Consider the following 41,006-nt stretch of genomic DNA (forward strand, 5'->3'; position numbering starts at 1 on the left):
CCTATTCAGTATAGGAATCATCTTCTCAATGTAGCATAGTCTTTTTTTAAAATGTCCTTTACAAAGGGTACACTTTAAAACTGAGTAGTCTCTCTTTGCTAGTATCTATACCCACCACATATTAGAAGGTTTTTGTTCAATAATGATAGAGTTTAGGTTTTTCACCGCTCTTGCAAATCCTTCTTCAATTGACATAATAGGGTCTTCGTGTTCGATGCTAACAACGTAATCATATCCATAAGTACGGAGAGCGCTAATCATATCTGACCACTCTTGGATACTATGACCACACCCTACTGAGCGGAATGTCCAAGCTCTCGTTTGTACCTCCCCGTAAGGTTGCATGTCAATCAATCCATACATATTTACGTTGTCTTGATCGATATATGTATCTTTTGCATGGAAATGATGAATGGCATTTTCTTTTCCTAACAGCTTAATAGCAGCTACAGGATCAATACCTTGCCACCATAAATGACTAGGATCAAGGTTCGCACCAATTGCATCGCACGTCTCTTCCCTTAACTTTAATAGAGTATACGGAGTATGAACTAAAAAGCCACCATGAAGCTCTAGACCAATCTTCACATTATGATCCTTCGCAAACTGCCCCCACTCTTTCCAGTATGGGATTAATTTTTCTTCCCATTGCCACTTTAACACATCACCATATTCATTCGGCCAAGGGGTAACAGGCCAGTTTGGATATTTAGCACCTTCATGATCTCCAGCCGTCCCTGAAAAACAGTTTACGACAGGCACTCCCATAAGGCTAGCAAGTTTAATCGTCTTTACTAATGCTTCATGAGATTCTTTTGCAAATGAAGCCTCAGGAGAAATTGGATTGCCATGACAACTAAACGCACTAATTTCCAAACCACGAGATGTTACTTTCTCACTATATTCTTGACGCAATTCTTCACTCTCTAATAGATTATCAATATCACAATGAGCATTACCGGGATATCCACCAGTTCCAATTTCAACAGCTTTCACACCAGCTTCTTTAACATAGTCTAGCATCTCTTCAAAGTTTCTTTGAGAGAAAAGTACTGTAAATACTCCTAGTTTCATCACAAAATCTCCTTTTCATCTAATTTAACACTCTGACCTGTCTCACTGCTTTTATAAATCGCATCGATAATTTGAGAGACTTGCATAGCTTCATCCGGTTTAACAATAAGTTCCTCGTTTCCTAAGCAAGTATGAACAAAATTACTTGCTAGTGAAAGACCTGGGTCCTCTTCACCTGGAATCCAATCGGCTTTGCTATTAATGAGCATGCCATGCTTTGCCTGATTCAGTTCAAACGGAAATAAATTTAACCCACCAGTTTGCCCAGAAATGCTGACACCCTCAACATCCTCTTTAATATTCGCCGCCCAAGACGTTTCAAATAGCATCGATGCTCCGTTTTCAAACGTAATATAGGCTGTCACATGATCATCTACGTCAAAGGTCTCATGGTTAAAGCTCCCCCATTGATTCACCTGATTAGGCATTTTGCTTAACTGATTGTATGTCTTGCCCATTACTTCAACAGGTTTTGGATTCCCGAGTAACCACAAGGACAAATCCAGGAAATGGCAGCCCCAATCAATAAGACTTCCTCCACCTTGAAGATCTTTATTTGTAAAGACGCCCCATCCGGGAACTTTTCGTCTTCTTAATGCTTGTGCACGAGCTACAATAGGCTCACCGATTTCTTGCTCCAAGATTACTTTTTTTGCCGCCTGAGAATCTTTCATAAATCGATAATGAAAACCAATCGACAAAACCTTTCCTGATTGATCAGCCGCTGCAATCATCGCCTCACATTCATCTGTGTTCATAGCCATTGGTTTCTCGCACAGAACATGAACCCCTGCTTCTAGTGCTGCAATCGTAATTTCTGCATGGAATTTGTTCGGTGTACAAATCGTTACGGCATCTACTTCACTAAACAGATCCCAGTAATTCGTGAATACTTTTTCAATACCAAACTTCCGAGCAGCAGCCTCAGCTGTTTCTGAATTCACATCACAAATTGCTTCAATTGTTACGATGTCTGATAGTTGTTGATAAGCGGGGATATGGCGCCCTTGAGCAATCCCACCAGCACCAATAATCCCCATTCGTAATGTGTTCATCTACTACTCACCCTCACCCTACAAGCTAGTAATTCGTTTTGTTTCATTTGATTCAAGTGCAGACAAGACAACTTGAAGTGACTTCATTCCTTCTTCTCCTGAGACAGGTGGTTCCACATCTTGAAGAATAGCATTGACAAACTGATCAATTACTTGCGTATTATTCTGACCACCGGCTTCATTTGTCTGAATACCACCTAGTTCGTATTTGACCACTTCACCGTTTTTATATTGAACAACAAGAGAATTCACTGGATCATCCTCTAAACGAAGAATGGCATTTTCACCGTATATAATAGTAGAGTTATCTTCTTTTGAAACGTAAGACCAGCTTGCGGCAAGTGTTCCGATAATGCCGCTTTCTGATTTCAATACACATACTGCCGTATCATCAACATCTGCGTTTTGTTTAGCACTTGTCTCAACAAATGCACCAACTTCAACAAATTCTTCACCTAAAATGAATCGTAGTAGGTCTGTTTTATGAACACCAAGGTCTCCCATTGCCCCAATGAACGCTTCATCCTTTTTAAAGAACCAGCTCACTTCACCATCTGCACTCCATCTTTCTGGACCACCATGACCAAACGCGGTACGGAAGCTATAAATCTTGCCCACTTCTCCGTTTTCAATTAATTGTCTAGCTTTTTGATGAGACGGAACAAAACGTTGATTGTGAGCAATCATGAGCTTTTTGTTACTTTCCTTTGCAGTTGCAATCATTTTTTCTGCATCCGCGCGTGAAGTAGCCATAGGTTTCTCACATAAAACGTGCTTTCCTGCTTGTAGCGCTGCAATCGAAACGGGTGCATGTAAATAATTTGGTGTACAAACACTGACAGCATCAACATCTGGACTAGCAAGCAACTCTTCATAGCTCGTATACGCTTTTGCACTATATTCTTTTGCAAATTCATGTACGCGATCTTCTACAATGTCACAAACAGCAACAATTTCTACTTCTTTGTTGTTCGCATACTCAGGTAAATGACGATGTTTTGCAATACTTCCACAACCAATAACTCCTACTTTCATTTTACTCATAATTAATTCCCCCTAAAATTAGTATGTGTTAAAAAGGCTTTACTCCTTGCACACCTCTGTTGGAAACCACTCATACAAAGCTTAAACCATCGAAGTGGGTAGACTCATTGCTTCGATATTGTTCCAAAGGTCAAAATCCGCCCTTTAGTTTTTTGGTTTGATTTCTTCAAGCGGCTTTGCATTACCGTATACAGGCATAGCGCGATCTGTTGGTTTAGCCCACTGTACAGCGTTTGTGATTACACGTTGAATATCCTTGTTATGATACGTTGGATACGTTTCATGCCCTGGACGAAAATAAAAGATTTTCCCTTTCCCACGTTGATATGTACAACCACTTCTAAATACTTCCCCACCTTCAAACCAGCTCATCATTACCAGTTGATCAGGAGCAGGAATATCAAAATGCTCACCGTACATTTCTTCCTTTTCAAGCTCGATGTATTCACCAATGCCTTCAACAATTGGGTGGCTAGGATCCACAACCCAAAGTCGTTCTCTTTCATCAGCTTCACGCCATTTCAAGTCACACGTCGTTCCCATTAACGTTTTAAAGATCTTAGAAAAATGACCTGAGTGAAGAACGATCAATCCCATGCCTTCTAGTACTCGCTTTTTCACTTTTTCAACAATTTCATCAGAGACCTCATTATGCGCAAGGTGCCCCCACCAAAGAAGTACATCTGTCTGGTTCAATACATCTTCTGACAATCCATGTTCAGGCTCATCTAACGTAGCCGTTTTCACTTCTACTTGCTCACTCTTTAGAAAGCTAGCAATCGCTCCGTGAATTCCTTGTGGATAAACATCTCTTACCACCGGGTTCTTTTGTTCATGACGGTTTTCATTCCATACTGTTACATTTAACATGTTAACGCCTCCTAAGTTTTTTTGAAATTATCTGTTTATAACTTGTTTATCTTCACTTCTTAAATTCAATATCAGCCTTACTTTTCCCTATTTACAAAACAATACTAGTTTTTTTGACCATCACCCCCTCTATGAAATCGATCTCACATTTCACCCTATTTTGTAATGATTTCAGGACTAATCTTCGCTTTCTAAAATTATGAAATCGATCTCATATTTCAGAAAAAATAGTTTATGAAATCGATCTCACATTAGATTGATTCTCTAATCACTAACTCGATCGGCAACTCATATACTTGATTTTCAATGTTGGTACTTGGGTTTGCCAACATAGAAATCATTATTTCCATCGTTTTCTTACCGATACCTTTAACTGGTTGTCGGATTGTCGTAAGAGAAGGTTCCACTAATTCTGCAATCGGTAAATCATCAAAACCCATAACAGCGATATCCTCTGGAATGCGCAATTTAAAACTTTTAGCTTCTTTTACAATACCTGCTGCTACTTCATCACTTCCTGCAAAAATAGCTGTAGGTTTGTTCTCCATTGCTAAAATCTCTCTTAAAACTTTTTTTCCACTATCAATGCTTGGTGGATATCGAAACATTGATTTCGAATCTACTTCGAGGCGTGATTCTTTCATTGCATCCATAAAACCTTTTTGGCGATCCGCACCCAGCTCTCCTTCTGCACCGCCACAATAAGCAATGTTCCTGTGACCCTTCTCAATCAAAAAACGAGTTCCCATATAACTTCCTTTATATTGATCAAGACGTATAATTGGAATCTTCGCTTCCGATTGATATTCATTGCACAGAATGATCGGTCCACATTCTTGATAAGATGCAATAGTCTCCAAATCATTTTTAATAGCAGTAAAAATCAAGCCATCGACCTGCTTTGTTTTTAATAAATTTAAAAAAGTAAGTTCTTTATCTTTGTCCTGCTGAGTTTGACAAATCAACAACTGTAAATGGTTTTCTACTGCAATCATTTCCATTCCTTCAATTAGAAAAGGAAAAAATGGATTCGTTAAATTTGGGACAAGTACAGCAATCGTATCTGTCTTTTGCTTTCTCAATCTTTGAGCTGAGGAATTCGGATAATATTCTAATTCCTTCATTGCTTGATAAACGAGTTGCTTTTTTTTATCAGTAACATAAGGATGATTATTAATAACCCTAGAAACAGTTGCTCTAGACAACCCAGCCAATTTAGCTACATCTGCTATCGTTGCCATTCTTTCCTCCTTCCTTTATAAACAGATAAATGTTACAGGAGAAACATCCACTATTTAGATAGCGTTTTCAATAAAATTATTTATCTACATTTTAAAGGAAAAAATTTAAAATGGCAATACATGAATTAATAAAAAGGCAGTTTATTAGAAGTTTTGAACTGCCTCTTTTTGCTTGAGTTACATATAGATGAGATGGTACTTACTGTTGTTTTATCTTTTGATTACGGTACTCACTTGGGGTTTGACCTTCAAATTTTTTAAATACTTTAATAAAGTATTTATCATTCTGATAACCTACAGCTTCAGCAACTTCATATATTTTCAAATAAGGGTTTTCAAGCAACTCTTTTGCTTTGTCAATTCGGATTTTCGTCACGTAGTCCGTTATTGTCTCACGATATTCTTGCTTGAATTTCCGTGAGATATATTCTCTACTCAAGAAAAATCGATCAGCTATTTCTTGGAGCTTCACATCTTTTTGATAATTGTTTCTTACATATTCCTCGATCATTTGAACGCTGTTTTTTTCTTTTTGAAATTTACAATCATAAGCTAATTTCATTAATTCATGAAATTCTTTTTTCTTTTCCTCTTGAAAAGACTCAAAAGAAAAGCGACCATTAACATCCCAATAATTCAATCCTTTTGGAAATGAGCCTCTTTTTTGAATTTCATATTCTTTTAGCCAATGTTCTTTTAATAAATCAAATTGAACTTCCCATACTTCAAGTTGCTCAAGAGTAAAAACATTTCTTTCTTTAAAAATTCGAAAAATCCGCTCTAAGATGCTATTCATTTGATCTACGCTTCCACTTTGAAGCGCCCATTTTATTTCATCTGAATAGTCAAGAAGATCTACGACTTCATAAGGACTACAGTTGTATCGATTATCATCAGCTAAGAGATTGATTTGATTTAATAAGGAAGATGCTGATTCGTATGCCTTTTCTATTCGTTGCGAAGATTGACCTATTGCAACGTTACAAATAACATTTGTTTCTTGATTTATTTGAGAGATAACATTAGCAATTACATCCGATCCATCTGCACTCCCCCACAACAGAATGGCGATTTCTTCCTCTTTTAGCAGATTGCGAAAGGCAACTCCTTGATTTTTACTTGTGCGCAAAGCCTCTTTACAAACTAGTAATACGGATGAGAAAGCAAGTTCTAGGTCACCTTTGTATCTTTTATGAATGAGCATCTTCATAGGAATTAGTGCAACCGTATATGACATAAATGAAATATCTACTTGAAATTCTTTTTCAATTTGGCTAATAATTCGTGTTGATAGCTTGGCTTTGTCTAAACTACCAGATAGAAGGTGATCCCAAACCATCTTTTCATCTTCCAATGTAGATAGTCTAGTTTGATTTTCTTTGTTCCATTCTTTCACAGCCCTAGATAATGTCTTATTCAACTCCTCAGGATTGATAGGTTTTAACAAATAATCAAAACCGCCATAAGTAATACAATTTTTTGTATATTTGAAATCCTCATATCCACTAATGACAATCGTCTTTGAATTTATATTAGAGGCGTCAAGCCATTTTAATAACTCTATCCCATCAAATCTTGGCATACGCATATCCGTAAAAATGAGGGCTGGTTGATGCTCTGCAATTAATTTAATCGCTTCTTCCCCATCTGCCGCTTCCAAAATCGTCTCAATCCCAAACTTTTCCCACTCAGCTAATAATAGAAGACCTTCGCGAACATGCTTTTCATCATCAACAATGATCGCCTTCATAAACATCACCCTCCATCTCTAATGGTAGCTTCATAATGACAAGAAAGCCCCCTGAATTCTGATTTTGAAGTTTTAATAGTGCCTCTCCTGAGTAATAAAGTTGTAACCGAGCATACACATTTTTCAAACCAATATTGGATTGTACTTTATCAGTATTTGGTTCCGCATACAATTGTTGATACACTTCTTCAAGACGCTTCTCAGATACACCCATTCCATTATCGCGTATAACAATAAATAAATATGATTCTTTTTTCTTACATTTTATCTGTATCTCTCCTACTCCATCACGTATATCAAAACCGTGTTTAAAATAGTTCTCGATGATTGGTTGCAAGATCATTTTCGGGACTTTAATATCAAGAGCCTCTGTTTCTATGTCTAGAATATAGTCCAAATCATCCCCAAATCGTTGTTTTTGTAATAATAAGTAGGATTTTGTGTAATTGATCTCTTTTGCTAACGGTACAACATCTTCCTCCATATTCATACTGTATCTCATAATTTGTGACAAATCTGTTAGAGAAGTATAAATTTCTGGCACCTTACTCTTTAACGCCATAGTGCCGATTGATTGTAGCGTATTATATAAAAAGTGAGGATTGATTTGTGAATGCAAAACTTTTAATTGATTTGTTTTATTTTCTAATTCTAGTTTGTATTCTCTATTAATTAAATGATTGATCTTTTCGATCATCACCTTAAATCGCTGACCAAGTACACCAATCTCATCATCTCCAAGAGATTGAAATTGAACTTGCATATTTCCTTTTTCAACTTGTTTAATATTTTGCATTAGCACCCTAATTGGTGATGTTATTTTAAAGGAAACAAAAAAAGTTGCTAAAATAACTAGTGTTAATCCAAGAACACCAAAAATAATATTAATAATAGCTACGCCATACGCACTCTCATATAAAGTGGTATATGGAATTCTTTTTACTAAAATCCAACTGCCCATCGCGTCAGAAATCGCATCATAGACTATCACTCCATGAAAAGTAGAATCTTTCCACTCTATTTTACCACTCGCTGATTCAGATTGATGTAACTCGTTTATCCATTTGGAATGATCATGATCCGATGAGTTATCTACCGAATTATAAATGAAATGTCCTTCTGGTGTTAGGATATAAAATTCCTCTTCATCCTTATTATAAAGAAATTCACTAAGCTCCATAATCTTCTCTGGTTTAACCTCTAAAGTGATGTATGCAAGAACATCATTTGCAGGCACATTTCTAAATGCAAAATGGATGGCAAATGCATTTGATTTTAACGGTTCAATGTAGAGGTTATGAGGATTATTCTTAGCCATTTGATAAGAATCAAAATATGTATCCACTTGCTCTGAATACACAATTGTGGATCGCCTTGAAATCGAAACTAATTTTTGATCTCTGACAATCGACATATACACTTTATTTATACTGTCATCACTATATAAGAGTGTCCGTAGTGTATCGTCAACAATTCCAATTGACAAATAGTCGCTCGTAGAAACAGAAGACTTTCGTAAATAATTCATGATATCTGTATTACTATAAAAAGAAAGCGTGAAATTATTTAAATCTCTTAAATAATTTTCTGTGTTTACTTTCCCTTGATATAAAAGGTTAACATTTTCTTGTATTGATTGGTCCTTTAATGATTCTTTAGTATATAAATACGTCACGATAATCGAAGTACCAAAAGGGATAATCGTTATTACTAATAATAGGATTATTAGTTTATTTCTTATACTTTTTTTGAACAACGATATCCCCCTCCTTAACTTAACTTATCTTAACTTATCTTAACTTACTAGAGTATAAAGCAGAAAGCATATCTACGTATAGATATGCTTCATGCTTTTAATATGGAAGTATATAACTACTACTTTAAATTATCCCAAGTAGCTTGGAATTTTTCTAAAACTTCGTCGTACTCAATTTGCCCTGCTGAGTATTCTTGAATCGCTGCTCCAAAGTCCTTATTTGCACCATCCGGCCATTGGAACCAAGTCCAAGGAATCGTCTTGTCTTCCTTCGAATATTCCAAAATCGATTCACCTAAAGCACCTAATCCTGTTGGTTCCACATTATCTAAAGCTGGAATAAATGCAAACACTTCTGTCATATAACGTTTACCTGTTTCTGAAGTTGTCATCCAATCTAAGAAGAATTTTGCTTCTTCTAGATGCTTCGAATTTTTGTTAATAACATAGCTATTTGGAACCCCAACCGGTAAACGATCTGAATCCGGATCATCACTTAAAGGAATTGGAAGAAATGCCATGTTGATCTCAGGATTAATTTCATAAATCATGTTTTCAGTCCAGTTTCCTTGCTGCATCATTGCAGTTTCTCCTGTGGCAAACAATGTTACTTGCGTATTGTAATCTGTTGTGATTGGATTTTGATTGCCGTAGTTAACTTCTAAATCGATGACCTTTTTAAAGTTTTCAAATTGCTCATTTCCAGTAATTGTTTCTGATCCAGCATCTAAGCCTTCAATAAACGCATCAGGATCTTCTTGTTGAGCGAATGGGACATTTAATAAATGTTGTCCAATAACCCACCATTCACCATAACCAGATGCAAATGCTGTGATACCAGCATCTTCTAACTTTTGTGCTGCTTCTTCTAGTTCTGATATCGTCTTAGGAGTTTCCGTAATTCCAGCTTGTTCAAATAAATCCTTATTATAAATAAAGCCATATCCTTCTAAGTTTACAGGTCTACCATAAAGTTTTCCATCTTCATCAGTCATAGGAACTTTCGCAAACGGCAGTACGTGCTCTGCCCAAGGCTCATCAGAAAGATCAGCTAAATGCTCTTTCCAAAGATCTAATTGTTTAAAACCTCCATTTGTAAAAATATCCGGAGCTTCACCAGAAGAAAATTTTGCTTTTAATGCAGCATCACCATCTGCCCCACCACCAACTGATTCAAGCTTTACTTTAATATTTGGGTGTTCTTCTTCAAATTCCTTAATCATTTCAAGAGCCTGATCATGAATTTCTACTTTGCCATTAAAGAAATTAAGTGTAACAACATCATCACTACCACTTTTGCCTGCGTCTGTATCCCCGCCCGCATCTGTATTACTAGACGTATCTTCTGTGTTCCCACCACACGCAGCAAGAATCCCTACTGCTAACAAAATTGATAAACATAAAACAAAAATTCGTTTCATAATTAATTGACCTCCCTAAAACTTTTAATATATTTTACTTTTGCAGCTATAACTACAAAACTTTTAAACTAATGGTAGTGAGTACATTTAATAAATTACTTAATAGACCCTGATGCGATTCCTTTAATAATATGTTTTTGTAAAAACAAGAAGAAAATAATAACAGGAGTTATCCCTAAAACTAATGCTGCTAGCCCCATATCCCACTGTTTTGTATATTGAGCGAAAAATGAGCTCGTTGCTAGTGGAATTGTTCTTAATGATGCATCTTGCAACACTAGAACAGGTAATAAATAATCATTCCAAATCCATAATGTATTTAAAATGATAACAGTTACTGTAATTGGTTTTAAAAGAGGGAATACAATTCTCCAAAAGACGCCAAATTGCGAACACCCATCAATTCTTGCTGCTTCTTCGATTTCAGTTGGTACCGTTTTCACAAACCCATGATAAAGAAAGAGGGAAAGCGGTACACCAAAACCGAAATACATGATAATAATGCCAGGTAAACTATTCATAATTCCTAAAATACCACCAAGCTTCATAAGTGGAATCATTACTGTTTGGAATGGAATAACCATCGCTGATACAAACCAGATAAAAAGAATTTTGCTGAACTTCCCAGGAGTTCTCACCATCTTCCAAGCTGCCATTGAAGAAATAACAACAAGTCCGACTATGCTAAAAAAAGTAATAATTAATGAGTTAAGGAAGGCTGATGAAAAATCGAGAATCTCCCAAACCTTCGTAAAATTAGAAAACAAAATTTCATTCGGCAATGCCGCAGCATCAACCAAAATTTCCGAGAAACTTTTTACTGAGTTAACCAACACGAAGTAAAAAGGAATTAGAAAGATAAGCCCTAAAAGGATACCGATCACTTCAAGAATAAACGTCTTACTTGTATACCTTGAATTCATTATGCCTCAACCTCCCTTTTCTTCGTAAACATAACTTGTATGGTTGTGACAACTGCTACAACTAAGAAGAATAAAATCGATTTGGCTGTGCCAAGTCCGTAGTTATTATTTGTGAATGCTTCTTGATAGATATTAATCGCAACTGATTGTGTTGAGTTAAACGGTCCACCACCTGTTAATGACAAGTTTAAATCGAATATTTTAAATGCCATTGAAATCGTTAAGAATAAACAAATGGTAAATGCCGGTAAAATTAAAGGGATAATAATTTTCGTTATCGTCGTGTAAGCATTGGCTCCATCAATTTTTGCAGCTTCTAGTAAATTTGAATCAACACCTTGTAGAGCTGCGATGTAAACAACCATCATATACCCGCTAATTTGCCAAGCAAAGACGATTACGATTCCCCAAAAAGCCGTATCAGCATCACCAAGCCAAGGCTGTTGAAAAAATGGGATACCCGTTAAACTCCCAATTGCGGAAAACCCTCTAACAAAAATAAATTGCCAAATGAAACCTAGTAATAATCCACCGATAACATTCGGTATGAAAAATACCGTACGTAAAATATTTTTTGTTTTTAGCGCGGCATTTAGAAGTAATGCTAAGGAAAAACCTATTAAATTACTAATTATTACTGCTGCAAACATGAATTTCACGGTAAAAAGAAAGGAATCATAAAACTTCTGATCATTGGTAAATATTCTTTTGTAATTTTCTAATCCTACCCACTCAATTGCTGAACTAACTCCATTCCAAGATGTAAAGGAATAATAGACTCCCATGAAAAAAGGAATGATTTGAATGACAATAAAGAAAAGTAGTGCAGGCCCAACAAATGCTGCGTAAGATAATACTTTCTTCAACTTCGTGTTACTTTTCACTTCTTTTTTTACTTTTGTTTTCGCTTTCAACCTACCTGTTTCTACAGTTGTATTCAATTTGTTCTCACCGCCCTGTATTGTAATCGCTTTCTTATTTTCATTATAGAGATATTGTAAGGTGTCGAATAGTGACTGTATTGACTAAAAAGGTACACTATTTTGACTTAATGAAAGCGCATTATATATAGAAAAGCCAAAAAGGATCTTGACTTCACTTGAAGTCAAGATCCTTTTTGCATAAAAAAACACCCTTTTAAATTGCTTGTAATCCTTTTTCTAAATCGTTAATAATATCTTCAATCGCTTCGGTTCCAATTGATAACCTGACCATCCCAGGTGAAACCCCGGCAGCTATTTGGTCTTCTTGAGAAAGTTGTTGATGTGTTGTGCTTGCTGGATGAATAATCAAAGATTTAGAGTCACCTACATTCGCTAAATGAGAAAACAATTTTACAGATTGAATTAGTTTTTTTCCTGCTTCTAAACCGCCTTTTACTCCAAATGTAAGAATCGCTCCTTGCCCATTTGGTAAGTATTTTTTCGCTAATTCATAGGATGGATGGCTTTCTAATCCAGGATAATTTACCCATTCAACAGATTTATGCTTCATTAAATAGTTCGCTACAGCAAGTGCATTGGAACTATGGCGTCCCATCCGTAAATGAAGCGTTTCCAAACCTTGAAGTAATAAAAATGAGTTAAATGGAGAAATTGCAGCTCCTAAATCACGTAATAATTGAACTCTCGCTTTAATTATGTAAGCAATTGGTCCAACTGCTTCTGTGTAGACAATACCGTGATAACTAGGATCCGGTTCTGTTAACCCTGGATATTTGCTGCTTGAACTCCAATCAAACTTTCCACTATCTACAATCACACCCCCAATTGATGTACCGTGGCCGCCAATAAATTTTGTCGCTGAATGAACAACAATGTCAGCGCCATGTTTAATAGGCTGCAATAAATAAGGACTCGGAAACGTGTTATCGACAATTAATGGGAGCTGATGGTCATGAGCAATTTTTGCGATCGCCTCAATATCGAGTACATCACCTTTTGGGTTTCCTATTGTTTCGGCATAAATAGCTTTCGTTTTATCTGTTATAGCTTTTTTGAAGTTTTCTGGATCAGCAGCATCAACAAACGAAACATTGATCCCTAATTTGGGCAACGTAGTAGAAAACAGGTTGTATGTACCTCCATATAAGCTTGATGCCGAAATAATCTCGTCCCCTGCCTCAGCGATATTTAAAATAGAGTAGGTGATTGCGGCCTGACCCGAAGCTGTCGCTAAAGCTGCGGCTCCACCTTCTAAAGCAGCTACTCTTTGTTCAAATACATCAGTTGTTGGGTTCATTAATCTTGTGTAAATATTGCCACACTCTTTTAAGGAAAATAGATTTGCTGCGTGTTCCGTATCTTTAAATCCATATGATGTTGTTTGGTATAACGGAACTGCACGCGATAATGTCGTTGGATCTAGCTCCTGGCCTGCGTGAATTGCAAGTGTTTCTAACTGAAACAAGTTTTCTTCTGTCATTATTCCCAGCCCCTATCTAATAAATTCGTAATATTTTCTTACAATTATATACATTTATACTAATAATAGGTTTAGAAACTGTCAATAAATTATCGGAAAATTCTATCGATATTCCATTTAACAAGATTGTTGTTGCGAATAATTTATGCTAGCTATCAGGCGTTCTAGCCCTCTTTCAAATGACGCTCGTTTTTTTTCACTTTTCATATTTGAGGAGAGATCAACCAAATAGATCCCTTTTTCATCACAACCTAGTCTCTTTAAAATAGGAGTTAAAAAACAATCAATCACAGCTAGATGGGCGTGCGTTCCTCCTATTAAGAAGGTAAAGATCGATTTATTAACAAATAAGTTTTCCGGTAAGTTCGTTAATATACGTTTCAAATTTTGATAAGCAGCCTTTTCAACTTGGAATTGTAGAATGATCATGTCGCTTTCTCGAATATAACGAATGAGTTCTTCTGGCGGAAAAGATCGTTCATAGAGATTAATAGAACTTACTCTATGTTTTGAACTTTTAATCCATTTTTTTATATAACTCGTAACACCATCATTTTGTAATGGGTCGTTTCTAATTACTAGTATACGTTTCATCAGCTCTACTCCTTTCTTATAAACCGCCCTACCCCTTTAAGTAATTAAATGTACCACCTAATGAAGGCTCTCTAAAAAGTTGAACCTTTATTAGATAGCACATTTAACATAAATAAAATGTACTTAATTAATTCGCTCTGAAGTAACTTGCTCATAACGCAAAGAATGATAGTTTACCTCTATTAAAAATCCTTCTAACGCACGGTCAACTCTCTTCTTCGTTTCTTCATCAAATTGAACGACTCCTTCTTCATTCCTCTTGACACCTGTTTCTAACGCATAAACTCCATTGCTGATGTTTGTAGACCCTAATGCAGAAAGCACCGGTTTAAAGCTATATTCTATAGTGAGAAAGTGAGCCAAGGTCCCCGCTAACACGAGAGGCAGCACTACTTTATCCACTAAACTTTTTTGCGGGAGTAAATCTAAAAATGTTTTTAACACTCCAGTAAACGATGCCTTATATACTTGACTGGCCACAATGATCGCATCCGCTTCTTCTACTTTCTTTATCGCTTTTTGTACAGGTTCACTATCAAACCGTGCATAAATTAAATCCTCAGCAGGTAAGTCTATTACTTCGAGAGTTTCCACTTTCACCCCTTTATTTTGAAGATGGGATTGTGCATAATGGATTACTCCGTTTAACCTTGATGTTTTCGATGGACTCCCTGAAATAATGATAATGTTTGACATACATATCTCTCCTTAAAATGTTTTTAATTGACGTTTAATGATTAACTTTCCACTTTGATAAACGTTTTTCTAGGCGAAGCAGTAAAAAATTCACGAGCATCCCGAGGGCGGATATTGTTAAAATCCCAGCATACATATACGGAATTTGAAAACTATGTTGGGAATAAATAATTAAATAACCAAGTCCAGCTTTTGCTCCGATCATTTCTGCTGCAATTAAAACAAGAATAGAAGATGCTGCTGCTAACCTTATTCCAACAAACATTGTCGGAACAGCCGCTGGTAATATTACCTTAATAAAAAGCTTGATTGGACTAAGCGCCATCGACCTCGCCGACTTAATCAAGAGTGGATCGACATTTCGAACGGCGCTTATCGTACTGAGAAGAATAGGAAAAGTGCACGCATAGATAACAACAGCAATCTTTGATGCTTCCCCAATTCCAAGTAGTAGAATAAATACGGGCAGAATCGCAAGCGCAGCTGTATTTCGAAATGCTTCAAGTAATGGATTAGCAAGATCTGAAAACCTTCGAAACCACCCAATCGCAAGCCCTAATGGAATAGCTGTTACAACAGCAACTCCAAATCCTGTAACGGATCGTGTCAAACTAGCTGTAATATGTTGATACAATTGACCAGAAGTCACTAACTCCCACCAGCCCTCTAATACGGTTGAAAATGGTGGAAAGAAGGCCACCTCTACTAATCCAACCCTTGGAATAATCTCCCAAACGGCTAGTAGAAAGAGAATTGCAATTGATTTGTTGAAAAAGGTTGTCATGCTAACGGTAAATCGGCTTGTTCTAAACATTGAAATAGGCTGCTTTTTTGGAAAGTGAATCGTCTCATCTGTTCGTGCCAACGCAGTTCCTCCTTTCCACCTTACATAATTTGTTTTTCAAACTTTTGCGCTTTGTCAATTTCCTCATGCAACAATGACCAAATTTCATGCCGATACTTTCCGAATTCTGGCAAAGAGCGTATATCTTTATTAGACTCTAACGGATTAATTGGAATATCAAGGATCTTTTTGATTCGTCCAGGCCTTGACGTCATCACCGCTACTCTTTGTCCAAGAAACACAGCTTCATCAATTCCATGGGTAATAAAGATAATTGTCTTTTTTGTCTTCTTCCAAATGCGCAGTAACTCCTCTTGCAGCGTCTCACGTGTTTGTGCATCAAGTGCCGCAAAAGGTTCATCCATTAACAGAACATCGGGGTCATAAGCTAAGCTTCTTGCTATAGCAACTCGTTGCTTCATCCCTCCGGATAACTCATGTGGATAGCGATCTTCGAAACCATCTAATCCAACTAGAGAAAGATATTCTTTCGCAATTTCGGTTCGCTCTTTTTTTGCATAGCCTTTCACCTCTAACCCGAAGGTAACATTCCCCAAAGCCGTGAGCCAAGGAAAAAGAGCATACTGTTGAAATACAATTCCTCTATTTAAAGCTGGGCCTGAAATCGTCTCTCCATTAAGCTGAATCGTTCCACTGCTTTCGCTTGTCAGACCCCCGATTAAATCCAGCAACGTCGATTTTCCGCACCCGCTAGGACCGACAAGAACGATAAACTCTCCTGCATCAATATCTAAGTTGATATCCGATAAGGCTGTAAACTCTTGTTTTAATTTTTGATTACTACTCTTCACTAAGAATGACTTTGACACATCCCTTATGCTGATTTTCGTTGTCATTTTCCTACACCCCTTTTTCATAAGTTCCCTTTTAGTGGTTCCTTACTTCTTCGTTGCATAAGGATTAAATTGATTCGTATAAACATCAGTCGCGGTAATCTTCCCTTCGTCTAAAAAACCATCTTCCACTAACCAATCAATCCATATTTGGATTTCCTCATCAAAAATAATTCCACCCTCTCCTTCAATCCCTACACTTTTCCAATATTGAACAAGCTCAGTATCTTCATTTCTACCACGATTCTCAATAATGTTCTCCATCCGTTCTCTTACTTCTTCACCAGGGGTGTTACGTGCCCATTCAATTGCTTTGGCCGTCCCTTCCACAAAAGTAGCTACCGTAGTTGGATTGTTTTCAATAAAATCATCTCGAAAAACTAAGGTACCAGCACTAAAGGATCCAAATAAATCAGTGTCTTTAAATAGGGGATGAATTTCACCACGCTCCAATGCTTTCTCTTTTATCACGCCTCCGAGCGTCGTAGCATCTAATTGACCAGAGCGCAGTGATTGTTCTCCATTAGTTGGTGGGATGACTACGAGTGATACATCACTTATTTCTTCTTTTGACAATCCTTCTCTTCGTAAATATTCAACAATGGCAAATTCATGATGCGCTCCGAGAGTATTGACACCAATCTGCTTACCTATTAAATCTTTTGCTTCTTTTATCGGACTATCGTCAACTACAAAATAGCCATTCCACGTTTCATCATCCGATCCATAATAACTAATAACTGACGTGATAGGAGCTCCTGCTTCTACCAACTTTACGATCGCTCCGTTAAACGCTCCTCCAAAATCAATATCCCCGGTAACCGTTGCTTGAATATTTTCAGGCCCACTTGTCGTATTCCCTGTCCACTCAAGTGTAAGAGGCTCGAGATAACCTAAATCTTCTGCTAACTCAGGGAAAGTCACCTGACCAACCGTTCCTAAATATCGAAGCGTATCCGTTTCCAGTTGTTCATCACTTGTTTGTGAATCCTCACCTGTTTTCCCCTGTATATCCGTATTGCTTCCGCACCCAAACAAAAGCAAAGATAGAGCAACAATATATACTTTTATCGCGATACTACGATTTGTAATATTCAACTAACTCTCCTCCTTACATGTTCAATATGTCCCGACTAAACAAACTCGCTTAGTCGGAATTAAACCTTCAGTTAGCTAAGCTTTTTTAGTGTCTGTTCTACTTGTTTTGAATGAGGACGACGTAAACCAAGATGATCACGAAGTGTATTCCCCGTATATTCCGTTCGAAATAATCCTCTTTTTTGCAATTCAGGGATAACTAATTCAACAAAATCTTCAAGTCCTCCCGGTAAATATGGAGGCATTATATTAAAGCCATCTGCCGCATGATTTTCAAACCACTCCTGTAATTGATCAGCAATTTGAACGGGTGTTCCTTTAATTTCACGATGCCCCCTAGCGCCAGCAATACGTTGATAGAGCTCTCGGATTGTCAATTGCTCCCGATCAGCTAAATCTTTTACAAGCTGGAACCTGCTTTTTCCACCATTTATCTCATTTACATTCGGCAAATTAGGAAGTGGTCCATCTACTGGATACCCAGATAAATCATAGCTAATCAAAACTGAAAGCAACCCAACACCTGCTTTTTCAGGAATTAACTCTCGTAATAACTGTTCTTTTTCATCAGCTTCTTCTTCTGTTCTTCCAATGATCGGAAACACACCTGGCATAATTTTTAAATCCTCTGAAGAACGGCCATATTTAGCTAATCTTCCTTTTACCTCTTTGTAAAACCGTTGTGCTTCTTCTAATGTTTGCCAGGCTGTAAAAATAACTTCAGCCGTTTTAGCCGCCAACTCTTTCCCTGCCTCAGAAGAACCTGCCTGAATCACGACAGGATGACCTTGTATTGGTCGCGAAACATTAAGTGGACCCTTTACCGAGAACCAATTTCCTTTATGGTTTATTTCATGAACTTTGTCAGGGTCTGCAAACCGTCCTGCTTTTTTATCAATCAATAAGGCTTCATCTTCCCAACTATCCCACAAAGCCCTAACGACATTCACAAACTCTTCAGCTCGCTCATAACGAGATTCATGTTGTAAATGTTCATCTTGATTAAAGTTTCGTGCTTCTGCATTTTTTGATGATGTCACAACATTCCATGCAGCTCGCCCTCCACTTATATGATCAAGTGAAGCAAATTTACGAGCAACATGATACGGTTCATTATAGGTTGTAGAAACGGTTGCCGTTAACCCGATTTTTGTTGTAACTGCAGAAATGGCTGAAAGTAACGTTAGTGGATCAGGTCTTACGGTTACGGTATGCTCAATAGCTGAATCAATATCATCATTCACCGCATAACCATCTGCAAAAAAGATCATGTCAAATTTTCCGTTTTCAGCTATCTTTGCTAACCGCTTATATAAATCAAATTGAAGAATTTCTTCTGTAGCACTTTCTGGGTGTCTCCAAGAAGCAACGTGATGACCAGGAATCATAAAAAATGCCCCAAGTTTCATTTGACGTTTTTCAATACTCATTGTATCGTTCACTCCTATTCCTTATTTTCATTCATTCCACCTAGCTATGTGTCACCTCCTTAAAATAATATACAAAAAAAGACCTCCGACCTTTTTAAGGGGAAGTCTCCAGTTGACTGGCAAACTTTTTATACATTCCTGTTTATAAAACAAAGCTCTCTCAGATTAATTGAGAGAGCTTTCGGTAGTCCGATCAGCAGTAATATTTAGAATACATATTAATTCAATTAGTTTACTTGGAATTAAAATTATCATACAGCACATGAAGCTAATTGTCAATAATATTTTGATTTTTTTATTTGCGTATTTTTAATGCAAATAGGCCAATGATTACAGGGAAATCAGGAGGCGTTCATTTACATAGAATTAAATTAAAGAACTTACTAAAACAACGCTTAATATTAAGAAGACCCAAATAAGTATACTTATATACTTCAAGTAACTTCTCCTCCAACCTCATACATCCTCATAATTAGCAAAAAAAAGACTCTGACACAGACTTAACTGTACTCAGAGTCTCTAGTGAACTAGTCGACTATATTTCATTTTAATCATTTTTCAGTAACAGAGGAAACAACCTTGCCTTTTAAAAAATCCAGACAAAATAAACAATAATCACTGTCACAATCATATATAAAATATTAAGCGGAATTCCTATCTTGAGGTAATCGGAAAAACGATACCCACCCGGTCCATAAACAATTAAGTTTGCCTGATAACCAATCGGAGTCGCAAAACTAGCTGATGCAGCGATAGCTATTGTTACAAAAAAGGCCATTGGATCAACTGATAATTGATTAGCAATTGCAAGTGATATAGGAAACATCAATACAGCAGCTGCATTATTCGTTATAATTTCGGTAAATAATGTTGTTAAGAAATAAACTACAATAATCGCCCCGATCACTCCTGCACCTTTTGTAATTTGAACAAAGTGATTGGCTATTAATGCAGCGGCCCCTGTTTGTTCTAATGCTATTCCAATGCCAATTGCACATGCGATTAATAATAGTATATCAAACTGGATATATTTCCTAGCTCCCTCAAAAGAAATCGTCTTTGTTACCAAAAGAGTGATAACAGCCAAAAGTGCCGCTTTGAACATTGGTAAAATATTAAAAGAGGCTAGCAGAATCATCATTACTAAAGTTACAATTGCTATAATTGATTTTTTTGGGGAAACAATTTCAGGGTCTTCTATTTGGGAAAGCAAATAGAAGTCTCTTGTATTGGACCATCTATTAATAAAATCTTTATTCGCCAATAAGAGTAATGTATCCCCTGCTTTTAATTTAATCTCTCCGACTTTGCTATTTATTCTTTCGTCATTACGATGAACTGCAACAATTCCAGCATCGTATTTACTACGAAAACGACTTTCTTTAGCTGTTTGTTGAATTAACGTGGATTGATGAGAAACAACAGCTTCGACTAGAGCAGCACTTCCATTCTGAAGATTTTCCAACTTTAAATTCGTTCCAGTCTCTACTCGTAAACCTTTAATATTTTGCAATTCGACAATCGTTGATAACATGCCTGTGAAAATTAATTTATCGTTAGCTTTTAATTTCAAAAAAGAGGCTACTGGGGCAGTACGATCACCATTTCTTATTACTTCTATTAAATAAAGCCCCTGTAAGTTTCGTAACCCAGCTTCTTCAATCGTTCTTCCGATTAACGGAGAATCCACCTCAATTAAAGCTTCAGATAAATACTCACGAGAACTTTCATCGAATGCTTCTTCTGATGTTTTTCTTTCAGGTAATAACTTATAACCGATTGTAATCATATATAAAATTCCCAATAAACCTGCAGGGAGACTGACAATAGCTAATTGAAACATAGAGAATCCGGACATTCCATTTTCTAACATAAATCCATGAATCACCAAATTAGTGGAAGTACCTATCAATGTCAAAGTTCCACCAAATATAGTTGCATAAGACAGCGGAATTAAAAACTTTGATGGTGAAATATTTCTTTCTTTACACCACTTCCGAATAACCGGAGTAAACATCACAACAATTGGCGTGTTATTTAAAAAGGCGGACAGCGTTGAGACAGGAACCATCATTTGTACAAGAGACATTTTTGGACTTTTCCCAGTTCCCATTGACTTTGTCACAACATGATTTAACATTCCACTTTGCTTTACTGCCCCAGCTACAATAAAAAGAAGTGCCACCGTTAACATTCCTTCATTCGAAAATCCTCTTAATGCATCAGCTGGAGATAAAATTCCGGTTAAAAGGAGAACCGCTAACGCACAAAATACAATAAAATCAGGTCTTGCTATTTCTTTAATTAAACAAATGAGCATAGCAACTACAACAAAAAGGACAAAACCAATTTCAAAAGTCATTATAAACACTCCAAACTTCAATCCCGACTAAACTTATTTGTTTTATTATATTAGCTTAGTTATTGAAAAGTCCAGATAAATTTATAATTAAATGATAGTAAATTATTAATTTAATGATTTTATTAGTATAAATTAGTTTATATATAAATTTTAAAATTTTGGAGAAGTTACTTCTAGAATCACTGCTCTTCTAATACTTTAGCGATTGAACTCCACGAACGTCTAGAATAAACTACCGGAATTACCTTTTTATTCGCCAGTTTCTTTATCGAGTTTGTAACATTATGATTTATATAATCAGTTAAAACAAGAACAAGATCTGTTTCCTCTGGTATATTTACTTTAACCATATTGGTTTTCCGTCCATTAATGTGAGACAGCACTTCAAATCCTTGATTACTTAACTTATACGGTATTACACCTAAGCGATCTCCACCAAAGATAATCATTTTCTTCATAACTGCCCCTCTCTTCTATTATCAAAGTTTTGTATGAAGACATTCAGCTTTTTGGTTAAACCACCATGACCAAATTTCAGATCATCCTCATTTTTAGGAAGTTCTCTTTTCATCCTATCTAAAAAGGCAAGAATGTAAAATCGACGAATGATTATTTTCTTAATTCCTTGCTCAAAGAACCATAAATCAATTGTGTTATAGACTCCTTTATTAATTCCGTATCGTTCTTTGCATAGTTCAACATATTTTAAATCTGGTAAATTTAAGAAATGATCATGGTCTAATTTTGTTTTATTAGACACATCTATAGAGTTACATTGATCTAAAAACAATCCTATCCCCTCCTTTAAAAATGAGTAAAGAACTCACTAAAGGCCCACATTAACAAAGGGTATGCCCTTGAATGCGAGCCTCTAGTGATCTAGTTGGCATTAATTAGAAATTAAATTACACAAATAATATTCAAACAATTCCCATTTGTCAAGTCAACTTTCTTTATTAATACGAATAATAATGGATTGAAGATGAATAAGATGTACATTATTTAAAACAAAGTTTTTTTATAAAACATAGTTGACATATCGGATTAATATACATATTATATAAAAAACAATTATATTTGGTAATCAAAACTGACCTTTGTAGATGTCATTTTTGATTGCTGGTATACCGACCGGTCAACCGGAGGTCCTCTTTCTATAATTGAAAAGGGCTTTAAAATGAATACTCTCCCTTTTCTTGATCTTGCTTTCAAAATTTAATAAAACACTCGGGAGATGACTAATTATGAAAAAACTGAAATTTGGAACTATGAAGAAGAAGTGGATCAGCACACTGGCACTAGCAAGTATTTTTTTAACAGCTTGCGGCGATAGTACTTCCACTGAACAAACAGAAAGCCCTGACTCTATTCATAGAAACAATGCAGCTGATTCTATTGAACTGTTAAATGTTTCATATGATCCTACACGTGAATTTTATCAAGACTTTAATCAAGAATTTGCAGAGTATTGGCAAAAAGAAACTGGGCAAAGTGTTACAATTCAACAATCACACGGTGGTTCCGGGAAACAAGGTAGGTCTGTTATTGATGGATTAGAGGCTGACGTTGTAACGCTTGCGTTAGCGTATGATATTGATATGTTGTATGAAACAAGAGAATTACTCCCTGAAAATTGGCAAGAGCGATTAGAATATAACTCGTCACCCTACACATCAACAATTGTCTTTCTTGTGAGGAAAGGAAACCCTCATAATATTCAAGATTGGGATGATTTGATTCAAGAAGGTGTATCTGTTATCACACCAAATCCGAAAACATCAGGTGGTGCACGCTGGAATTATCTCGCTGCTTGGGGATACGCAATGGAGGAGTACGGTCAAGACGAGGAAAAAGCTCAAGAATTTATCACCAAAATTTTCCAAAACGTACCAGTATTGGATTCTGGCGCTCGTGGTTCGACAACTACATTTGTCGAACGCAAAATTGGAGATGTCTTTCTTTCATGGGAAAACGAAGCGTTCTTAGCATTGCATGAACTTGGAGAAGATGAATTTGAAATCATCGTTCCTTCTATTAGTATTCTAGCTGAACCCCCAGTAACTGTAGTAGATGAAGTCGTTGACCGCAAAGGAACACGCGAAGTTGCTGAAGCTTACCTTGATTTCTTATATACAGAAGAAGCTCAAGAACTAGCAGCTAAGCATTATTATCGTCCTAGAAGTGAAAAAGTACTCGCAGACTATGCCGAATTCTTTCCTGAAGTAAATCTATTTACAATCGATGAAGTATTCGGAGGATGGCAAGCAGCTCAAGAGAAACACTTTAATGATGGCGGTATTTTTGATCAAATTTATCAACCTTAATCGTTAGCCGGTGGTTCTTTTTTGAGCCACCGCTAATTTCCCACCATATCAGGAGGAAAGAAAATGGAGAAAAAACTAGCTTTAAAATGGAAACAACATAGCATCCTCCCAGGATTCGGACTTTCTTTAGGTTTTACGATGATGTATCTCGGTTTTATAATATTACTCCCATTATCAATGATTTTTATTAATACACTCGCGATGGACTGGAATTCTTTTTGGAATACAATTACGGAACCTCGTGTAATGGCATCTTACAGGTTGAGCTTTGGTGCTGCTTTTGCAGCTGCAGCGATTAACGCTGTGTTTGGATTACTCATTGCTTGGGTGCTCGTCCGCTATCAATTTCCAGGAAAACGGTTTATTGATGGCTTGGTTGATTTACCTTTCGCCTTACCTACAGCTGTAGCTGGTATTGCTTTGACGAGTCTTTATGCTACAACTGGATGGATAGGTCAATACCTTGAAATTCTTGGAATTAGAGTTGCCTTTACTCCTTTAGGTGTTGTTCTTGCTCTTACCTTTATTGGATTGCCCTTTGTTGTTCGTATGGTTCAACCTGTACTACAAAATCTTGAGAAGGAAGTCGAAGAAGCGGCAGCAAGCCTTGGCGCCAACAGGTTTCATACTTTTACGAAAGTCATCTTCCCTGAAGTCATCCCCGCTTTATTGACGGGGTTCGCCTTAGCGTTCGCTCGTGCACTCGGTGAATACGGTTCGGTCGTCTTTATTTCCGGAAACATGCCTATGAGTACCGAAATCACGCCACTGTTAATTATGACAAAACTAGAACAATATGATTACGCAGGAGCAACAGCAATTGCAGCTGTTATGCTCATCGTTTCCTTTTTACTTTTATTACTAATAAATCTATTACAATGGTGGGCAAATAAACGCCATATTAGAGATTAGGAGGTATTTGTTATGGCTGGAAATGTCCCGCTTCAGACTAGTAAAGGAGTTAATCTAACACCAAGACAAGCTACTTCAGAATCTAAATTCGTTCGTTGGACTTTAATTTCCATTGCTTTGTTATTCTTATTATTAGTTCTTGTTTTGCCGCTAGTGACAATTTTTGTAAAAGCATTTGAACAAGGTGTTGCTGTATACGTAGCTTCTATTACAGAACCAGATGCGCTATCAGCAATTAAATTAACGCTACTTGTTGCGGCAATCGTGGTTCCTCTTAATCTACTATTTGGAATTGCAGCTTCATGGGCAATAGCGAAATTTGAATTTAAAGGAAAGAGCTTTTTGATTACATTAATTGATTTGCCTTTTGCTGTTTCTCCAGTTATTGCAGGATTAATCTTTGTACTACTTTTCAGTGCACATGGACTATTAGGTCCGTGGTTGTTAAGTCACAACATACAGATTATTTTTGCAGTACCAGGAATCGTATTAGCTTCGATTTTTGTTACCCTCCCCTTTGTTGCTAGGGAGCTGATCCCTCTAATGCAAGCACAAGGAACAGCGGAGGAGGAAGCCGCATTGACACTTGGAGCAAGTGGTTGGAAAACGTTCTTTAGAATTACACTACCAAATATAAAATGGGGATTGTTTTACGGCCTTATTCTTTGTAATGCTCGTACCATTGGTGAATTTGGAGCCATCTCTGTTGTATCTGGACACATTCGTGGCTTAACAAATACGATGCCACTACATGTCGAAATATTATATAACGAATATCAATTCGCCGCTTCATTTGCGGTCGCTTCCTTAATGTCGATTCTCGCTCTGCTAACTTTAGTTGTAAAAAATTTTATTGAGTGGAAATCAGCAGATGAATTACATGGACCAAAACATAGTGGAGGAGCTTCCTAATGAGTATTAACATTCAAAACGTCACGAAAACATTCGGATCTTTTACGGCTTTAAACAACATTAATTTAGATATCCCTACTGGTGAGTTAGTCGCACTTCTTGGACCTTCTGGCTCTGGAAAAACATCACTTTTACGTATCATTGCAGGCTTAGAAGTCGCAAATGAAGGTTCGATTCTTTTTGATCAAGAAGATATCACAAATACCGATCCAAAAGAAAGACAGGTTGGCTTTGTTTTTCAACATTATGCTCTTTTTAAGCATTTAACCGTATTTGAGAATATTGCTTTTGGTTTAAAAGTACGACCTAAAAAAACTCGTCCCACAAAACAACAAATTAACGATAAAGTTTATGAACTTTTAAATCTCGTGAAGATGGAAGGACTTGCTAACCGCTACCCAGCACAACTTTCTGGGGGACAAAGACAACGTATTGCCCTCGCCCGCGCTCTTGCAGTTGAGCCAAAAGTCTTGCTTTTAGACGAACCATTTGGAGCCCTTGATGCAAAGGTTCGAAAAGATTTAAGGCGCTGGCTAAGAAGATTACATGATGAATTCCACATTACAAGCGTGTTTGTAACACATGACCAAGAAGAAGCCCTAGATGTGGCTGATCGTGTTGTTATTATGAGTGATGGGAAAATTAAACAAATCGGTTCACCAGAAGAAGTGTATGAGCATCCACAAACACCATTTGTTTATAACTTCTTAGGCAATGTCAACTTGTTTAAAGGGAGAATTCAAGATGGGAAAGCAAAATTTGGTGATTTAGAGATTCACACACCGGAATTTAAAGATCATGATCAATTAGAAGCAACTGGATATTACCGTCCTCATAATATCAATATTGAACGTGAGCCAACAAATGCGGATGCCATTCCAGTTATCATTGACCATATTCATATAGTCGGTCCAATCGTAAACTTAGAATTAAAGAAAGTGCATGATGACGAGTTAATTGAAGCTGAGATTAATAAGGACCGTTTTCAAGAGTTAAATTTAAAATCGGGAGAACAGGTATTTGCAACTCCAACAAATGTAAAAGTATTTTTACCAGAAAACTTTTACATTTAAATTCCATTTTATCATAAAAAATTTAAATCATAATTATAAACAATTATTATTCTAAGGAGGATATCAAATGGATACTCATTTCAACGATAAGGTGTCAGAAATTATTGATTCACTCGAACATCTTGAATATGGTACAGTTGTTATTACTGTACACGATTCGCAAATTACGCAAATTGATGTGACCGAGAAAAAGCGCTTCGGGACACAAAAGAAAAAAGTGAATTCTTCTAATCCGGAGAATTCAAAGAAACGACTGTAAAAAGCTGGCTCAGCAAATGACTACTCTTTGCTGAGCCAGCTTTTTTTCTGATTCGATCCCCAGTCCTTTCTAAGCCCCTCGTTGCTGCAACATAACAAAGTTTCTATTTCTTCCAACCCTCTCCTTCAAAAGGGATTTACTTAAATGCAGTGCTTCTTTCCTTTATCAGCATATGCAAAAGGGACTCTCATTCATGAAAAGTGCGATGAATAGAAGAGTCCCTCAATTGTCCATTTTCCTTTTTTAGATAACGTAACTGCTTCTTCAATATCATGAGTAACAAGAATAGCTGTAAATTGTTTTTCTTTCCATAAGTTCTCAATTAATTGCTGCATTTCTAACCGTGTTAAAGCGTCTAGTGCCCCCAACGGTTCATCAAGTAATAGCAATAACGGAGAATGAACGAGCGCTCGCGCCAAAGATACACGCTGCTGTTGCCCTCCAGATAAGACAGATGGCCACTCATTTTTTCGTTCGATTAGCTGGACCTGTTCAAGAGCCTTTAACGCTTTATTTGTACCACCCTCTTTCAATCCTAAACGAACATTCTGAAGAACCGTTTTCCATGGAAGCAGTCGTCCATTTTGAAACATAATCCGTACATCTTTTGCAATTCCCGATACTGGTGAATGCTTAATCTGTATCGTCCCTTGTGTTGGTTCATCAAGTCCAGCGACAAGCCGTAAAAGAGTGCTTTTTCCGCAGCCACTTTTTCCTACAATAGAAACAAACTCACCTTTTGAAATATCAAGCTGCACATTTTTTAGAACTTGTTTTTCCCCAAAATTCTTCCTGACATGTTTCAATTGAATATACGATTGGCTCACTCTTGTCCTCATCCTTCCATTTTTTTTGATAGTTCGGGTTCCATTTTAAAAAGCGATACTCAAGCACCTTAGCCATCCAATCCGATAATTTGCCTAGCAAAGCATATAACATGATGCTTAATACAACAACATCCAGTTGCATAAATTCTCTGGCATCCATGGCTAAATAACCTATACCCGAACTTGCTGAAATCGTCTCTGCTACAATCAATGTAACCCACATAATACCTAAGCCAAATCGTAATCCAACAAGAATTGACGATAAAGCTCCTGGTAAGATAATTTGCAAAAACAATTGCAGATGCGTCAATCCATAACTTTTCCCCATTTCTATTAATTCAGGATTGACAGAACGGATGCCATGGTACGTATTAAGGTAAATAGGAAACAACACACCTAATGCAATTAGAAACACTTTTCCCTCTTCTCCAATTCCAAACCACAAAATAACAAGGGGAATTAAAGATAAATGTGGTATATTCCGAATCATTTGAATGGACGAATCAAATAAAGTTTCCGATAATTTGGAAATACCATTTATTATCCCAAATACAAATCCAATTGTCCCCCCAATCAAAAGACCGATAAATGCACGTTGTGAACTAAAAAATATATGTTCAAATAGATCACCATTCGCTAGTAACTTTCCAGCAGCAGGTAGGATATCCGTCGGAGCAGGAAGAAATCGATTCGATATAAGACCAGCCATCGAAAACAGTTGCCAACATATAAGAAAAAAAATTGCAAACCCCATGGAGCAAGTTTAGAAACTATTGTTTTCATTGTATCTCACCTTCCATTATCTCGCAGCAATGCCACCAAAAGGACTTAGCCACTGTTTCTCTTCTTCTCGTTCTTTTGTAATATTTTGTTTTGGAAAAAGCAATTCAGCAACTCGGTATGCCTCTTCAAGGTGCGGATAACCTGATAATATAAAAGTATCAATTCCTAAACGTTCATATTCTTTTATTCTTTCAGCAACGATATCTGCACTCCCCACTAAGGCTGTTCCTGCTCCTCCACGTACAAGTCCAACTCCTGCCCATAGGTTTGGGCTAATCTCTAAAAATTCTCTACTTCCTTTATTAAGTGAGGACATTCGCTGTTGTCCAACTGAGTCGAATCGAGCAAATACTTTTTGAGCCGCTTTGATGTCTTCATCAGTTAATTGGCTAATTAACTGACCAGCAGCCGTCCAAGCCTCTTCTTCTGTCTCCCTCACAATAACATGGAGTCTAATACCAAAACAAACGGTACGCCCTGTTTTTTCAGCTGCTTTTTTTACTTTATTAATTTTTCAGCTACCTGTGCAGGTGGTTCCCCCCATGTTAAAAAGACGTCAATATGCTTTGCAGTCACCCCAATCGCCGCATCTGATGAGCCCCCTATATAAAGAGGAGGGTATGGCTTTTGGATAGGAGGAAATGCGATTCGACTTTGCTCAAAATGATAATGATTTCCTTTGAAGTTGATTGCCTCTCCACTCATGACCTCTCTCCACACTTCTAGAAACTCATCTGTTAATTCATAACGCTTATCATGTGGTAAATGCAGTCCATCTCCAGCCAGTTCAACAGGATCTCCGCCAGTTACCACATTAATAAGCAAACGGCCATTCGACATTCGGTCTAATGTTGCTGCCATTCGAGCTGCAACAGAAGGAGATAGTAAGCCTGGACGAACAGCAACAAGAAACTTCATTCTTTCCGTTACTGGCATTAAGGAAGAGGCGGTAACCCAAGAATCCTCACAACTAACACCTGTTGGTAATAATGCACCGTAATAACCGAGATTATCAACCGCTTGAGCAATTTGTTTTAAATATGGAAAAGTAACTGGCCTTCCACCTTTCGTAGAACCTAAGTAGCGACCATCACCATGTGTTGGAATAAACCATAATAGTTTCATTGAAATTAACCCTTTCTTATTTTGAATCAACAGCTGCATCATAAATATCTAACTTATTTGTAATTAATTCTAAATTGTAAAATGTATCACCAATTGATTGTTGATCAGCTAACACATCTTCGGTTACGCGCTCTACCCCAAATCCTCTTCGGTCTAAAACGCGCTCAAGAATCGAAGCCTCTATATTTACTTCTGGAGATAAAAACTCTGCCGCTTCGGTAATATGATTAGCTACCCATTGATCAACTATATCTAACTCTTCTAAAATGATTGAAATGATCTCATCTTGTTCTTCTGCAAACGTTTTTTCAGCTAATAAGAATTCCCTATTTGCGACTAATTCATCTCCATCCTGAAGAACTCTCGCCCCTAGCTCCACTTCTGCTGATGCGAAAAACGGATCCCAAATAATCCAAGCATCCACATCTCCTCTATCAAATGCAATTCTAGCATCAGCTGGTGGCAAAAAAGAACCATCAATATCATCTAATATTAAACCTGCATCTTCAATTGCTTTAACTAATAAATAATGCACATTTGATCCTCTATTTAACACAACTTTCTTTCCTTTTAACTCCTTTACCGACTGAATTGGTGAATTCTCTTGAACAAGGATCGCTTCCCCTTTTGGTGATGGCGGCCCATTGGCAATGTAAACAATCGGCGCTCCCGCAGCTTGGGCAAAAATAGGAGGTGCTTCTCAGGTGTGTCCAAAGTCAATGCTTCCCACATTTAAAGCTTCCAGAAGTTGCGGTCCAGCTGGAAATTCAATCCACTCGATAGCGATTCCTTGCTCATTCAACCTCTTATCTAAAGTCCCCTCTGCTTTTAAAATGTTTAGCGTACCAAATTTTTGATAACCGATATGAACAGTATCTGTAGACCATGCCCCATCAGAGTCTGAAGTAGCAGAACTTTGATCAGTTCCGCACCCAGATAAGAGCGCCAAGCTAATCAGAAAAGTTATAATAAGAAATTGAGCTTTTATCGCACTTGAAAACTTCATAATTAAACCTCCAAAATTTTTAGATTGGTTTTTGTAATACTATTAGCCTTTTGAATGAGAAAAGAGCTTTCAATTATTTGTTTACGTTGATTCTTCTTTAAACTAATTAACCCTATATACATACTATGAATTAAAGCTAAAAAAAGTGCATCTTCTAAAGACTATATGGCTAGCCTACTTTCTTAAACCTTAGGTCTTTTCTAATGTGAATTCTCAAATTAGGTGTACAGCCCCTCCTTCTACTTATTCAATTTTGTTATTCTTTCTCCCAAAGACAAAAAAACTCTTATCCTTATATTTAGGAGAAGAGCTTTCGTTTGACCGATAAGCATCATGTTAAGTTATTGTCATTTTATTCTAACAAAACCCATCTGCCAACTATGTTTTTATTTAAATTTTCTCGCTTTAAAATCAAGTATTAAAAATCTAAAAAGGCAACGAGTTATCCAAAAAAGGACGACGTGTGTTTGGTTTCTCTACTTCTTGAAAATCTTCATGTAATGTTTCACGTTGCCCTCGATATCCAAGAGCAATGACCGCATGTAAATCAAGGTCTTCTGGGATTTGTAAAGTCTTTCTAGCACTTTCTTTGTCAAATCCTCCAACTGCTCTTGTAGAAAGACCTAATATTGAAGCCTGTAAAGCAAAATATCCCCAAAAAGCTCCTGTATCAAAACTATGAGTTCCGTTTGGATTCCCATTTGACCTTTGCTTCTTAGATGCCAACAGAAGCAATACTGGCGCTTTTTCTGTCCAAAGTTGATTACGTGGGTTAATGAAGCTATGGAATAGGTCCTTTTTTTCTTTAGTTTCGGCAATGACAAAACGCCATGGTTGTTCATTACTAGCAGACGGTGCCCAAGATGCAGCTTCAATGATGGCATATAATACTTCTTTGGTCACTTCTTTTTCACTAAAAGCACGTGAAGACCAACGATTTACAAACAGTGGGCTAACCTCATATTTTGTTTTACGATTTGCCTCTACTTCTGGCAAAAGACGATCGATGTAAGAATTTACTTTTACATTGCTCAAGCTTTCCACTCCTTATCAATGGTAAATTAACCGCTGGAGATACAATCACCTTAATTGATACACCTTTTGAGATTCCTACTAAAATAGGGGCTACAAAATCCATCCCATCCATATCAATATTCTCAGCGATACCGGCTAACGTTTTTGAACCACCTCCACTAAACATAACTCCAGTACGTTACCGCACCGGGGTTCTACTTAATCATAAATCCATTCACTTATCTCGAAGTCCTCTGTAGCTAAACCCTCTTCAACTAAGAATTGTTTTGTTCCTTCGAGTAACAATGTCCCTTCTGCCGTTATCGGCTCTTCTTGAATATAACTAATGGGGGATGCTTCCTTCACAAGTTCAACCGTACTATTAGTTAACTCCGCAATAAATTCATAGTATTCTTCTTCATTTTGTTTTAAATCTTCTATTGCTTTTGCTCGTATATCATTCCAAATTTGCGGAAATTCAGGGAATTCAGCTAAGAAATCTTCCGTTACCACAGTGACACTCGTTCCTAACAAATCAGGATGATTTTCGGCGTCATCAATATAAGTGTAGCCTTCATTGAGTAAATTCAATGCATTGACACCTGTATTCGTCATCGCGTCCACTTCATTTCTAACTAGTGCAGCTTCTCCATCAGGTCGCAACATATGAATCAAATTAACGTTTTCAACCCCTTCCTGTTTTAAAAGTCCAGCAATATAACGATGCATAAATGATCCCTTTTGGATTGCAACGGTCTTCCCTTCTAAATCATGTATTGTTTTGGGTCCAGCTTTTGCCCCAATCAAATATCCAATATTTTTAATTGTCGACTGTGTAATGACTTTTGTTTCTGCCCCAACAGACTTAGCTAAGATTGCTGGAGTATCTCCTAAACTACCAAAATCTAATCTTCCACTTATCAGCGATTCCGTTTGGTCAGGCCCATTCGGAAAGCCTGTTAGCACGACTTCATCAATACCGTACTGTTTTAATTCTTCTTGGAAAATCCCTTTATGAAAGCCCCACCCTTCAGCGTTAGCTGGCAAGTTCTTTGTATTGGTTCCAATATATCCATATTGAATAACTTTCGTTGTTTCATTATTTGAAGCACTCACACTTTCCTCACTCGTTTGAGCTCCGCACCCTTGTAGCACAAGCAAAAATCCAAATAGCAACAAGCTCACGATAACATTTTTCCGTCTCTTTGTTCGTCTTCGTTTCATATACACGTAATTTCCCCCTACTCTATTAAAAACGCAGCTTCGATAGTTTTATCATGTCTTCATGCTTGGATACAGGCTGTCTTCCACGCCCCCAGCCATTTTTCTCTCTGTAATCTCCAAGATATCCTTTGTCTATTAATACTTCTTCATTTGCTTGAATGCTTTCTTCCGCATTCGGATCAACATATAACGCATCAACCGGACAATATAATTCGCACATAAAGCATGTTTGGCAATCTGATTGGCGGGCGATCACTGGTGCTTCTCCTTCTCTTGCATCAAATACATTAGTTGGACAAACTGAGACACAAAGATTGCATCCAATGCATCTTGTTTCACTTACAAGTTCAATCACTGTACCTCAACCTCCCTATTGACTGGTATCGATGTAACCGAGATCTTCTTTAGTCCACTACTAATTAAACGATATTCTTGTTGAGTGTCTAGCGTCGGGAAATCAATGCGCTTATGCATTCCCCTCGTTTCTGTACGAGCAATAGCAGAATGATACATCCAGCGTGCAGTCGCAATCATCGCTTGAACTTCCCGAGTCTTTACTGCCTGTTCACTTTGATATGAAATAGCTTCCTTCTGTATTTCATCCCAAAGATGATCTAGCTGATGTAATGATTTTTTCAAGACTGAATCCGTTCGGAACAAATTACGATCATACGGCATGACTTCACCTTGCACAGCACGGACGAACTCTTGCACTTTCTTCGCCTCATTGCTTTGCTTCTTTTTCGTCCAAGATGCCGTTGACACGCCAATTAGCTTTCTATCTGCTTTTTTCTGTCCTAAACTCTTGGAGTAAACCGTTGCTCCTTCCCCGGCAAATGTACCAGAAGACATCGCCCAAGCCGCATTGTGACTCCCTCCTCCTGTAAACCCACCACATATGAACTCTCGCGTCACTGCATCTCCAGCCGCATACAATCCGGGAACTTTCGTTGCGCATGTGTGATCGATAATATTAATTCCACCCGTTCCCCTGACAGTCCCTTCTAACCTCATCGTCACAGGGAACCGGTCTATAAATGGGTCAATTCCAGCTCGATCAAATGGCAAAAAGAAGTTGCGTTGCCCGACTCTTAATAGAGACTGAATATCCTCGGGAGCCTGATCTAACCTAGCATACACTTGGCGACCCTCCATTAAATTTCTAGCGATCACCGAACGACCACGTGTAGAACCTGCCCCTTCGACAACAGAACCATCTTCATAATAGAAAGTAGCGAACCTGTAGTAAGCTGTTTTCGTAACGGATGAAAATACTGGAGAAATCGCATACGCATTCGAGAATTCCATTCCAGAGAAGTCACTTCCTGCTTCTGCTGCCAGCAAGTAGCCATCTCCTGTTAATACGTTCGTACCAAGTGCCTTACTTAAAAAAGCGCATCCACCTGTTGCGATAATGACAGCTCCTGCTGATATCGTCCACGTTTCCCCTGTTTGTGTTCGCTTACCTGCCGCTCCTGCAACTCCATGCTCATCCATGAGAAGTTCCAGCGCTGGACTATGATCCAAAATTTTCACACCTGCTTTTTTTACTAGTTTTCGCATTAAACGCATATATTCTGGTCCTTGCAAGCCCCTTTTATATTCATTGCCATTTTCATCTTTTGGAAAAGGATAGCCTTGTTGACTTAGGTTGTTCATATTTTCATATGTTTGGTCCAGTACACGATTCATCCAACTGTCTTCAGCTAACTGACCTCCAAGTTGATAGCGGTTCTTTTTCGCTTCTTCCCTTGCTGCTTTATCAGGTTCGACATACCAGACTCCCGTTCCAGAAGGGGCTGTTGCACCGCTTGATCCGCAATATCCTTTATCCACTAAAATGACTTTCGCATCTTTAGCAGCGGCTTTTATCGCCGCCCATGTTCCTGCTGGACCCCCACCAATGACAAGGACATCTGCTTGTAAAGTCAAATCACTTGCTCCTACTAATACGCTCATCCTCTTACCTCCTTCTATTATCCTTGGTAACTATCTCGCCATTTCAACAGCCGTCGTTCCAATATTCGGACAAATGAATCTATCAATTTCCCAACGACAGCAAAAATAATGACTCCAACAAATATAATTTCTGTATTTGAATGTTGTCTTGCCAAATTAATAAGAAATCCTACACCTGATTCAGAACCAATTAATTCAGCTGCAACTAAACCTAACCAAGCTATCGCCAATGACAAACGCAAGCCAAGCAGGATATTCGGTAAAGCTGCCGGTACAATAAGTTTTACAATTTGCGCATAGCGATTGAAATTTAATATATTGGCGACTTCAAACAACTTATTGTCGACCCCTCGTATCCCTAAATAGGTCTGAATATATAAAGGGAAGAATGCCCCTTTTGCGATAATTAAAATCTTGGACACTTCACCAAATCCAAACCATAAAATAATAAGCGGCGCAATCGCTAGATGTGGAATCATTCGAAACATTTGCATACTTGGATCAAGCAAATCTTCTGCATGTCTCGAAAAGCCCACCCAAATCCCTGATAACAAGCCAAGCGTCCCACCTAGTAAGAACCCAAGTACAGCTCTACCAAGACTCACACCTAAATGTTGACTGATTTGACCAGTATTGGTTAATTCCCAAAATGCTTCAGCGATCATGGAGGGCGAAGGCAAGAAAAACGTTGAAATCAATCCTAAATAACTAAAGAGTTCCCATACTAAAATGATGGCTAGTGGCAAGATCGCGCCAATTGTAAAGTCGCTGAACCTTCCTTTCCACTTCTGATCGAGATGACTCGGTAAGCTTGCTCTTTTTCCTGTCTTCTGACCTATTTGCTCCACTTGATTTCTCATACGTCCTCTCCTCTATTACCCTTGATAATTATCTCGCCACTTTAGAAGGTTTCGTTCTAACAAGCGGACAAAACTATCCGTCACTTTCCCAGCAACTGCAAAAATAATAATACCTACAAATACAACAGGCGTTTGAGCGAACTGCCTAGCATCAGACATTAAATAACCAATTCCAGAGGTTGAACCCATAAGCTCCGCTACAACAAGCCCTAACCATGCCACTCCTAGAGAAAGCCGGACTCCAAGAAGAATATGTGGAAGAGCGGCGGGAATAATTAACCGGAGCAACTGTTTCAATTGGCTAAAGCCTAACACCCTTGATACTTCAAATAGCTTATTATCAACACCACGAATTCCAAGGAATGTATTAATATACAGAGGGAAAAAGGCTCCTTTTGCAATTAATAACACTTTTGATGTCTCCCCAATTCCAAACCAGAGCACAAATAATGGCGCAACAGCCAAATGAGGAACCATTCGGATCATTTGAACGGACGGATCAAGCACTTTCTCCGTTTTCCGAAGAAACCCGACCAAAAGACCAAATAGTAGCCCAAGACCTCCACCTAAAACAAAGCCAGCAAGAGCACGACTGACACTAATGGATAAATGCTCAAACAGCGACCCCGATACAAGTAACTGACTAAACGCATTTCCTATTGTTACCGGCGACGGAAAAAGAAGCGGAGACGCTAAATTCAAGTAACTGGCCAATTGCCAAATTACAAGTACACTAATTGGCAAAATGGTTCCTTTTAAGAAGCTGTTCAGTTTTTTTTTACCTTCCTATTTGCTGCCGGTTGTTTATGATTTACATCGTATGCAAAGATATTTGTTCTCTTTGTTTCCATTAACAACACTCCTCCTTATATACCTGCCCGATCAACTAGCTTCATCTCATCAATTGTTTCGAATTCACTTAACACTTTGTAGCGTAACTCTTGAAAAGAAGTACTAGCTTTTTTACGTGGAAAAGGCAAGTCAACACGAATCACGTTTTTAATTTCACCTGGACGAGGCTTTAACACAACTACACGATTCCCTAAAAAGATCGCTTCATCAATATCATGAGTAACAAAGATCATCGTTGTTTTATTTTTTTGCCAAATATCAAGCAATACTTCTTGCATATGAGCTCTAGTGAAAGCATCCAATGCTCCAAAAGGCTCATCTAACAATAAAACACGTGGATTTCGTAGTAACGCCCTTGCGATCGCTACTCTTTGTGCCATTCCCCCTGAAAGCTCTCTTGGGTACGCTTTTTCAAAGCCATTTAATTGAACCAATTCAATTAATTCCTTCACTTTTTCACGGACATCTCGATCTCGCAGTGACAAATTGGCCGCGATATTGCTCTCAACGTTTAACCACGGGAATAAACGTGGCTCTTGAAAAATAAAGCCTTTATCAATTCCAGGTCCCCTTACTCTTTTCCCATCTAATGTCACTTCCCCGTCGTAATCAATGTCCAATCCAGCAATGATTTTTAGCAATGTGCTTTTCCCACAACCACTTGGACCAATAAGGGTAATAAACTCGCCTTTTCTTACTTGTAAATGAAAATTATGCAATGCACGGACGACACCTTTACTCGATTGAAATGTTTTGTCAACCTGCTTTATTTCCAATAATGATTGACTCATGTTTCCCCTCCACTTTTCCTCATTTCTCTGAATGAAATGGTAATGACCTTATTCTTTTTGCCTTCGCCCCCTTTGTTCGTTAAAAACCTCTTAGCAACAAGAGCTCCTCGTCACAGACATTTCCTCAATCGCTTTTACAGAAAAGGTCCGTGACAGGAATGGTGCCATTGTTCTTCTTCAAGGAAGCGTTTATTCTTCCTCAAAAAACAACCATTCTCCGTTTCTATCAAAAAGAGGCCTAACATTAAGACACACTTAACGTCAGACCTCCATTTTCATGGTCGGGAAATTCGATTATACCTATTAAACAAATTTATTTACTCAGAATAAAGACATAAGAAAATCCTCTTTGTGGTTACTTTTCTTATCCTATCTTTCTGTGACACTTTAACAAAAAAAGACCCAATGTTAAGATATCCTTAACATCAGGCCTCCACTTTCATGGTCGGCACCGCTATGATATACGGCAAACTCAACAAATCGCATCTTCATAGTCGGCTTTATAATTTTCATATTATTCATTATTTTTAATAATGTTAATACAGATTTCACTTTGTTGTCAACAAGTATTTATGTTTTCATTTTTTTAAAAACTGATATACCATATCCTCAACTAATTAGTTCCTTAATATAGCTCATCGAAAACGCCACCGTATCTTCTACCGTCCCATATATCCCCCCGTAATGTTCATTACCGGCACCTTTCTAACTATGCAAATCAGCTTCTCTTTCTTTTCATCCAATCCCCCTTTAAATAGCCAATAAAAAGCAAAAAGGCTATTACTTATCATCATAAGTAGTAGCTTTTGGTCGTCCAATCAGCAGTTTGCTATTTAATTTAGAGCCGTCATTAAAAAACTAATCTAATTGTATTATTAGTTTCAAAACACAAAAGACTCCGTTAACCCTACAATTTATTTGCAAGATTAAGGAGCCTTCAGTTATCTGACCGGCAATATTATTCTTATAAAACCCCAGTAAAACGATATGTTTTATATTAGTTATTATATCTCAATTATTTTTTTGCGTCTATAAAAAAATCCAATTATTCTAATATTTTCTAATAATTATTTTTTTTTGCATTCCCCTCCTTCTCCAACGGAAGATGCATTTTCTTTGTTGCCTCAATTTGTGTAATTTGTCCTTTGTGTACAACAATTTCAACACGACCATATGCAAGTTCCTTGATAGCAGACAACGCTAATGAGATCTTATTACTTTAAATATTACTCATTTTATACACTCCTTTTCTCCTAAAAGATCTTATATCATTTTAAGAATGCTAAGTCCCCTACACATCTAACGTTCAACAGCCTTTTTTGCATATCGATTCATCAGTTTTGGTCACTAAAAATGGTCTCAAAGTACATCACCTTCATACCCTAATCTAAATAGCTTCTCAACCCTAGGTAACCCTTTTAGATGTACTTAACCCATTAACTTAGTCGGTTTAAATCAAAGAATTTTGTTCTTACTAAATAACGAGTTACTGCTTTTTCCAAATGAGAAATTCCAACTTCTTTTACTCCTTCATACGTACATTTTCTCCAATTTCAACGACTGGTACATGTCGAATGCCATACTTTGCTTATAATATATCTCGTCGATCATCATGGTTGGTCACATCAACCGTTTGATACTCAACTTGTTTATTTTGCAAGAATTCTTTTACCTCTTCACAATAATGACAATCTTCTTTTGACCAAACTACAACTGATAGTTCTCTTGACATTTCTTTTTCCCCCTATTAATTCGTGATTTGTTTGATAGCATAACGATTTTCTTTGTACGGAATTCCTAAATGACCTCGCAGCGTATCACTTGTATAAGCACGATTCTAATCCCCTTTCTCTTCTACTAGTGGGATAACATGATTAATTAAATCTGATAACCCACTTTTTAACAACTGGCGCGCCAAAGATAAATCCATCTGCTGCGTTGCCTAAGGTCCATTCAATTAATTGTTCTGCTACTTGCTCATCTGTTCCAAAAAAAGCACTTCTAGGTGTAGTCACTTCTAGAGCGACTTCACGAAGTGTTAACTCGTTCTCACGTGCTAATCGCTTGATTTTATCCTTTGTTGACCGAAAACTATTTTGTCCGACGTCTCCTATATCTGGGAACGGTTCATCAAGTGGAAAGATACTGAAGTAAAAATGGTCAAAAAAGCGGCCAAGATAATTCAGTGCTTCTTCAATCGAAACGAGATTTTGGATCGCTTTGTACTTGTCCTCAGCTTCTTCTATCGCAGCACCGACAATGTGTCGGATCCCCGGGAAAGATTTTGATCTCATCGCGAATTCTTCCATATGCCTCTGCCCGCTACTTTACATCTTCATAGAATGACTGTGCTTCCACAAGTGATTCCCCATGAGTAAATACTGCATCAGCTTCTTTGGCAGCTAAGTCCTTTCCTGCCTCCGAAGAACCAGCTTGGAAAATAACGGGTTGGCCTTACGTACGAATAATTTGTTCAGCAAATGGGACAAAACCTCTTCCTTTTTCTGTAATAACAATGCTCCTTCCTCGCCTTTCAAACAATTCCGTCTCCAATTCACGATCTAATATTTTAATTCGTGCAGTCACAGTCGGTTTCGATAAAAACAAAGCATCGGCTGCTTTATGAGTACTTTTATAATGAACGACATACATAAAGGCTTCGATATGATCAATATTCAAACCTCTCACCCTCTTTTCTATTTAGAAACAAAGAGGCCCCTGAATGCATAGCACTCAGGAGCTTTTGGTTGACCAATCAGCTTCTACTTTCTCTCTTTTTTTTTAATGGATTACTTTTCAGCTGTTTTTTTATTAAACGATTTACTTCACGAACAATTGTTTCTTTCTCATAATCCAACGATGCTACATGATAAGAATTCTTAAGGGTATATACTTCTTTTTGATTGGATTGAACTTGCTTTAAAATAAAATCGGTATTTCCAGGTGGAACAACATGATCTTCAATCGATTTAAAACATAAAACAGGGTGTTTAATAGTAGGAAGAATCTCAAGCGTATTGTTCATTAATGCCTGTAATTCATGAATAGCGAAAACTGGTATTTTGTTATACGTAATTTCATGGACTCCTTCTTGTTTAATGTCTGGCCCAGATTCATAAACAAAGTTTGGACTTACCTTCCCAATTAAGTATTCGTAACTTGGGACAGTTAGAGCGGCATTAATTAAAATCAATCCCTTTATTTCTGGATACTTGTTCCCTAACCAAAGTGCTAAAGTCCCTCCCATTGATTGGCCAATGATGAAGATGGAAGAACAATGATGCTCTACTAAAACCCTATATCCTCTCTCGACATCACCAAACCATTCATTTCGGGTTGCTTTTGCTAAATCTTTGTAATGGGTTCCATGTCCTTTTAATCTTGGACCGTACACAGAATACCCTTCTTCGGCTAATTTTTCTCCAAGAAATCTGACACTTTGAGGAGTTCCTATAAATCCATGAGTAATAACAATCCCAATCTCATTTCCTTTTTAAAAAAATGATTCCGCACCTTCCACAACAGGGTAGTTCTCATTCATCATTTAAACCTCCTCGAATAGTTTAGTTAATTGAATCAATTTCATAATTGCCTAATTTAAAAATTCAAAGACAGGCAGAATTTTTAAATCCGTTTTTTTCAGACTTTA

At 37.4% G+C, this 41,006-nt stretch carries 37 protein-coding genes and 5 pseudogenes; 5 read left to right on the plus strand and 37 right to left on the minus strand.

Annotation, left to right across the window (positions count from 1 at the left end; all coding sequences use genetic code 11):
• Nucleotides 1–105: 105 nt before the first annotated feature.
• The 20 genes from SLH51_RS19085 to SLH51_RS19180 all read right to left on the minus strand — a co-directional run bounded on the left by SLH51_RS19085 (nt 106) and on the right by SLH51_RS19180 (nt 22,226).
• On the minus strand, nt 106–1,074 hold the full coding sequence (locus tag SLH51_RS19085) for a sugar phosphate isomerase/epimerase family protein (RefSeq protein WP_335963070.1): 969 nt from the start codon (nt 1,072–1,074) through the stop codon (nt 106–108).
• On the minus strand, nt 1,074–2,129 hold the full coding sequence (locus tag SLH51_RS19090) for a Gfo/Idh/MocA family protein (RefSeq protein ID WP_335963072.1): 1,056 nt from the start codon (nt 2,127–2,129) through the stop codon (nt 1,074–1,076). The genes SLH51_RS19085 and SLH51_RS19090 overlap by 1 nt, the downstream gene beginning before the upstream one ends.
• 18 nt (nt 2,130–2,147) lie before the next feature.
• Nucleotides 2,148–3,173 carry a Gfo/Idh/MocA family protein gene (locus tag SLH51_RS19095; protein ID WP_335963073.1) on the minus strand — a complete coding sequence of 342 codons (1,026 nt, stop codon included), beginning with the start codon at nt 3,171–3,173 and terminating at the stop codon, nt 2,148–2,150.
• Between the two features lie 144 nt (nt 3,174–3,317).
• Nucleotides 3,318–4,043: a ThuA domain-containing protein gene (locus SLH51_RS19100; protein WP_335963074.1), complete on the minus strand. Its 726-nt coding sequence runs from the start codon at nt 4,041–4,043 to the stop codon at nt 3,318–3,320.
• A gap of 251 nt (nt 4,044–4,294) precedes the next feature.
• Nucleotides 4,295–5,284 (minus strand): LacI family DNA-binding transcriptional regulator, encoded by a 990-nt coding sequence (locus SLH51_RS19105; protein ID WP_335963075.1) that lies wholly within the window; start codon nt 5,282–5,284, stop codon nt 4,295–4,297.
• Nucleotides 5,285–5,483: 199 nt separating this feature from the next.
• The gene (locus tag SLH51_RS19110; RefSeq protein ID WP_335963076.1) at nt 5,484–7,034 is read right to left on the minus strand and encodes a response regulator transcription factor; all 1,551 of its coding nucleotides are present in this window, start codon (nt 7,032–7,034) and stop codon (nt 5,484–5,486) included.
• Complete coding sequence (locus tag SLH51_RS19115) at nt 7,015–8,790, minus strand: sensor histidine kinase (RefSeq protein WP_335963078.1); 1,776 nt, start codon at nt 8,788–8,790, stop codon at nt 7,015–7,017. The genes SLH51_RS19110 and SLH51_RS19115 overlap by 20 nt, the downstream gene beginning before the upstream one ends.
• Before the next feature lie 119 nt (nt 8,791–8,909).
• The gene (locus SLH51_RS19120; protein WP_335963080.1) at nt 8,910–10,211 is read right to left on the minus strand and encodes an ABC transporter substrate-binding protein; all 1,302 of its coding nucleotides are present in this window, start codon (nt 10,209–10,211) and stop codon (nt 8,910–8,912) included.
• 95 nt (nt 10,212–10,306) lie between these two features.
• Nucleotides 10,307–11,134, minus strand: coding sequence for a carbohydrate ABC transporter permease (locus SLH51_RS19125; RefSeq protein WP_335963081.1), 828 nt, complete (start codon nt 11,132–11,134; stop codon nt 10,307–10,309).
• Nucleotides 11,134–12,075 (minus strand): carbohydrate ABC transporter permease, encoded by a 942-nt coding sequence (locus SLH51_RS19130; protein ID WP_390184027.1) that lies wholly within the window; start codon nt 12,073–12,075, stop codon nt 11,134–11,136. Before SLH51_RS19130 ends, SLH51_RS19125 begins: the two co-directional genes overlap by 1 nt.
• 196 nt (nt 12,076–12,271) lie before the next feature.
• A complete protein-coding gene (locus SLH51_RS19135; RefSeq protein WP_335963083.1) occupies nt 12,272–13,558 on the minus strand; it encodes a homocysteine synthase in 1,287 nt (428 codons plus the stop codon).
• Between the two features lie 117 nt (nt 13,559–13,675).
• Nucleotides 13,676–14,152, minus strand: a complete 477-nt coding sequence (locus tag SLH51_RS19140) for an NADPH-dependent FMN reductase family protein (protein WP_335963084.1) — start codon at nt 14,150–14,152, stop codon at nt 13,676–13,678.
• A gap of 123 nt (nt 14,153–14,275) precedes the next feature.
• The gene (ssuE, locus tag SLH51_RS19145) at nt 14,276–14,848 is read right to left on the minus strand and encodes an NADPH-dependent FMN reductase (RefSeq protein WP_335963086.1); all 573 of its coding nucleotides are present in this window, start codon (nt 14,846–14,848) and stop codon (nt 14,276–14,278) included.
• 34 nt (nt 14,849–14,882) lie between these two features.
• Nucleotides 14,883–15,662, minus strand: a complete 780-nt coding sequence (locus SLH51_RS19150) for an ABC transporter permease (RefSeq protein WP_390184031.1) — start codon at nt 15,660–15,662, stop codon at nt 14,883–14,885.
• 71 nt (nt 15,663–15,733) lie between these two features.
• Nucleotides 15,734–16,549, minus strand: coding sequence for an ABC transporter ATP-binding protein (locus SLH51_RS19155; protein WP_335963087.1), 816 nt, complete (start codon nt 16,547–16,549; stop codon nt 15,734–15,736).
• A 42-nt stretch (nt 16,550–16,591) separates the two neighbouring features.
• Nucleotides 16,592–17,644 carry an ABC transporter substrate-binding protein gene (locus tag SLH51_RS19160; protein WP_335963088.1) on the minus strand — a complete coding sequence of 351 codons (1,053 nt, stop codon included), beginning with the start codon at nt 17,642–17,644 and terminating at the stop codon, nt 16,592–16,594.
• Between the two features lie 71 nt (nt 17,645–17,715).
• Nucleotides 17,716–19,074, minus strand: coding sequence for an LLM class flavin-dependent oxidoreductase (locus tag SLH51_RS19165; RefSeq protein ID WP_335963090.1), 1,359 nt, complete (start codon nt 19,072–19,074; stop codon nt 17,716–17,718).
• 586 nt (nt 19,075–19,660) lie between these two features.
• The gene (locus SLH51_RS19170; protein ID WP_335963092.1) at nt 19,661–21,436 is read right to left on the minus strand and encodes an SLC13 family permease; all 1,776 of its coding nucleotides are present in this window, start codon (nt 21,434–21,436) and stop codon (nt 19,661–19,663) included.
• Nucleotides 21,437–21,615: 179 nt separating this feature from the next.
• Complete coding sequence (locus tag SLH51_RS19175; protein WP_335963094.1) at nt 21,616–21,894, minus strand: DUF2325 domain-containing protein; 279 nt, start codon at nt 21,892–21,894, stop codon at nt 21,616–21,618.
• Nucleotides 21,891–22,226: a hypothetical protein gene (locus SLH51_RS19180; protein WP_335963095.1), complete on the minus strand. Its 336-nt coding sequence runs from the start codon at nt 22,224–22,226 to the stop codon at nt 21,891–21,893. Before SLH51_RS19180 ends, SLH51_RS19175 begins: the two co-directional genes overlap by 4 nt.
• A 478-nt stretch (nt 22,227–22,704) precedes the next feature.
• On the opposite strand from SLH51_RS19180, the gene SLH51_RS19185 reads away from it, so the two are divergent.
• The 5 genes from SLH51_RS19185 to SLH51_RS19205 all read left to right on the plus strand — a co-directional run bounded on the left by SLH51_RS19185 (nt 22,705) and on the right by SLH51_RS19205 (nt 26,916).
• The gene (locus SLH51_RS19185) at nt 22,705–23,760 is read left to right on the plus strand and encodes a sulfate ABC transporter substrate-binding protein (protein WP_390184030.1); all 1,056 of its coding nucleotides are present in this window, start codon (nt 22,705–22,707) and stop codon (nt 23,758–23,760) included.
• Between the two features lie 63 nt (nt 23,761–23,823).
• Nucleotides 23,824–24,672, plus strand: a complete 849-nt coding sequence (gene cysT / locus SLH51_RS19190) for a sulfate ABC transporter permease subunit CysT (protein ID WP_335963098.1) — start codon at nt 23,824–23,826, stop codon at nt 24,670–24,672.
• Between the two features lie 12 nt (nt 24,673–24,684).
• Entirely contained in the window at nt 24,685–25,584 is a 900-nt protein-coding gene (cysW, locus tag SLH51_RS19195; protein WP_335963099.1) for a sulfate ABC transporter permease subunit CysW, read from the plus strand.
• Complete coding sequence (locus tag SLH51_RS19200; RefSeq protein WP_335963100.1) at nt 25,584–26,657, plus strand: sulfate/molybdate ABC transporter ATP-binding protein; 1,074 nt, start codon at nt 25,584–25,586, stop codon at nt 26,655–26,657. The genes cysW and SLH51_RS19200 overlap by 1 nt, the downstream gene beginning before the upstream one ends.
• A 67-nt stretch (nt 26,658–26,724) precedes the next feature.
• Nucleotides 26,725–26,916, plus strand: coding sequence for a YezD family protein (locus SLH51_RS19205; protein WP_335963102.1), 192 nt, complete (start codon nt 26,725–26,727; stop codon nt 26,914–26,916).
• A 191-nt stretch (nt 26,917–27,107) separates the two neighbouring features.
• Here SLH51_RS19205 and SLH51_RS19210 read toward each other — a convergent pair whose 3' ends face one another.
• From SLH51_RS19210 to SLH51_RS19280, 17 genes and pseudogenes are all read right to left on the minus strand, one after another.
• Complete coding sequence (locus tag SLH51_RS19210; RefSeq protein WP_390184026.1) at nt 27,108–27,755, minus strand: ABC transporter ATP-binding protein; 648 nt, start codon at nt 27,753–27,755, stop codon at nt 27,108–27,110.
• Between the two features lie 10 nt (nt 27,756–27,765).
• Nucleotides 27,766–28,526, minus strand: a pseudogene (locus SLH51_RS19215) (ABC transporter permease subunit); the annotation flags it as partial.
• A 16-nt stretch (nt 28,527–28,542) separates the two neighbouring features.
• A pseudogene (gene ssuD, locus SLH51_RS19220) lies at nt 28,543–29,651 on the minus strand (FMNH2-dependent alkanesulfonate monooxygenase).
• A 16-nt stretch (nt 29,652–29,667) separates the two neighbouring features.
• Nucleotides 29,668–30,339, minus strand: a complete 672-nt coding sequence (locus SLH51_RS19225) for an ABC transporter substrate-binding protein (protein ID WP_390184029.1) — start codon at nt 30,337–30,339, stop codon at nt 29,668–29,670.
• 12 nt (nt 30,340–30,351) lie between these two features.
• Nucleotides 30,352–30,657, minus strand: coding sequence for a type 2 periplasmic-binding domain-containing protein (locus tag SLH51_RS24525; protein WP_390184025.1), 306 nt, complete (start codon nt 30,655–30,657; stop codon nt 30,352–30,354).
• 426 nt (nt 30,658–31,083) lie between these two features.
• Nucleotides 31,084–31,692: a nitroreductase family protein gene (locus tag SLH51_RS19230; protein ID WP_335963104.1), complete on the minus strand. Its 609-nt coding sequence runs from the start codon at nt 31,690–31,692 to the stop codon at nt 31,084–31,086.
• A gap of 198 nt (nt 31,693–31,890) precedes the next feature.
• The gene (locus tag SLH51_RS19235) at nt 31,891–32,895 is read right to left on the minus strand and encodes an ABC transporter substrate-binding protein (protein WP_335963111.1); all 1,005 of its coding nucleotides are present in this window, start codon (nt 32,893–32,895) and stop codon (nt 31,891–31,893) included.
• Nucleotides 32,896–32,920: 25 nt separating this feature from the next.
• On the minus strand, nt 32,921–33,250 hold the full coding sequence (locus tag SLH51_RS19240) for a ferredoxin family protein (RefSeq protein ID WP_335963105.1): 330 nt from the start codon (nt 33,248–33,250) through the stop codon (nt 32,921–32,923).
• Nucleotides 33,247–34,854: an FAD-binding protein gene (locus tag SLH51_RS19245; protein WP_335963106.1), complete on the minus strand. Its 1,608-nt coding sequence runs from the start codon at nt 34,852–34,854 to the stop codon at nt 33,247–33,249. The genes SLH51_RS19240 and SLH51_RS19245 overlap by 4 nt, the downstream gene beginning before the upstream one ends.
• 17 nt (nt 34,855–34,871) lie before the next feature.
• Nucleotides 34,872–35,714 carry an ABC transporter permease gene (locus SLH51_RS19250; protein WP_335963107.1) on the minus strand — a complete coding sequence of 281 codons (843 nt, stop codon included), beginning with the start codon at nt 35,712–35,714 and terminating at the stop codon, nt 34,872–34,874.
• A 15-nt stretch (nt 35,715–35,729) separates the two neighbouring features.
• Nucleotides 35,730–36,485 (minus strand): ABC transporter permease, encoded by a 756-nt coding sequence (locus SLH51_RS19255; RefSeq protein WP_335963112.1) that lies wholly within the window; start codon nt 36,483–36,485, stop codon nt 35,730–35,732.
• A 95-nt stretch (nt 36,486–36,580) separates the two neighbouring features.
• Nucleotides 36,581–37,357 (minus strand): ABC transporter ATP-binding protein, encoded by a 777-nt coding sequence (locus SLH51_RS19260; protein WP_335963108.1) that lies wholly within the window; start codon nt 37,355–37,357, stop codon nt 36,581–36,583.
• A gap of 1,060 nt (nt 37,358–38,417) precedes the next feature.
• Nucleotides 38,418–38,555 carry a DUF2292 domain-containing protein gene (locus tag SLH51_RS24530; RefSeq protein ID WP_390184024.1) on the minus strand — a complete coding sequence of 46 codons (138 nt, stop codon included), beginning with the start codon at nt 38,553–38,555 and terminating at the stop codon, nt 38,418–38,420.
• Between the two features lie 238 nt (nt 38,556–38,793).
• A pseudogene (locus tag SLH51_RS19265) lies at nt 38,794–39,089 on the minus strand (glutaredoxin family protein).
• 15 nt (nt 39,090–39,104) lie between these two features.
• Nucleotides 39,105–39,811: pseudogene (locus SLH51_RS19270) on the minus strand (LLM class flavin-dependent oxidoreductase); the annotation flags it as partial.
• 3 nt (nt 39,812–39,814) lie between these two features.
• Nucleotides 39,815–40,036: pseudogene (locus SLH51_RS19275) on the minus strand (LysR family transcriptional regulator); the annotation flags it as partial.
• Nucleotides 40,037–40,112: 76 nt separating this feature from the next.
• Nucleotides 40,113–40,838, minus strand: coding sequence for an alpha/beta hydrolase (locus SLH51_RS19280; RefSeq protein WP_335963114.1), 726 nt, complete (start codon nt 40,836–40,838; stop codon nt 40,113–40,115).
• Nucleotides 40,839–41,006: the final 168 nt, after the last annotated feature.

This window comes from Halalkalibacter kiskunsagensis (assembly GCF_037027555.1).
GTDB classification, from domain to species: domain Bacteria; phylum Bacillota; class Bacilli; order Bacillales; family Bacillaceae_D; genus Halalkalibacter; species Halalkalibacter kiskunsagensis.

What these genes read in the sequence shown, in the direction of transcription:
- SLH51_RS19085 (WP_335963070.1), bottom strand. Translation starts at nt 1,074, where the DNA reads ATGAAACTAGGAGTATTTACAGTACTTTTCTCTCAAAGAAACTTTGAA.
- SLH51_RS19090 (WP_335963072.1), bottom strand. Translation starts at nt 2,129, where the DNA reads ATGAACACATTACGAATGGGGATTATTGGTGCTGGTGGGATTGCTCAA.
- SLH51_RS19095 (WP_335963073.1), bottom strand. Translation starts at nt 3,173, where the DNA reads ATGAGTAAAATGAAAGTAGGAGTTATTGGTTGTGGAAGTATTGCAAAA.
- SLH51_RS19100 (WP_335963074.1), bottom strand. Translation starts at nt 4,043, where the DNA reads ATGTTAAATGTAACAGTATGGAATGAAAACCGTCATGAACAAAAGAAC.
- SLH51_RS19105 (WP_335963075.1), bottom strand. Translation starts at nt 5,284, where the DNA reads ATGGCAACGATAGCAGATGTAGCTAAATTGGCTGGGTTGTCTAGAGCA.
- SLH51_RS19110 (WP_335963076.1), bottom strand. Translation starts at nt 7,034, where the DNA reads ATGAAGGCGATCATTGTTGATGATGAAAAGCATGTTCGCGAAGGTCTT.
- SLH51_RS19120 (WP_335963080.1), bottom strand. Translation starts at nt 10,211, where the DNA reads ATGAAACGAATTTTTGTTTTATGTTTATCAATTTTGTTAGCAGTAGGG.
- SLH51_RS19125 (WP_335963081.1), bottom strand. Translation starts at nt 11,134, where the DNA reads ATGAATTCAAGGTATACAAGTAAGACGTTTATTCTTGAAGTGATCGGT.
- SLH51_RS19135 (WP_335963083.1), bottom strand. Translation starts at nt 13,558, where the DNA reads ATGACAGAAGAAAACTTGTTTCAGTTAGAAACACTTGCAATTCACGCA.
- SLH51_RS19140 (WP_335963084.1), bottom strand. Translation starts at nt 14,152, where the DNA reads ATGAAACGTATACTAGTAATTAGAAACGACCCATTACAAAATGATGGT.
- ssuE (WP_335963086.1), bottom strand. Translation starts at nt 14,848, where the DNA reads ATGTCAAACATTATCATTATTTCAGGGAGTCCATCGAAAACATCAAGG.
- SLH51_RS19150 (WP_390184031.1), bottom strand. Translation starts at nt 15,662, where the DNA reads ATGTTTAGAACAAGCCGATTTACCGTTAGCATGACAACCTTTTTCAAC.
- SLH51_RS19155 (WP_335963087.1), bottom strand. Translation starts at nt 16,549, where the DNA reads ATGACAACGAAAATCAGCATAAGGGATGTGTCAAAGTCATTCTTAGTG.
- SLH51_RS19165 (WP_335963090.1), bottom strand. Translation starts at nt 19,074, where the DNA reads ATGAGTATTGAAAAACGTCAAATGAAACTTGGGGCATTTTTTATGATT.
- SLH51_RS19170 (WP_335963092.1), bottom strand. Translation starts at nt 21,436, where the DNA reads ATGACTTTTGAAATTGGTTTTGTCCTTTTTGTTGTAGTTGCTATGCTC.
- SLH51_RS19175 (WP_335963094.1), bottom strand. Translation starts at nt 21,894, where the DNA reads ATGAAGAAAATGATTATCTTTGGTGGAGATCGCTTAGGTGTAATACCG.
- SLH51_RS19185 (WP_390184030.1), top strand. Translation starts at nt 22,705, where the DNA reads ATGAAGAAGAAGTGGATCAGCACACTGGCACTAGCAAGTATTTTTTTA.
- cysT (WP_335963098.1), top strand. Translation starts at nt 23,824, where the DNA reads ATGGAGAAAAAACTAGCTTTAAAATGGAAACAACATAGCATCCTCCCA.
- cysW (WP_335963099.1), top strand. Translation starts at nt 24,685, where the DNA reads ATGGCTGGAAATGTCCCGCTTCAGACTAGTAAAGGAGTTAATCTAACA.
- SLH51_RS19200 (WP_335963100.1), top strand. Translation starts at nt 25,584, where the DNA reads ATGAGTATTAACATTCAAAACGTCACGAAAACATTCGGATCTTTTACG.
- SLH51_RS19205 (WP_335963102.1), top strand. Translation starts at nt 26,725, where the DNA reads ATGGATACTCATTTCAACGATAAGGTGTCAGAAATTATTGATTCACTC.
- SLH51_RS19210 (WP_390184026.1), bottom strand. Translation starts at nt 27,755, where the DNA reads ATGAGGACAAGAGTGAGCCAATCGTATATTCAATTGAAACATGTCAGG.
- SLH51_RS24525 (WP_390184025.1), bottom strand. Translation starts at nt 30,657, where the DNA reads ATGAAGTTTTCAAGTGCGATAAAAGCTCAATTTCTTATTATAACTTTT.
- SLH51_RS19235 (WP_335963111.1), bottom strand. Translation starts at nt 32,895, where the DNA reads ATGAAACGAAGACGAACAAAGAGACGGAAAAATGTTATCGTGAGCTTG.
- SLH51_RS19245 (WP_335963106.1), bottom strand. Translation starts at nt 34,854, where the DNA reads ATGAGCGTATTAGTAGGAGCAAGTGATTTGACTTTACAAGCAGATGTC.
- SLH51_RS19250 (WP_335963107.1), bottom strand. Translation starts at nt 35,714, where the DNA reads ATGAGAAATCAAGTGGAGCAAATAGGTCAGAAGACAGGAAAAAGAGCA.
- SLH51_RS19260 (WP_335963108.1), bottom strand. Translation starts at nt 37,357, where the DNA reads ATGAGTCAATCATTATTGGAAATAAAGCAGGTTGACAAAACATTTCAA.